The organism is Clostridium kluyveri (genome assembly GCF_001902295.1).
Classification (GTDB): domain Bacteria; phylum Bacillota; class Clostridia; order Clostridiales; family Clostridiaceae; genus Clostridium_B; species Clostridium_B kluyveri_B.
Map to the genome: position 1 here is coordinate 3,632,810 of NZ_CP018335.1, position 57,671 is coordinate 3,690,480.

Consider the following 57,671-nt stretch of genomic DNA (forward strand, 5'->3'; position numbering starts at 1 on the left):
TTATTCCTAAAAGTGAAATTATAAAATCAAATATTCTCTTTAAAAAAAATTGTATCTTTTTACATTTTATATCCTTATCCAAATCTATTTTTATATCTTCTGCCTGCATAATTTTATGTTCTGTAAAAAATACATCTTACAGAAATCATATATTCACCTACTTTCACTCTATAGCATATTCTATAATACCTTTTTTAACCTATTTAAGACCACAGCACCAAAAAATGTAACTATAAAAGCACTTAAAAAAAAGTGCAGATTTCCCATATGTCCATATTTTACTGTATAGTACTGTCCATATAAATACAGTATACCTGATTGGGATAAATAAATATCATAAGAAGTATTAGATATATACTTTATTATATCCATAAAAAATCCTTTTTTCCACCTTAAACTAAATATAAACAATATAAATAATGTAGAATATACAAGTACTGCCGGACGTTGAAATGTAGTAATGCAGTCTATATCTTTATTATATTGATTACCAGGTATAAAATTATAAAGTACTATAAATATTGATAATAAAAACATAATTAAAATTACAGTCCTATATTTATTTAACTTTTCAGAAATACTTTCAATATTTTTCCCCATATAGCCTCCCAGAGAAAAATAAAAAAGCCAGTAACATAAATTTTTCTTATTCCAAAACCACTGCTCCGGTGCTTGGACTTTAAAATAATAAAAATATATTAAGAAAAAAGATGTAATAAGAAGACTCAAAAAAAGCCACCATCTTTTCCCCATAAATTTATATATAAAGGGAAATATAATATAAAATTCTATAATTAAAGGTACAAAATAAAAATGATAAAATACATTTCCGTATACCATATCACTTAAATCACTATATATATTAAAATTTTTAGTTATAATTAATATATATAGAATACACCACAATACATACTGGGGTACAATTTTCAAAAATCTCTTAACTATAAATTCCGAATAACTGGAATCCCTTTTATAATTTATAGTCAATCCCATTCCTGAAACAACTATAAAGGCAGGAACAGAAAACCTTGAGAGCTGATTTAAAAAAAATGTTATATCATAAGTAGTAGAATAGGGCCTACATCTGTAAAGCACAGTAGCAGAAACATGCAATACTATTACCGCCACTATAGAAGCTGCCCTGATTACATCCATCTCTAAAACACGTTTTTTAATAATCCCCACCCCCTTCTTTACATAATAATTATTTTAAAATTTTCATCTTAAGTTCATCAACTAAATATGTAAATCCTTCAACCTTGAAAAAATATAAACATATAAAATAAATTACAATTCCAAATATAAAACACATCCCTATGGAAATTAGATTTCCTATTATAATAGAAGAAATTACACTCCTGCATATATTGTTTATAATATATATGGTTATACCCATTACAATGGACGAAAGAATTATCTTGGAAAAACCAACAAATATTCTGCCAAGTTCTATTCCCTTTAATTTTTTATTTAAATTCCACATCATAAGTAAAGTAGTTATAGTGGCAGATATAGATGTAGCTAGTGCCAGTCCTGATACCCTCATATATTTTATTATGAAAAAATTTATAATTATATTTAACACTATTCCTATAAAACTATTTATCATGGGAGTTTTTACATCCTTAATAGAATAAAAGGCCTTATTCAAAATATCCCTTAATCCATAGGCCACCATAGCAGGACAATAAAAAAGCAGTGTACTGGAAGTTAAATTAGCAGCCTGCAAAGTAAAAGCCCCCCTTTTAAAAATTATATCTATAAGGGGATGTCTTAATATCCCTATGGCAACTGCTGCAGGTACCATTATTATCATTATAGCATTTATGGAAGTCACAAGAGCTTTTTTATATTTTGCGGTATTGTTTTTAACTGCCAATTCAGATAGAGTCGGATATACTATCATAGCTATTCCAATGGCAAAAACCTCATAGGCCAAAGTATTGACTTTGTTTGCATAATCTAAGACTGTAACAGCTCCAAAATATATATTGGTTGCAAAAGATCTATTTACGAACACATTTAGTTGAATCAATGAGGTACTTATAATCACAGGTATCATCATTTTAAACATCTGCACTGCATATTTATCTTTAAAATCTAGTATAAATTTATAACCATAGCCTAACTTTCTATACCTTGGTATATTTATTATAAATTGAATGAAAAATCCCACTACCGTTGCTATTGCAAAACCCTTCATTCCATATTTAGAAGTTAAAAATATAAGATATATTATATATACCAAATTAGACATCAGTGCCATAGCTGCAGGTTCATAAAAATTTTTATGGGATTGAAGTACTCCAGTAACCACACTTTGAAGAGTTACAAATATCAAAGATATGAGTAATATCCTGACTATTTCAACGGATTCATTAAATATTAAATTACTCGATGTAAATCCATGAGCAAAAATATATATTATTTGTTTGGAAAACACTATAAGCAGCACAGTTAGAATTATAGTAAAAAGAGAAGATATGTTTATTATATTATTTACAAAATTGTTTGTTTCTTTTTTGGTACCTTTTTGCATATGTTCCCAATGGAGTGGTATGAAAGTAGTGGTAAGTCCATAGCTTACCGTAGTGAGTAAATACACTATCCCAAGGGCAAAATTATATATATCTGTAGTATAGGTTGCCCCAAACTTTGCAGCTATAAGGGCATCTCTTATTAGTGCTAAAATTTTTCCTAGGATTATCAAAAGCATAACTGCAGCGGAACCTTTTATTACTTTTCTTCCTGTCATTATTTTCACTCCAACTATTTTTCTGAAAGTATTGTATTATATGCCTCTAGGTATTGCCTGCAAAAATTATTTATGGAAAACCTACCTATGGTATTATCGTATAAATTTTGCCCCATAAGAGCAATTTGGTCTCTTTTATCATAAGCTGATTCCATTTTTTCATATATATCTTCTATAGATGAGGGCTTTACTAAATAAATTAAATCCCTACCTACCATTTCTCCTATGCTTCCTACATCTGGAGCTATAAAAAATTTCTTTACTGCTGCACTTTCAAGTAAAACCATAGGAGGGGCTCCTCCTTCACTGAAAGAAGTTAAAATTCCTGTTTCTCCTGCATTTATAAAATCTATGCTATTTTCTTTATATCCTGTGAGTATTACTTTGTCCTGTAGATTTAACTGCAGTATTTCCTTTCTCAATTTCTCTTCCATAGAACCATCTCCAACTATAACAAGCTTTACATTTTCTCTGCGTTTTTCAAGTAGATTAAAAGCCCTTATAAGAGATAATTGATTTTTTACAGGATGCATCCTGGCTACATTTACATATACAAAATCATTTTCTGAAATTCCATATTTTCTTCTTATATTTTCCCTTGAGCAGCTTATATTTATATGGTTAAAATCTATCCCATTACTTACTATGAATTTTTTCCCTATGAAACTATTTTTCTGAAGTAAATTTTTAAGGTAACTGGAAACACATATATAGTTTTTAAAACTTTTTAATCCTATGGAGCTTAAAGGGGTGAAAAATAAATGCTTCATTTTATTATTCAAAAAGTCTTTTCTATAATCACTGTGTAGTGTAGCAACTGTAGGTATTTTTACATTGTTTTTCAAAAAATAATGTAGGAAGAAAGGCTTTGCCCCGTGAAAATTTACAATATGGATATCATTTTGTACTATATAATCCATTATATCTTTTCCATGGGTTGGATTTTTTTTAAACTTTACTGTATCTATTTTTAAGCTTTTACTTCTTTCATAAAGTTCTCCTCCTCCCAAAGTTCCAATAATACAATGAAACATATCCTTTGAGTAAAGGGCCAAATTCAATACATGCATTCCTCCCCCACCAGTATCATTTGAAGATATAATCTGTAGTACTCTAATATTTCCCACCCCCACTATCAAAATAGCTTTACAAAAATACTACTGTTCTTTTCTCTATACATCATTCCCTGGGATACAGCTAATAATATCCAAAAATATGTAGTGGTTTTAGGTACAAAAAACAAATTGTCAAATAAATTCATAACATAAAATGCTATCATGGAAGCCAGAAATCCTGTATAAAAATACTTATAGAAATTATTTTTTACAGTATTTATAAATATTTTAACCTGAATTAAAGAGGAAACAAGTACTGCCGCAAAGGATATGCCCCCTATAATTCCAAGTTCACTTTCAATTTTCAAGTAAGAATTATGACAGGGATATCTGCTGTATCCATAAAATTTATATTGTGGGTATATTTCTACATATTTATCATATAGGCTTACATAGTTTCCATTTCCCACTCCAAATATAGGATGATCCACTATCATCTTTTTTGCAATACTCCAAAGATATATTCTGGATTGATTCTGCACAGGATCACTTATAGCAAAAATTCTATCCTTTATGCCTGGAACAAACAATGCTATAATTCCTACTACAAAAAGAGGTATAATTAATTTGAAACTATATAAAACAATCAATACTACCATTCCCACTACTATTCCAATAATGGCATTTCTTGAACCTGTAAATGCTATGTTAAAAAGCATTAGAATTGTCAATAAAATGTATAACAGCTTTTTTATTCTCTCCTTTTCATATATACTCAGCATAACTAAAGGAAAGATAGCCAATATTAAAAAAGCTGCCAAATTATTTGGATTATCCATAGTGGCCATTATTTTAAATCTGGCATAGCCATAATTTTCGAATTTTCCACTCAATCCAAATCCTGTAAAATGCTGATAAATACCGTACAAACACAATACAGCACTTGTAACTATATAAGAACCCAGTATTCCATTTAAAAATTCCTTTTTATTATATTCATATTTAATTATAAAAAACAATATTATATAGGATATAAATCTAAAACTTTCACTTAAAGCTATCGTTTTTTCACCTGCATAGCTTATAGAAACAATCATCATAATAGCCAGTATACTCATAAATATAGTCAAATAACTGGTAAAAAAATCCTTCATTCCAGAAAAAAATCTTTTTCTGCATTCTTTAGAAACCATAAATTTCACTATATAAACAAGTATAATTAAAGCAAGTATACAATCTGCAGGAGGAATATGAACTCTCATTATAGATACTTTACTACTGCTTAATAAAGGTAATAATATTACATAGGCACACATAAATAAATACAATAATCTATCCAAAAACAAAATCTCACCTCTTCCTTAAAATATCTTCTGTAAGAATCATTTATTTAGCACTTCCAGTATTTTAATGGCAGCATCTCCTTTTCCAAATATATTTTTTTGGGTTTTATCCGGTATAAAATTCATTATGCCATCTAATATTTTATTTTTATCTGTGCCTACTACTATGTTCCATCCATTCTCTACGGTTTCCACCCATTCTGTCTCATCTCTCATAGTTATGCATGGCTTTTTCATAAAGAAAGCCTCTTTTTGAACTCCTCCGCTGTCTGTAACTATCTTTTGTGAATTCATTTCAAGGTTTATCATTTCCAAATAACCTATAGGTTCTATAACTTTTATATTATCATTAAATTTCAATCCATAATCTGTCATGTATTTTTTGGTTCTAGGGTGAAGAGGCAGAACTACGGGTTTGCCACATTCATTTAAAGCTTCTACTATATTTTTCAGCCTCTCTATATAATTTGTATTCTCTGCTCTGTGTATGGTGGTAAGTATATACTCCTTGTCTTGTAAAGCAAGCTCTTTAATGATCTCATTTTTATTTTCTGCCAGTTTTTTGAAATTTAAAATTGCATCAAACATTACGTCCCCTACATTATATATGCCTTCTTTAATACCCTCTCTTTTTAAATTTTCAGCAGCAGAATCTGTAGGGACAAATAAAATATTAGACAACCTATCTGTAATTACCCTGTTTTGTTCCTCAGGCATTTTCCTGTTAAAACTTCTAAGACCGGCTTCCACATGGGCTAGAGGAATTAAGAGCTTACTTGCACAAAGAGCACCTGCTAAAGTTGAATTAGTATCTCCATAAACAAGTACAAAATCCGGTTTTTCCTTTATATATATATCTTCCAGCTTTATAAGCATTGTTCCCGTTTGTTTTCCATGATTTCCCGATCCCACTTCCAGGTTATAATCTGGTCTTGGTATGTTTAGTTCTTCAAAAAATACCTGGGACATATTTTCATCATAATGCTGCCCTGTATGAACCAATATTTCTTCATGGCACTTTCTTATTACATTGGATACTGCAGAGGCTTTAATAAATTGAGGTCTAGCCCCTACAACCGTTAATATTTTCATTTATTTCCTCCCTATTAAATTCACTGCTGATTTTTAAGAAGTTGATCTTCTGGAACCTTCTTTAGTTTTCTAGCTGGATTCCCTGCAACTATATTTTCACTTTTCACATTTTTTGTGACTACACTCCCTGCCGCCACAAATCCGTCTTCTTCTATAATTTTTCCTGGAAGTATGGTAGCTTGCGCTCCTATTCTTCCTCCTTTTTTAACAGTAACTCCTTTAAAATGCTTATATCTTTCCTTTGATCTGGCAGCAAAATTATCATTTGAAGTTACAACTCCCGGGGCAATAAACACGTTATCTTCAATTTGTGAATAGGCAGTGATATACACATTAGTTTCAATCTTACAACTAGAACCTATTTTACAGAAATTCTCAACAGCTGCTCCTCTGCCTATTATTGTTCTACTACCTACTGTAACATTTTCCCTAACTGTAGCTAAATCTGCAATTAGTGTATGCTGTCCTATGCTGCATCCACAATATATTATAACTCCTGCTCCTATTAAACAGCTGTCATCTACCACAGCAGGGGGAAGCTCATCTTCATCTTTAAATATACTGTTTATGCTTCTCATGGGCTGTTTTCCTATCACAGTGTTGTCATCTATTCTTACATTTCTTCCAATTTTACTTCCTCTATGTATTATCACATTATGACCTATGATACAATTATCTCCTATAACTACTTCATCCTCAATAACTGAAAACTTTCCTATAGTTACATTACTTCCAATTTGGGAAGTATCAGATATATAATTTTCACACATGGGTTCTTCCCTCCTAAATTACTGCATATTTTAAAAGTATCTAAAATATACTTTACTTATTCTTAGTTGAAACCATATCCATAGTAGAAAAATCTTCTATAGGAAATTTTACAGGCATTCCTGCAGCTCTTGATTTATATGCAGCCAAAATTATATCCAATGCCTTTTTACCCTGCTTTCCATCCACAAGAGGATTTTCATTAAGGTTTACAGCATCTATCATATCTTTGAAAAGTGGTATATGTCCAAATCCATAAACAGTATCTGGATCACCCTGCTGAGATTTTAATATTTCATCATCTATATCTCTATGATCTTCAAATTTCCAGGTTTCAATTTTATTTACCGCAAGACCGCCTATGCATACTGTACCCTTTTCCCCAAATATACTTAGGGTTTCTTCTAAATTTCTTGGATAAACACAAGCACTTCCTTCAACTATTCCTATGGAGCCATTTTTAAATCTTATTATAACAGCCCCAAAATCTTCCCCTTCTATATCTCTTAAAAATGTGTCACACTGGGAATATACCGTATCCACTTCTCCACCCATCATCCATTGAAGTAGATCAATATTATGTATACATTGATTCATAAGAGTTCCCCCATCAAGCTTCCATGTGCCTCTCCATGGGGCCTGTTTATAATAATCCATATTTCTATTCCATAGTATTCTGGCAGTTCCATTTATTAGCTTTCCAAATCTATTACTTTCAATGGCCTCCCTAAGCTGTCTAATTGGTTTATTAAATCTATTTTGATGACTTACGCACAGCTTAACATCATTTCTTTCACTGCAATTTATCATTTCCTCTGCATCTTTCGAAGAAAGTGCCATAGGTTTTTCGCATATGACATGTTTCTTATTATCCATACAATATGTGGCTATTTCAAAATGATATCCACTTTCAGTGGCTATAGTCACCACATCTATGTCCTCTGCTTTTAACATCTCCTTATAGTCTGTATAAAGAGTCACTTTTTCGTCCTTTTTCAACTTTTCTATGTATTCACTTTTTAAATTTTCAGTTTTTTCTTCTACTATATCACATAAGGCTACTAAAACAGCTTCTTCATAATTAGCCCTTAAAGCCTCCACATGTTTATAGGAAATTCTGCCGCAGCCTATGATAGCAAACTTTAATTTTTTCATGAAAAACACCTCTTAAAAATAATTGATTGATATATTGAATTATAACTATTAACTACAGCTTATGTATTTTATCCCTGTTGTTTTTTACATCCTTAGTAGCGTTTCTTGTATCGTAAACTATTTTAGCTCTCTCTGCTATACCCTCATAATCATAACAGCTGTGATCTGTGGTTATAATTACTATGTCTGATTCATCTATTACTTCTTCCCAATCTACTGTATGGTATAACTTACCTTTGTGTTTAAACTCAGAAATATAAGGATCATTTATAATTATTTCTGCTCCATTTTTCTCCAAATTGTCTATTACTTTAAGGGATGGTGATTCTCTCAAATCGTCTATATCCTTTTTATAGGCCATTCCCATAATAAGTACCTTTGCACCATTCATTGCTTTCTTATGATCATTTAGAAGCTTCATAGCATTGTCTACAACAAATTCTGGCATTAGGTCATTTATTTCTCCAGAAGTTTCTATTAATTTGGTATGATAATCATATTCCTTTGCTTTCCAGGATAAATAAGAAGGATCAAGAGGTATACAATGCCCTCCAAGACCTGGTCCCGGATAAAACGGCATAAATCCATAGGGTTTAGTTTTAGCTGCATCTATAACTTCCCATACATCTATGCCCATTCTCTTACATAGTATTGCCATTTCATTGGCAAGACCTATATTGATATTCCTAAATACATTTTCAAGTATCTTCTCCATTTCTGCCACAGCTGGCGAAGATACAGTATATATTTCACTTTCCAATATATTTCTATATAAAGTTGCTGCCACTTCCGTACACTCTTTAGTACATCCTCCTACCACCTTTGGAGTATTCTTGGTTTTAAATTTTTTATTGCCGGGATCTACCCTTTCCGGTGAAAAAGCCAGGAAAAAATCCTCTCCACATTTTAATCCACCTTCTTCAAGTATGGGTTTTAACACTTCTTCTGTAGTACCGGGATAGGTGGTACTCTCAAGAACCACAAGCATTCCCCTGTGCAAATACTTTGCAATGCTTTTCCCTGAATTTACTACATAAGATATATCTGGCTGTTTATATTTATCCAAAGGGGTTGGAACACACACAGAGACCACATCCACATCTTCTACAAAACTAAAATCTGTAGTGGCTTTAAGAGAACCTGACTCAACCAATTTTTCAAGATCTGAATCTACTATATCTCCAATATAATTGTGTCCTTCATTTACAAGCTTTACTTTCTTACTCTGAACATCAAAGCCAATAACTTTATATCCCGCTTTAGCCTTCTCCACCGCCAGTGGAAGCCCTACATAACCTAACCCCACTACCCCTAATTTAGCTTTTTTATCTTCTATCTTTTTTACTAGTTCTTTTTTTAACCGTGACATTACCCTAACCTCCTTATTTAAGCTAGTTTATGAATCTTTTCTTACTTTTGTTTTTCCTTGACAATAAAGTCCAGTATATTTTGTTCTATTTTTTTACCGCATTCCTCTGGAGTTATTTTACCTGCAGTTAACTCCATCATTATCTTATTAGCATCCTGAAGTGCCTGAATTTCAGATACATTAGGCAATACTTCTCCATATTGTGACTGCTCTATAAAGGTTTTTAACTTTTCGCTATTTTTAACTTCTTTTATATTATAATCTATTTTAAAAGGAGGAATTCTGCCTGTTATACCAAATAATTTTCCTTTGGAATTATTAATAAGATAGTTTACGAGCTCCCAATCTTTTTCTTTATAGTTTGACTTTGAACTTACATAGACCACCTGTGATGTAATAAAAGACATCATCTGTTTTCCATTATATTTTGGAAAAGCTGCCACCCCATAGTTCAGTCCTGATTTATTTAACTCTTCCAAATCCCAGGAACCACTTATATAAAAACTGGTCTCTCCATTTTTGAAACTATTTCTGGCAGTTATACTTTCTATATTTTCAGGCATTAATTTATATTTTCGAACCATATCTCTAATCATGGTATATCCCTTAATGGCTCCTTCATTATTTAGTCCTATATCTTTTACATTGTAACTTCCATTTTGTTTTTTAAATATGTATGCCCCATTGGCCTGTAATATAGGAAAACTCAAATAAAAATTATTTATATCATATTGAAATCCCAGTTTTTCCCCTTGGGAAATCAATTCCTCTAAAGTTTCAGGCACTTTCTTGACTTTGTTTTTATTATAATAAAGTCCATAGGTTTCTATAGATATAGGTATTCCATACATTTTATTTCCAAAGGTGACAGTCTCAAGGGAAGAAGATACATACTTGTTCTTATCTATTAAATTGTCAGGAACCTGGTCTAATAACTTTTCACTATTTAGTTTTTCCATTCTATCATGAGATACACCGAACTCTATATCTGGTTCTATTCCCCGCTTTGCAGCTTCTATATAGGCTCTGTTATCTCCTTTATCAGAATGAATTTTAACCTTATAACCAGAAGTTTCAGACCATTTGTCTGCCAAAATTCTAAGTTCTGTTATTTCAGCATCTGTGAGATGTGACCAGATAACTATTTCTTTTTTGTCCCCCTGGGTACTAGTACATCCCCCTAGGAAAAGTATACATATTAATAAAGTACAGAGATATTTGCAAAATCTTCTCATAGGAACTTCCTTCTCCTTTTCACTTACATTTTGTATGTTAAACACATTTTGATCTTTTAAATTTTCTTTTAATTAAATCTATTATAGTGTTAAGTTCACTTACCTTTAAAAGCAGCAGCATCGCTGCATATACTAAAACACCAACTACAATTGAAATTAATATTATTATCATTTGACCTTTAAATCCTATCAAAAATTGTGTTAAATAATCATTTATAAAAAATATGACTACACCCATGGTTACTCCTGAAGTCAATATTTTAATTCCACATTTGAGCATATTAACCCCATTAATATTTCCAATTTTCTTTCTCAAATCCTTCACAAGAAGTACACAGCTTACAAGAGCAGAAATTGTAGTGGCTAATGTAAGCCCCCCTATCCCCATCTTTTTAACCAGTACTATACTCATAACTATATTTACCCCCACACCTATAGCTCCATTTATCATAGGAGTAGTAGTATCTTGAACAGCATAAAAAGATCTGTTAAATATATCTCTTATACCCCAAAATACCAAACCGGATATTAAGAAAAACAGGGCTTCTGCAGTCATGTTAACTGCCTTTTCATCAAAAGCACCGTGCATAAAAAGTACGCTTATTATAGGAATTCTAAGTATCAAAAGCCCTATTATGGCTGGAATCACTATAATATTGATATTATTTACTGCACTACTTATATGCTCTTTAAATTCATCATATTTTTTAAGATTTCCACTTCTAGATAGAGACGGAAATATTACTGTAACTATAGCAGATGCAAAAGTAAAATACACAAGCATATTCAATTTATTGGCATAATCCAGGGCTACTATACTTCCCACTGCAAGACCGGAAGCCATTCTCTTTTGAACTACTTCATTTACCTGATTAACTCCCGTTCCTATAATGACCGGTGCAATAAGCATAAGCATTTTTTTTATCTTTGTATCTTTAAAATCTATTTTAAAACTATATTTATATTTATTTCTTATAAGCCAGGGAATTTGTATTACTATCTGAAGTCCATTTCCAAGCATTGTAGCTGCAGTAAGTCCTACAATTCCATGGTGATTTCCAATTAATATGTAAGTTATTATAGGTATATTCATCACTATACCAACCAGTGCCGGTGCCACAAAATCATCTAGTGTTTGAAGCACTGCAGTATAGCCGCTGTTTAAACTCAAAAACAATATATTTATCATACTTATTTTAGTTAAGAATATAACAAGATTATATCTTTCTCCTGTAAAACCCGGTGCAATAACAGCTACTATTTCTTTGGTAAATATCCATCCCATCACACATAGAACAATTGAGATCAACATGAGAATATTCATTATTGAATTAGCAAATTTGAACATTCCCTCCTTGCCTTCTCTATTATAACTTTCACTAAGTAGAGGAATAAAAGTAGTAGTAATGGCAAGCCCAAATAAATTAAACAGAAGATTTGGTATCGTAAGTGACATAAAATATGCATCTGAACTATTAGATGCGCCAAAGGCACTGGCAATAAGTACATCTCTTACAAACCCCATTACTCTGCTTGCCATTGAAATCACCATTACTACTCCAGCAGCTTTAACAAGTTTATCTCTTTTCATGTTTTCCTCCAAATAATCTTTCCGCAGCAATTTAATAGTATTTTTACATATTTAAGAACAATAGATTCTATCTTTAAGTATTTTATCACTAATTAATTTCATATACAATGAGTTAATAGTTCTAGTATTTGGCCAACAATTAATAACTAATTCTTCATTTATGCCCTAAAAATATTTTGCTAAGCAGCAGATTTTTATTAAAAATATACATAGACATCATTATAGGCAAAAATCCTGCCAGAAACATTATGAGAATTACTATATTGTAATTAAAGCCCAGCACTTGATAAGTTACTACTCTAACTCCCGTTTGAAAAAACCAGGATAATAGATAAATATCATAACTATATTTTCCTATATTTTTAAATAACCTTCCTACAGAACCATTCACTATTAAATTTGACAGCATTAAAAATATTCCGCTTCCAAAAAGAGAAGTAATCAAATTATGATAAGGATACATTGTCTTTGTAGGCTGAAATAAATTTAAATTTAAGGTTACAATAATTACAGAAAATATTACGATTATTATCTGTTTGTTCTTAATATTTGACCAACTTTTGTAGACACTATTTAAGTAAATTCCAAAGAAGAAATAAAATAAATAGTGGACTACCCCATAAACATACATGAAGCCTACTTGTTTTGTAAAAAATAAATTTAACATTAAAGTTATTACAAGCGTTATATTTAAAGGAAGCTTTTTAAATAGTGGTGCTACTGCAAACATAAAAAACAAAGTGTATATAAACCAAAAATATTGTATAGGAATATCTAAAGGATAAAATATTATATTTATTATTAAATCATTTAATTTTATAGGCCTTACAGCATAGTTATTCATATACAGCTTTATAGGTACTGCAATTAAAGATACGGAAATATAGGGAATCATAAGTCTTTTAAATTTGCCATAAACAAATCTGCCATAACTTTTTAAAGTACTTATTTCATATATTTTGTAGGCAAAAAAACCTGATATAACAAAAAACAAGGGCATGTGGAATGAATATATAAGTCTATATATGTAAGCATAGAAAACACTTCCATTAAATTGCGCATCGGGAAAAGAATGTCCAAGAACCACTAAAAATATACCTATTCCCCTGGCTATATCCATATCTTTATAATATTTTTTCATAATAAATTACCACCCTTTGTTACAATTCACGATTCACAGTTCACAATCGAAGAGCAATTATATTTTTTCGGGCATCAGGTATGCCAGAAGTAATCCAAGTCCCAGTCCATTGGTAAGCAGAGTAGTCAATATAGGTCCATTAAATAATGCCATTACACCTCCAAAGAGCAGTGCGGATACTAAAAATATATTTTTATTTTCTACGGATTTTATGACTATCATTATAAAATACAAAAGTATGGCAAATAGAATTATTCCTATAATACCAAAATTCATATATGCATCTCCATACCAGGTTACATTTAATCTCATATCAGATCTCCCATAATATACTGTTCCCATATAAAAATTAGGATCCATATTATATATATTTTTGAAGAAGCGTCCAAATATACTGTGGGATAATAACATCTTAGGATACATCCAGAAAAAATCATAATACTCCAAGGCTATTAATGGAGGAAATAAAAATATTCTTATAATTATGAGAAGATATATAGATAATTTTTTAAAATAAAATGCAACAAGACCTACTACTATAGATAAAAGCATCATTTTTTCTATAAAACTTCTCTTTATTCCTCCTTTTAAAATCACTGCAAAAAATGGAGCCAAAAGTAAAACGGCAAACTGACTCTTGTAGGCTGCATATCCATATAGAACTAACTGCAGTATAAATGGTATAAATATAAGCTTATATTTTTTCTTATATATTAAAAATGTAAGTATAAAAGGATTTATTACATTGCCAAGCCATTGTATAAAATAATCGTCAAATCTCCCTGCTGTGTCCCTGTAATTCAATCTCACACCATATACATCTTTAAAAGCTTCTATTATATTAGTGGGAAGTCCCAAGGTATACACCAGATATGAATATCCAATTACCATAAAAGCTATAATACCTATCCAGAACACTTTAGGGGTGATTTTAATTTGTGGAATTTTAAAATCCGGTTTACTTACGAGCAATATACCTATTACAGCAATAAAGGTTATTAGATATATATATATTTCTGAATTTTTACTTTCTGCCAGTCCACTCATAATATATACTATTAAAAGAGGTGTTATATTTAAAGTTAAAAATAAGAACCAGTATAGACTTGACAATTTATCAATTTTTGAAGGTACTAAAAATATTAAGGTGTAAACTATAATTACAAATAAAGGCGCCATAACAAATACTCTTTTTAAAATACCTGCATTTATTATGAAATTAAAGGATTTATAATATGTAATGGATCCAATGTATCCTACTGTTAATCCGGCTATCATAACTATGTATAAAATGAATGAGGTTATCTTACTGTTTTCATTTCCTATGTTACAGATTTTATGTATCATTTTGGGATATCCTTCCTTTCACTGGTTATTTGTTTTCTAAGATGCTTTTTTTAAGCCAGTAAAAAAGCCAACTACAGTTCCTAAGCCATACATAATGTGAAGTAAAAAAAATAGTATAAACATTAACGGTATATATTTCACCCCGTTTTTTACACCTATTTTTATACATTCTACCATATCTACAATAAAATAGCTTCCTAAAGCTGCAATCTCTATTATTTTACTTGGGAAAAAAAGTTTATAGCTTAGTCCAAATATTATTATAGTGAGAAAAAATATTAAGGGTACAAGATGTCTTATTCTCACTATATCTCTGTTATTAATAAGGGATTCACCTATTACCCTGCCATTGCCATAATTTTGAGATAATACCTTCTTTACACTGCTTCTAGGTTTATAGTAGGCTATTATGTTTTTATTTTGATATATTTTATATCCTCTTTTTAATATTCTATTGTTTAAATCGTTATCTTCACTTCTTGTAAAACTTTCATTATAAAAACCAATTTCATCAAATATCCACCTGTAGAAAGCTCCATTCCAAACCGTATCTACAAAGCCATCGTAATCCTTCTGTCTAAATTTGGCTACGCCTATGCCAAATTTGCTTTCATGAAGAAAAACAATACAGTTTTCCACATAGGATTTTGAAGTAAGCAAATAAGTAGGTCCTCCTACATTTACCACATTATCTTCTTTAAATTTATTTAATGTATTTACACATTCCCTTACATAATTTTTATCATATAATGCATGGGCATCAACTCTAACCACTATATCTCCTTTTGACATTTTTATTCCCTTGTTTAAAGCTGCAGATTGAATTTTCTTTTCATTATCTATTAAAGCTATTTTTTCATTTTCAAAACTTCTCAATATATCTCTTGTAGAGTCTGTGGACATACCATCTATCACTAATATTTCAATAATGTTTTCATAAGTTTGATCAATTATAGATTTTAAACATTTGTCTATATAAAGTTCTTCATTATACACAGGAATTATTATTGAAACCGTATGTTTTTTATACATATGAATCTCCTTTAACCAATTTTCTGTTTCAGAACCGAAAATAATCACTGCAATTGTGCACTGTGAATTATGAATTGTAAATTGTATATATAGCATTTAATTTTGATTCATTACTTTCCCAGAAATAATTATTTTTTGCTTTTCTCATATTTTCTATTATATTATTTTTTTCCGCCGGATCTTTTAGAAGTTTCTCTATAATGTGTTCTATTTCTTCTTTAAGATTTTTTCCTTCTATTCCATAGCCAAAATTATTTTTCCAAACCTCATGTCCAAACTCCGTAACTTTATTGGCAATAATAGGTGTCTGTGTTATTATGCTTTCATAAAACTTATTGGGCATTGATATGGTAGCCGTATCTCCTGGGTAAAAGGCATAAGTTATATCTATATTTTTATACAGTTCTTCAAGTTCACTTATATTGTAAGCACCTTTTATTTCTACATTTGAAAATTTTTTGGAATAACCTGCAAGTTGTTCTGCATATATTCCCCACCCGCAAATTATCACCTTTACAGCTTTATCATATTTCTGAGCCGCATCAATTAGTGCCTTTATCTCATCATAATATCTAACAGAACCTATAAATCCAATTCTAAGTAAATTATCTGAAGTTTTTTCTATATCATTAAATAAACTTTTATAAGGTGCATTATTTACTATGTAAATATTTTTACTTCTTTTTTTATAAACTTCCTTCATCTTAGGAGTAACTACTATATGAGTATCTACCTTTTTTACCATGTGTCTTTCCAGTAAAATAATAAAATAGTATATAATTTTATTTAAAAGTCCCTTTCTGTTGTAAAAATACATGTAAAACAAATCGTGTTCATCATATGTAAGCTTTAATTTAAGCTTTTTATTTATATTATACCCTATAAAAAGTCCGTCAAAATCATGACAGTGCAGCGCCTGAAAATTTTTATCTTTCAAATACTTGTATACATCCTCTTTGAAATCTAAAAATTTAAAAATTTGCTTATATCCTGTGCCATATTCTGCATTTCCAAAAAATCTTACTATATGTATTCCATCTAAATCCTCTTCCGGTTTATCTATATAAGTTCCCTCTCTATCCCAGCACAAAATAGTTATTTTGTGGCCAAGTTTTCTCAGTGACTTTGCCTCTTTATATACTCTGGGATCCGGATCAAATCCATTGGTCAATATCATTGCAATATTCACTTTCTTCACCTCATAATTTCATTGTATATATCAATAGTTTTTTGTGCATTTCTAAGCCAGGTAAATTCTTTTAATACAGTATTTTTACCATTTTGTCCTATAATTCTGGCTTCAGACTTATGACTTAATATATAATCTATGGTAAAAATCAGATCTTCCACCTGATGGGGTTCAACTAAAAAACCATTCTTTTTATCTTCTATAACATCTTCTATTCCCTGACCCCTGACCCCTATAACTGGTATTCCACTGTTCATAGCTTCTATATATACTATTCCAAATCCTTCTTGCCAGCTGGGAAGTGAAAAAACATCGCATTTTGAAGACATATATTTTATTACCTTAGAATGAGGCAATCTGCCTAAAAAAACCACATTTCTATTTAGATTTAGATCATTTACCAGTTTTCTCAAATTTCTATTTTCTTCTCCATCTCCAATTATATAATACACTAAATCTGGATATGTTTTTATGAGTTCTGATACTGCTTTTATATTTAAATCTATACCTTTGGTTTTTATTAAAGCAGACACACTTAGCATTATGTGACTTCCTTTTAATTTAACTTGTTCATTTATTACATATTCCTCAGGGTTTATCCCATTATTTATAACTACGGTTTTATTTAAAATATGCTTTTCCTCTATAACATTTTTTAATTTATTACTGACAGTTATTATTTTGTCTGCATCTTTTAAAACTTTAAATACAGCTTTTCTACACATATTATTCTTCTTTATGGTATACTGAAAATCCTGACCATGAATGGTTACTACAAAGGGTACATTGTATTTTTTACTTAAAAAAATACTGGCAAAACCCACGGGTATAGCAGTATGTGCATGTATGACATTAAATTTAAATCTATTATATAATTTATTTATGGTTCTTTTTATACCAAGATACATAAAAATTCCAGAATATTGCAAAAACACTCCCCGTGGGAACTCTATATATCTCGGATAAAAAACTTCCACCCCATCAAGAAATATTTTAGCGGGAATATCAATATAAGCTTTATATTTTTTTATTATACCTAAAAAAGATGGCACATAGGGTACCGGGCATATTACCTTAACTTTACAGCCCTCATTTATAAGCTTCTGCACCTGTTTATGGACAAAAATACCCAAAACACTATTTGAAGGTGAGGGATACATATGGGAAATAATTAGTATATTCTTCATGGGCTTATTCATCCTTTTGTTATTTTTTTCTCTTATAAGTAGGAACTTTTTTTTCTATAAGCTGAATTATCTGCTCTTTATCCTGATCTAACACTTTTTTAAATTCATCAATAGATTTTTCTATAAAATTCATATCTATCTTAGTAGGTTTTTCTATAAATATTTTATCATGCTCTGTAGAGGTCAATGCTACTTCATTCATAAGCAATTCTTCATACAGCTTTTCCCCCGGTCTCAGGCCTGTATATTCTATTTTTATGTCCATATCCGGTTCATATCCTGACAAAGTTATAAGATCTCTGGCTAAGTCTACTATTTTTACAGGTTTCCCCATATCAAGCACAAAAATTTCTCCTCCGGCAGCTATAGCACCTGCCTGAATTACCAATTGAGCCGCTTCTGGGATTGTCATAAAAAATCTATTTATTTCAGGATGAGTTACTGTAACAGGTCCGCCGTGGGCTATTTGCCTTTTAAATAATGGGATTACAGAACCATTACTCCCCAGTACATTCCCAAATCTTACAGCCACATATTCAGTTTCACTTACTTCATTAAAAGCCTGCACCATTATTTCACAGAATCTTTTTGTAGCCCCCATAACATTAGTAGGATTCACTGCTTTATCCGTACTTATCTGTACAAATTTCTCTGCTTTAAATTCATCACAGCATTTTAAAACCTCATAAGTCCCAATTATATTGTTCTTTACTGCTTCTTGAGGATTACCTTCCATGAGAGGAACATGCTTATGAGCGGCTGCATGAAAAACTACCTGGGGGGTATACTTCTTGAATATATCCTTTAATCTATCACCGTCTCTTATAGATGCGATAATTATTTTTTTGTTTAAATCAATATAATTATAGTTTAATTCCATTTCAAGATCATATACATTATTTTCATATATGTCTAATATAAGTAATTGTTTGGGCTGAAATTTGGCTATCTGTCTGCATAATTCAGATCCTATAGAGCCGCCTCCCCCTGTAACCATTATAATTTTATTTTTTATATACTTGCTTATATTTTGGGTATTTAATTTAACCTCTTCTCTTCCAAGCAAATCTTCTATATTTACATCTCTAAGTTTTGTAATGTTTATATTTCCGTCTATCATCTCATATATACCCGGTAAAGTCTTTAGCTTGCACTTTGTATTTTTACATATGTTTATAATTTCTCTTTTTGTATGGAGGTCAGCAGAAGGCATTGCAATTATTATCTCTTCTATTTGCTTATTTTTGCATACTTCTACTATTTCATTTCTTCCCCCTAAAACTTCTATACCCTTTATAAGTTTTCCCTTTTTAGATTTGTCATCATCTATGAGACCTATTATATTATAATTGAAATTTGTATGTTTTTTTATTTCTTTTATAAGCATGGCAGCGGCATCTCCTGCTCCAATTATGAGGAGATTTTTATGTCTTCTTTTTGTACAATTTTCTTCCTTTTTATCTCCAGAAAGTCTATATGTAAATCTTATTCCGCCCAGTGCCAATACAGACAGTATCCAGAGAATTATATGTACTGTATAGGGAAATCTATAATACCTGTTTTCCAAAATTTTATAATTCATAAAGTAACTGTAAATTATAAAAATAATATTAGATAGAGACACAGAGTACACTATAGAAATTAACTCTTCCACAGATGCATATTTCCATATATTGTTGTATAAATTAAAAAATTTATTGCACACCAATGTCACTATAACAACAGGAACAACAGATAACCTAAAAAATATCATATATTCCGGTGGTATATTAAATTCAAATCTAAGTAATAAAGCAAAATATAAAGAAGCTATGAGAAAAAATATGTCATACACTATAAGTTTTTTGTCTTTCTGCATTTAAACACTTCCTAAATCCATTGATTATATAAACTCTCCTTATCTATTTTACATCATAAAGAAAATTAATCAACATATTTTTGCCATCCAGCAATTATACATATAAGCTTAACATTGCCATAATCATTTTTGCTGTAATTTAACATATAGTTAAATTACAGCAAAATCAAATGTTACCTTATTGCAATTGTTTCTCCTTTACCTTATCGGTTACTTCATCCTTAACTTCTTTAAATATGGTCTGTTCTTTCAACCCTAAAAGATATTTCATAAAAGGTTTTTTTAGTTCTTCTTTCTTTAATGCAAATTCCACTGTAGCCTGAAGGAATCCAAGCTTATCACCCACATCATATCTTCTTCCTTGAAAAGTATAAGCGTACATAGCTTCATTTTTGGCCAGAGTTCTAAGGGCATCTGTAAGCTGTATTTCCCCTCCTTTTCCTGGAGTAGTATTTTGTAGTATTTCAAATATAGAAGGGGTTATTATATATCTCCCGAGTATAGCCATATTTGAAGGAGCTTCTTCCACTTTGGGTTTTTCTATTAAATCTTTAACCTTATATACACTATTTTCTATGTACATACCTTTCACTATGCCATATTTGTATACTTCTTCTTTAGGTACTTCCTGTACTCCTATAATTGAAGTTTTATATTCATTATAACAATCTATAAGCTGCTTTAGACAAGGGATTTCATTATCTACCACATCATCTCCAAGCATTACCGCAAAAGGTTGATTTCCTACGAAAGTTCTGGCACAGCCTATGGCGTGACCAAGACCTTTAGGTTCTTTTTGTCTTATATAGTAAATATCTGATATGCTGGATATATCTCTTACTATTTTTAAAAGATCTTCTTTTCCTTTTTTTTCTAATTCCCTTTCTAATTCTATAGATTTATCAAAATGATCTTCTATAGCCCTTTTATTTCTTCCTGTTATTATCAATATTTCTTCTATTCCAGAGGCTACAGCTTCTTCTATAATATATTGTATGGTAGGCTTATCTACTATGGGAAGCATTTCTTTAGGTTGGGCTTTAGTAGCAGGTAAAAATCGTGTGCCAAGTCCTGCAGCAGGTATTATAGCCTTTTTTACATTCATAATAAATCCCCTTTCAATTAATTTTTAATTTCTATCTACTGTTTTATTGATTATGCCCTCTAATTCCACTACCACCTGATCTTTTGGATCTAGTTTCTTTGCAATTTCCAGATGAACCTTAGCATCTTTTAGATTTCCTGAATTCAAATAACATAATATGAGATTTGTACATATCTCCACTGATCTAGTGGCTTCAAAAGCCTTTCTTAAATAAGCTATGGCCCCTTCATAATTTCCTAAAGACGCATAATTTATTCCCATTTCATTTACCACTTCCACTAAACTGCTATCTATATTTAAAGCTTCATTCAAATAATAAATTGCTTTTTCGTGATTATTAATCATCCTGTATCCCACAGCTATATAGTAATAAATAGAAGCATTGTTACCTAAAATATCTATGAGGGGAATTAAATACTTTAAAGCCTCCAGAGGATTACTTTCTAAAAGTTCCTTTCCTCTGTCATAACTTACACAAGACTTCAGCCACTGCTTCATATCTGTTACCTCTAGAGTTTCTTCTCCACCTTTTACTATGTAGTTATTTATACAAAACAGTGCCCTTTCATAGTCTCTTTCTTCTTTCTTTATAATTGCCTCATATAAATAAGGCAGAGCATAATTATCTTTAAGTTTAGCCTTTTGTAATATATTTAATTCCTCTTCTTTAAATATATTATCTTTTTTTCTGATTTCATCTGCCATAATTATAAGTTTATCATATATCTCCAGAGTATCTTCTATCTCTGATAAACCCTTTAAAATTATATAGGCTTCTTCATAATTTTTGCTTTTAACATTTTTTCCAATTATACTTTTTATAAACTTATTATTATTTTTATCCTTAGAAATTATCTTTTTGTAATATTTGTTGAATCTAAACTGCTCATCTGCTCCCAGCACATAAAACATGCCCTCTATAAAATATGTTACAGGTATTTTATCCAGATTATCCTGTAGTTTAACGCTGTCTACTATATATTTGGAATTTATGGGTATATATATATCTTCTTTTAATGAAACATTAAATATCTTTTTAATATTTTCTTTTTTTACTTCTAAAAATAATAATTTAGACAATTTTTCTGCAAAATAAGATTTTATATTCATAAGTTCTGTCACCTGCACATTTTATTATTAACACTTTGCATCTTTGATTACATTCATTACATTTTGCTTTAATATTTCCATTTTTTCTTCAGAATCTTTAAAGCTATTTCCTATTACTGAAAAATAAATTTTTATCTTCGGTTCTGTTCCTGAAGGTCTTACTACAAACCAACTCTTATCTTCCATGACAAATTTAAGTACATTTGACTTTGGAAGCTGTATTATATTTTCAGTTATATTTACAAGATCTTTTTCAATACTTAATTTATAGTCTAGTTTTTTGACTATTTTTACTCCCCCAAGCGTTCTTTTCATAGAATGTCTCAAATACTCAAGTATTGTGTCCATTTCTTCACAGCCTTCTCTGCCTTTAAGTTCTATAGAAATTATATTTTCCTTATAAAATCCATATTTGTTGTAAAGATTAATCAAGGCCTCGTAGATATTTATTCCTTTCATTTTATAATATAAAGCCATCTCACATATTAAAGTAGACGCAATCACAGCATCTTTGTCCCTTACAAAATCTCCTGCTAAATAACCATAACTTTCTTCAAATCCAAATATAAACTTCTCATCCTGGCACTGTTCAAATTCCTTTATTTTTTCTCCTATATATTTAAATCCCGTCAATACATCTATAAGTCCTACATTATACTCTTTTGCTATATCTCTTACCATTTCCGTAGTTACTATTGTCTTTATTATAACACCATTTTCAGGCAATCTATTTAACTCTTTAAGTGATGATAAAATATATTCTGTCAAAAGAATTCCCACCTGATTTCCGGTAAGTGTTCTATAATTATTGTCATCATATTTTACTATAATTCCTATTCTGTCACAATCAGGATCTGTTCCAAATATTATATCTGGCTTTAATTCTTTGGCAAGCTCTAAAGCCAATTTAAATACCTTGGGATCTTCTGGATTAGGACATGCTGCTGTAGGAAAATTTCCATCTGGATGTTCCTGTTCTTTTACTATAAATACATTTTCATATCCCAGTTCTTTTAAAGTTCTCCTTACGGGTATATTTCCAGTTCCATGAAGAGGTGTGTATATTACATTCAAATTTTTTCCACAGGAAGATACCATATCTTTTCTTATAACCATCTGTTTTACTTTTTCTATATAGGGCTTATCTATATCTTCCCCTATTATGTTCAAAATTTTTCTATTCTCTGCTTCTTTTATATCCATACGCTTTATTTCAGAAAAATCATTCACATTGTTTATATACCTGAGTATTTTATTTGCAATTTTATCTGTTACCTGCCCCCCATCTTCTCCATAAACCTTATATCCGTTATAATTTTTAGGATTATGGGATGCAGTTATAACAATACCTGCTTTGCATTTAAGCTCTCTCACCGCATAAGAAAGCATTGGAGTAGGATGAAGTGTACCAAAAAGATTTACTATTATACCATTTGCACATAAATTGCCTGCAGCCGCTTTTGCAAATTCTTCAGACATTATTCTACAATCATAGGCTATAGCTACAGAGATATTATTGCCATATGTCTCTATAAGATATCTTGACAATCCCTCAGTGGTTTTTCCAATAGTATGTATGTTCAATCTATTAGTTCCAAGACCTATTATTCCCCTAAGACCTCCTGTACCAAATTCTAAATCTTTATAAAATCTATCTTCTATTTCCTTTTCATCCTTTATGTTTTTTAATTCTAATTTTTCCTCATCATCTATATAAGATGAATTTAACCAGAATTCATACTTTTCTCTATACATATTTTTACCTCCCACATGCAATATTTAGCATTTACTATTATACTATAAATTTCATAATCAAAAATACCTATAGTATTATATTTTACTTTATGTACATAATTTATAAATATGTTATTAATACATTTTATTATTATGTAAAAATTAGCTGCATATTATTGAATTTATAGATCAATTAACATATAATGATATTAGTTTTTATTAAACGTGTAGCCAACCCTTTAATTTTTAAAGTTAAAGGGATATTTTTATGAAAGAAGGTGCTTTATCAAGGTGTATAGATTAGATCAAAGTGAAACTCCACTATTTGATGCATTAATGGAATATGTAAACAGGGACACCATACCTTTTCATGTGCCAGGACATAAAAAAGGTGTGGGAATGGATAAGGAATTCAAACAATTTATAGGAGAAAACCCCTTTAAAATTGACGTTACTGTATTTAAACTAGTGGATAGCCTTCACCATCCTACAGGTCCAATAAAAAGAGCTCAGCAATTGGCTGCAGATGCCTACGGTTCTGATGCTGCTTTTTTTTCCATTCACGGTACATCAGGAGCAATACAGTCAATGATTATGTCCGTGGTAAATTCCGGTGACAAATTAATAATTCCAAGAAATGTGCATAAATCTGTTACTGCAGGAATTATACTAAGCGGTGCAATACCTGTATATATGCAGCCGGCTCTGGATAAAAGGGTAGGAATTGCACAAGGTGTTACTCCTGAAACTGTGGAGGATACTCTAAAGAAGCATCCTGACGCCAAGGCTGTCTTAATAATAAATCCTACCTACTATGGAGTAGCTACAGATATAAAAAAAATTTCAGATATTGTCCACAGTTATGATATCCCTTTAATTGTAGATGAGGCTCACGGACCACACCTTGGTTTTAATGATAATCTGCCCATGTCTGCTATAGAAGCCGGTGCCGATATGTGTGCCCAAAGTACTCATAAAATAATCGGTGCCTTAACCCAATGCTCCTTACTTCATGTCTGTTCAGAGCGAATTGACATAAATAGAGTGCATCAGGTCTTATCTCTACTGCAGACAACTTCTCCCTCTTATATTTTAATGGCTTCACTTGATTGTGCCAGAAGACAAATAGCCCTCTGGGGCAAAGAACTTTTGGATAAATCCATTGAACTTGCAAATTATGTGCGGTATGAAATAAATAATATTAAAGGATTTTACTGCTTCGGAGAAGAAATAGTAGGAAATGAGGGTGTCACAGCCCTTGATCCTACTAAAATAACTATAAACTGTAGAGAACTTGGAATTACAGGATATGACTTAGATATGATCTTATCCAATAAATATCATATTCAAATGGAGCTTTCAGATTTATATAATGTTTTAGCAGTAGGTTCTTTTGGAGATACCAAAGAAGCTATGGATACCCTTTTGCATGCACTGAAAGAAATAAGCACAGAATATTATGTTAAAGAAAATAAAAAATCTGATTTTTTAGATATCCCTAATATACCAAAACAAATAAAAATTCCAAGAGATGCATTTAATTCTCCTAAAAAACCACTTCTCCTAAAAAACAGCATAGGAATGATAAGTGGTGAGTTTTTAATGGCATACCCTCCCGGAATACCAATACTTTGTCCTGGAGAGGAGATAACAAAAGAAATTGTAGATTATGTACAAAAACTAAAGAACACTGGATTGTATGTCCAAGGTACTGAGGACCCTGAAGTAGAATATATAAAAGTAGTAGTATAAACCAACACTTATCAGAAAGCTGAAGCTTCTTCAAAGTGGGGTATAATCATTGCTGCATCCCCTTATAAGTTATTCCCCTAAAGAATAACGTATTCTAAACTAAGAATACTGTCAATAAGGTTCAGATGGAGAAAGTATTACTTATGAACGAACTCCATCTAAACCTTAGAACCACTTGATATATCTTCTTCTGTATATATCTTTATTCCGTTTTTAATAAGCAGTTCTGTTGTAACTCCATTTCCTTTTATGATATTTTTCTTAAAACTGCCATCATAAATTTTATTATGACCACAGGAAGGACTTTTAGATTTTAATATGGCCTTTTTTATATTGAATGCTTTAGCTATATTTAAAGTTTCATAGGCACCTCTTAAAAAATTATCCGTAACATTTTTTCCATCTGAAGTCACTACAATAGCTTTTCTATCCAGCACATCGCCTCCTGTACCTCCACGTATTTCACAAGGTTCTCTTGGAGTGGTAAGTCCCCCCAGCTGTTCTGGACATATAGGTATTATTCTCTCTTTCCTTATAAGTTTTAATACCTCCTGAGAAAGATTGTTTTCTCCATTATATTTAGTATTAATTCCACACAAACATGCACTAACCAATATCATTTTTTTCCTCCTAATCAACTCTATTTCAATTCTACTATTGTAACTCCAGTACCACCTTCACCATACTCACCAATTCTATAGTTTTTTACATGGGAATGAGATTTTAACATATCTGTTATAGAACTTCTTAATACCCCCGTACCTTTTCCATGTATTATAGTTACTTCTTTAAGTCCTGCTACATATGCATCATCTAAATACTTATCTGTAATATAGGCTGCCTCTATAGAATCCATTCCCCTTAAATCCACTGACGCAGCAACACTTCTTAAATTCAAATTAGCTTCTCTTTTTAATTTTTTATCTGTGTTTTTAGTGTTTCCCTTAGATGCCCTTAATTCTTTTAAATTAACACTTATTTTCATAATGCCCGCTTGAACTTGTACTTCTCCCTTATTATCGGGTTTTGATAATACCAATACCTTTTGGTTTAGTGATGGAATAAATACTTCTTCACCCTCTTTTACAGATTTAAGCTGCTGACCATTTTCACTTTTAGCTTTATGTAAGTCTTCTTCAACATCTTCCAGCTTATCTTTAAGCATCTTTCTACGTTCTTCTAATTCATGCTTTACAGAAGAACTATATCCCATTCTTTCTAATTCTCTTATGTCCTTTAAAATTCTATCTGCCTCTTCTTTAGATTCCGTTATTATTTCTCTGGCTTTTCTATGGGCTTCTGTAATGGATTTATCCCTTACTTCTTGCAATCTAATAGCTTTCTGTTCATATTTTTCTTTTATTTTAGCTGATTCTCTTTTTAAAATTTCTGCTTCCCTAAAATAACTTTCAGCCTTTATCCTTTTTTCCTGAAGACTTTGAATCAGATCTTCAAATTTTAAAGCCTCACTTGCTATATTTTCTCTTGCATCTTTTATTATAAATTCAGGTAGTCCAAGTCTTTTGGATATTTCAAAGGCATTTGATTTTCCAGGTATCCCTATCATAAGTTTATATGTAGGTTTTAAAGTATCCACATCAAATTCTACTGAAGCATTTTCTACTCCATTACTTTTTAGGGCATAAGCTTTCAATTCACTGTAATGAGTTGTAGCAACTATCATAGAACCTCTATCTTTCAAATTTTCCAGTATGGATACGGCAAGTGCCGCCCCTTCTGTAGGATCTGTACCAGCTCCCAATTCATCAAATAATATTAAAGACTTTTCATCAGAATTATTTATTATATTAACTATATTAGTCATATGAGAAGAAAAAGTAGATAAGTTCTGTTCTATGCTCTGTTCATCCCCAATATCTGCAAATATTTCCATAAAAAATCCTATGGTTGAACCTTCCCTGGCAGGTATCATAAGCCCACTTAGAGCCATAATGTGTAAAAGTCCTATAGTTTTAAGAGTTACAGTTTTTCCTCCAGTATTAGGTCCTGTTATAACGAGGCAAGTAAAATCCTTACCCATATATACATCCATAGGTACTACTGCTTTTTTATCTATAAGAGGATGCCTTCCCTCTATTATATCCATTACACAATTATCATTTACCATAGGTATATTACCATTTAGTTCACTTCCAAATTTAGCTTTTGCAAATATGAAATCCAATTCCCATATTATATCTGCATTATTTTTAATCACAATTATATTATCCTGTATTTCTCGGGACAGTTCATATAATATCCTATCTATTTCAGCCTTTTCTCTTAACTTTAATTCTTTTATTTCATTATTTAAATTCACAAGAGCCATAGGTTCTATATACAATGTTGAACCACTGGAACTTTGATCATGAACAAGACCTGGTACTGAAGCCTTATTTTCTGCCCTTACCGGCAGTACATATCTATCTCCTCTTATAGTATACAAATTATCCTGCAAATAAGAAGAATAATTTCTTATAAGCGAGTTTACCTTATCTCTTACAGAGGCATTTTTATCCCTGAGACTCTTTCTGATGTTATACAAAAGAGAACTAGCCCTGTCTGATATTTCATCCTCACCTTCTATGGAAATAAAAATTTTATCTTCTAAACCCTTTAATGAAACAATACCCTGACAAATATCTTCTATAATTCTGAAACCTTCCCCTTCTTCCTTCGCCTTTACATATTTTTCAAATCTTCTGGAAGCTTTTAAAATAGCTCCTATTCTAAAAATTTGTGCTGGCATAAGTATAGAACCTTTTTGCGCCATTTTTATACCCTGTCTCACATCGTAAACTCCATCAAAGGGAGGATTTCCCCTGGATATAATGAGTTTTAATGCCTCTTCAGTCTCTTCCAAATGTTCTCTTACATCATATATATTATCATAGGGCTTTAAATTATCCACTAAATCCTTGGCTGCATTAGTATTTGTATACTTCTTTAATTCATCTTTTACTTTATAAAATTCTAAAATCCTTAGTGATTTTTCATTCATTTAAATTTATCCTTCCTTTCAAGGCTAAAATTATATCTATTCTACTCCATTTCTATAATGTGATCTTGTAAATTTACTAAAATCGCCTTTAAACTGTTCTTCTTTAAAATATTTTAATATCTCTTTTGTCCTTTTATAATTTTCGTCAATAAAATCAACTCTAAAAGAATTGATACCCATATTTCTTAAATCTTTTATATTTGAAATCAAGTTAACAGGTACTGTATTGTATATATAACTTCTGCAGAATTTATCTGTTTTTAATGTAAATCCTTTTTTCTTCCTGTCTACAAGTAAGAAGTCTCCTTTTTCACAGACTTTATTACAATTTTTACAACTAGATTTGCCTCCAAAAATACTTCCTATAGCACAGTATTCACTCACCATAGCCTCTATTTTCCCATATACTAGTATCTGGCTTCTAAAATTACTATTTGAAATAATTTTTTTTATCTCATTTCTATTTAATTCCACACTCAAGCAATTTCCATTAGTAAACTTGTTATAAACTTCCAAAGCATAATTATTTGTTATATTCAATTTATAATCGCCAAAGATCTGTATTTTATTAGAAAATTTACTTATTATACCTAGATTCCCTGTAACTATTCCCTGTATTCTACTTAAATTTTTATTTATAAATTCTTCTATATAATCAAATTCCATTCTTATTATATTAGGTATTTTGATATATATCTTATCAACTTTAATACTTCCTAAATTAATGTCTCCATTTCTTTGAAATGGATTTATGCATATATGATTAAACTCCATTTCAAGGGCAGCTTCTAACTGCTCACTGCTATTTACAACTGCCATTTTTTCAGGAAGAGAAATTTCATTAAATTTTCTTTTTAAAGATATACTATTTAAAACATTATTTTTTCTATCTATACTTAATATATATTTTTCAATCTCATTTAGAAGTTTTCTTCTAATTTGATTTATATCTGATATAGGTAAAAACCCTTCCTCAAAATTTTCAAATTCTATATTATCAAATTGAAATATGTTATCCCCTGTTTTATTTATACTTTTACATATTCTATCTTTACTCAGAGGTTGTTTTAGTGCTTCTAAAACCTTTTCTCCCTCTACTTTAAAATCTTTGCCCTTAAAATTAGTGCAGAGTACAATAGGTTTTCCCATCTGAAATTCTACTTTCAAATTCAAAGCAAATTTTTTCCTATAGGGATTACTATATATATTTTGTAATCGTGTTATCTGTTCAAAATCGGAAGTTTTATATATTATACTTCCACTATTATATTTAGCTGGTATAATTTTTACCTTTTCTCCTTTATAAGCTTTATTTACTTCCTGCTCATGTTTAATTATCTTAGAAATAGTAAAACCTTCATTTCCAGCTCTCACTCCATCATTTAAAGATATATCTTCACATAAAAAAATGGTTTTATCATTTTCTGCCCTTCCTATTTTAATTCCAGTGTTTTTAGGAAAGGAATATGCCATCATGTCTTTTCCCGTATTCCCATATAGATAAGCCTTGGAAAAACCTTCTCTATTAAATAATTGTAAAAGGTTTTTTTGTGTATCCCTGTTTATACATATATCATTACGCCAGGAAGAAAAATTATCATAAAAATTTTCAATTGCATTTTTATATTCTGTCACAACTCCAGCTACATATTCAGCCCTTTTCATCCTTCCTTCAATTTTTAAGGAAGATGTACCACTTTCTATTATTTTATGCATATCTTCAATAGTACACATATCCTTGGGACTTAAAAGATATCCACTTTTTTCGGTACCTTCTTTTTTATTTACTATTTTATAGGGAAGTCTACAGGGTTGGGCACACCTTCCTCTATTTCCGCTTCTTCCACCAATAATACTACTCATAAGACACTGTCCTGAATAACATACACAAAGGGCCCCGTGTATAAATATTTCCGTTTCTATTTCAAGTTCTTTAGATATATGCCTTATCTCTTTTAAAGAGAGTTCTCTTGAAAGCACTATTCTCTTAAATCCCATATTACTTAAAAAAAGTGCAGCCTCTCCATTATGTACTGTCATCTGAGTAGAAGCATGGATTTCAAAGTCTGGTATATTCTCCTTCAGTATATAAAAAAAGCCAATGTCCTGTATTATAAGAGCATCTACTCCTATATCATATAAAAATTTTGCATACTCACAAGCTTTATTCAATTCTTCTTCTTTCATTATGGTGTTCATGGTTACATAGATTTTTACATTATATAGATGACAATATTTCACTGCATCTCTCATGGAAGTATCATCAAAATTATGGGCATAAGCCCTGGCAGAAAATCTATCTCCCCCTAAATAAACTGCATTTGCCCCTGCTTGAACTGCAGCATATAAGCTTTCCATATTTCCTGCTGGAGCTAACAACTCTATTTTTTTCATAAATCCGTCTCCCTATATATTAATTCACAATTCACGATTTACAGTTCACAATTTATTTGGATGAATTCTTATTTATAGTATCATAAAATAACCACATTATACAATAAATCCACCTAGGAGACCAGATAAATATAAAATCCTATAAATATGATTTGTAGATTTTATGTGTACATTTTTTTTATTTTAGAATAGTATGTACTAGGATATAAAACAACATTATTATCCTGAACTTTTTTAAAAAAGGAGATAATAAAATGGAAAACACTAACTTTTCTTGTGATTCTACCTGTAATGCTAGAATTATAAATGCAGATACACTTGTGCCTGCTACTAATTATCCATGGCCACAAGGAGAATACAAAGTTCCAAAAGTTCTTGCAGAACTTGTGATTCAAATAGATTCAGAGTCAAAGATAAGACTAAATGAGCCTTCTTATGAAATAAAGAGAATAGAAAAACAGATATTCTTAACCCAATGCAGATATATTGCACCAACTAATAAGGTATTTATCGAAGGTTATATAAGAAAAAATATAGAATATGCTGTAAGAGAATGTACTACTGAATCAGGAATAGGAGGAAGTATTAAAGATACTACTGTTCACGTTCCATTCAAAGCTTATACTGAAGTAAAATTTGAAAATTTTCCAAAAGTTTCTCCAAACCTTCCTCCTAGAGTAGCCAGGTATTTTGATAATAAAAGAAAAGGAAAAAATATAAGAGAAGCAGATAGATCCAATATTGAAATTTTTAATGAACCTATTTTTTGTGAACTAGAATGGTCTGCAGTTTTTGATGCAGATATTGACGACAGAGGTATTCCAATTGAGGGATTTATCAATGAAGAAGAATTTGAAGAATTTACTGACAAATCAGTTGTATATTTATGCTTGAAACTATTACAGAAACAACAAATTTCATACTTGGATGGTTCTAACAACTGTGCTAGAAATACTTCCAAGCAGGGTGTTAAAAGACAAGTTAGAAAATCATACCCTACATTGGATTCAGACTGGAATTTTCCAATTGATGAATTAAAGCAAAAAAAATAATATTTATAGAAATAGGGGCTAGTTTTTAGAACTAGCTCCTATTGAAGTTAACAAAATATACTATAATGCATATTATAATATTAGGTGATTCTTACTTCTAAATCACTTGATAATTACATACACAAAGGATAGTGATGTGGGATATATTAAAAAATAAAATTCAAGACTAATTATTTTTCGAATAAATTCTATTTAATAGGGAAGTAAATACGTTATTGTTGAATCATTATTTATTATAAAAAAATCACACCTATGATTTTTAAGCATAATATATAATGTAAATATTGTATACTTCTTAAAAGGAGGAAAACTATGTCAATAAACTTTAATAATTTCACACCACGTCCTGGACTTGTAAATAAGCAAGGCTGCCTGCCGGACCCATCGGAATTAGTTTGTATTGAGGTGCCTAAAGTTTTTGACCAGTGTTTAATTAAAAGATGCCTTTTTTATAATGAAGGTCCTGATACAGACACCTCAGACTGTGAATTAAGGAGTAATCCCTTAGATGAACCAAAAATATTTGCAGGCTGCAGAGATTTCAAAATTACATTAAAATCCGTAGAACAAATCCCTATTATAGGGAAAACTGGATTTAAAAAAATAATTATTTGTTACGTTATATCCTTTTATGCAGACTATATTGACTGTAATGCAGTAAACAGATGCGAACTTTTCGAAATTAATAGAAAAGATATAATTGGAAGCTTCTACTGTCCTGACTCACTCTCTAAGGCATCTAACAGCTCTGTTAATTCCAATAACTTAAATGACTGTGATACAAACATCATAAAACTTGAAATGGTAGCAGAAGCACTTCAGGGAGTATTAACTGAATGCAATGACAGAAAATATCTAGATATCACTTTAGGTTATTATATTATAGTTAAGTGTCAAATAGTAGTACAGCTGTTAATACCTGCTTATAGTTACTGTCCAGTACCTAAGGAGCCATGTGCACCTGAACCTGAAGAAAACTTATGTGATAAATTTATTAAAGCTCCAGTACCTAAATTTTATCCAGATCAAAATTTAAAACCATTATTTTCTGACAGGACTCCAAGCTCAGGAATAGACGAAGATGAATATGAATATGAGGATGAATACCCAGAGGAATACGAAGATGAATATCCAAAAGATAATGGAGAAGAATATAAATGAATTACTCTTAGAAATAAAATAATTCCTGTATCTTTGCCCACATATTTCCATAATTACACAATCTCTAAAAATATATAGACTTGAAAATAAAAGCCCTATATACAATATGTATTTATAAATTATCAAATATACTTGTAGACATATAAACCAAAACCCTCTATACCAAAGTTATTACCTAATCCTATAAATATGACATAATTTAAAGAAGGAGCACATTAAATTACTCCTTCTTTCTAAATAATTTTGTCACTAAGGATTGACTTCTCTCAAAATCCAATTCTTCTTTAAGTCTAGCATTCTCTTCTATTAAAGAATCTATTTTTTCCTTAAGAAGTTTATTATCTTTACTTTTTTTATTTAGATCATTTTTAATATTATTATTAAACATTCTCTGCTTTTCCAATTCATTTTTTGTTTCATCCAATTCTTTTTGAACATTTTGTTTAACTTCCATAAAAAAATTACAGTGTTCCTTCAATTTCTTTTTTTCTTCAAGTATTCTATTGATTTTATCTTCATACTCCTGTACAATAAATTTTTTCTTTTTCATATTAACACTAAATGAATCAATTTTTTCTTTAAGAAGACTATTTTCATAACATATTCTTTTAAATTTATCTTTTATTTCTTCAATACCTTTATCTTCAGCCCCAATACTAGAGTCACTTGATAATTTTTCTTCTTCTACTGCGGATATATAATTTTCAACTAACTCTTCAAAGGTAAAAACATATAAATCCATATCTTCTGTACCATAAACTATATGTGATCCACTTGTATTTCCCATATTTAAAAAATTATATGACTTAATGGGTTCTCTTAAATTCTTATTAAATTTAACTGGAACTTCCCATTTGCCAAACTTATATTCAGAACAGAAAATACGACCTCCTTCATGCCAGCAAGTAAACATTTTCTCATCTATATAAAATATAATTGGTTCAACAGGTTCTATACTGCCCTTGTAAATTTGATATTTTTTCATACTGACATTTTCTTCAATACGGACATGTTCCAGGGAATATGTGGCTCCCTCTTTAATTTTATTAATTATATTATAAGCATAATTTGTATTTAATACTTTAAATATTATATTATCACATTGAACTCCATAAAGCCTTTTAGCTTCACTCCAAGAATGTTTGTAAGTACAATAATTTAAGGATAATTCATCACCTCTATTTGAAATGAAAAAAACATCAATGTAATCTTTCTTGTTTAATTGTATTTCATAATATTTATCAACTTTATCTGATAAAACTATATATTGAATAGTATACAGTTTTATTTTTTTACCATCCCAAAGACAGTGCTTTAAAATTCCCCGTTTACTGCCATCTACTGCAGCCAGTAAATAAAATAGATGCATTTTCCCTTGTAAAATCACAGCTTTTAAATCCTGCACTTCAAAATTATCTTTTCTTATGCTATAAACTCTTTCTCCAATCCACTTTTCATCTTTTCTCCTGCAGTATTTTACTTCATTTCTTTTATTGACATATAATATATGAATTAATTCATCTTCTACACATATTGCAAATTCAATTATTCCTGTATCAATAACTTTTTCTTCAGTCCATTTTTCTTTTTCATATATTATTTTATACATTAATTCACCATTACTATTTAAATAGAATTTCCATACTTCCTTCTTATTATTTATAAATATCCATGGGTATTTATTTATCATAACATTTTTCACCTCCCCCTATTTATATTTTATAAAATCTTTATAAAATGTATTACTAAAATCACAACTATAAATAATGAAGCATACTATATCAGTGTAGGATTGCATATTTTTTTGAAAATAAATATTTAAAAAGGAGGAGAATTTATGTCCATTAACTTTAATAAATTTGTACCGCGTCCTGGTCTTGTAAACAAACAAGGACGTTTACCTGATCCTTCTGAGTTAGTTTGTATTGAGGTACCTAAAGTATTTGATCAATGCCTAATTAAAAGGTGTCTTGTATATAATGAAGGACCTGATACAAATAAAACAGATTGTGAATTGAGAAGTAATGCTCTTGCTGATCCTAAGAGATATCTTGGAAGTAGAGATTTTAATATAAAGTTAATTTCTGTAGATAGGATTCCAATTAAAAGGAATGAAGGTTTCAAAAAAGTTATTATTTCTTATGTTATTTCTTTCTACGCAGATTACATTGATTGTAATAATGTAAATAAAACCGAATTTTATGAAATCAATAGAACAGATGTAATTGGAAAGTTTTACTGTCCGGATTCAATAGCTGAGACTTCCGGTAACTTTACACCTGCTGCTTACCCTAAAGATACGGATTCAAATATTATCAAACTGGAAATGGTTGCAGATGCTTTGGACGGTGAATTAGTAGAAGATTCTTCAGGAAATTTTGTTTTGGATATTACCTTAGGGTACTACATTATTGTAAAGTGTGAACTTATTGTACAATTGCTCATTCCAGCTTACAGCTACTGTCCAATTCCAGATGAGCCATGTGAAGAATCCGAAGAAAATCCATGCGAAATATTCGAAAGAACTCCCGTTCCTAAATTTTATCCTGATCAAAACTTAGAACCATTATTCCCTTACTATGATAGTGATGAGGATTCCACTGAAATACTTTAAGTTTTTTTATATGTGATCACCTTTTTTTCTGGAAATCATATATTATAGTAGAGACTAATGACAAAATTATCAATATATACTCGTAAGCCATTTTTGCTCTAATATATTTAACTTTAATATAAAAAGGAGGATTTCTTTTATGAACTCTATGTCAAGATATTATGATTGTGACCCTTGCAGCAAACATGAGTTTGAGCCTTGCAAGAAAAAGATAGAAAAATTCTGTCCGACTATTATAAAATGCAGCAGCCCTGGTTCAGTTACAATACCTGCTGCTACTGTTGCAGGAACTACTTTTCCTCTTACTTCACTAACATTAGATACTAGTAGATTAGAGGATCCATGCATTAAGCTTGAATTTGCAAGTAATCTTGTTGCAGCTGTTGCCTTTACCGGTACTCTAAATTTCCAAATATTTAGGCAATGCGGCAACCAACTTACTCCTGTTCCTATTGGACCTGCATACACTTTTAACTTGGTAGCATTACTTTCCAGCCAGACATTCTCATTCTTTGTATGTGACTGCAATTCTTGTTTTAGTAATGACTGCTGTACCTATACTGTGATTGCAACTGTTACTAGTGCAGTTACTGTTGGTACCCTTTCTATCAATAACGCAACACTTGGAGCAATAGCTACATGCGGTCCATGCTGCTAATATTTGTGCATATTAAATTATATAACTCAAGGTAACGAGCCTTGAGTTTTTTTATTTTACTCCATCATTATTTAAAAGAGGGTTTTTTTGTTTTTTTTCCTTTACCAGACTTATTTCATTTTCTATTAATTTATGTTGAAGATCTATTACCTTATATTTTTCAGATTGTACTTGAAATTTCAATTCTTTATTTTGTGACATAAGTTTTCTATTTTCATTGATATATTTTTGAGCTGATTCTTTCGCAACTTTCAATTCTTCCTGCAATTTGTTGTTCTGGCGTTCTTTCTCGTTTATGTTCTTGCTGTCGCTACTATTTTCAAGTTTAATTTTAAACTCCATGTTAATTTCCTCTAAAGAACTAAGCTCTTCTTTTAAAAAATCAATCTGTTCCCTGTTGGATTTCTCAATTTCCCTCATTTTATCCAATTCCTTTAACAACTCATGATTGATCTTTTGCGTTTTTAACATATCATCTGCTACGTTAATTGCAGATAAAACAGCAGCTGAGGAAGTGCTTAACTTACCATTATTTTTCAATACATCCTTTATTTTTTTGTCTACATAACTGGCAACCTTATGTAAATATTCCTCTTGCTCGTCTCCTTTTAAATTATATTCAATTCCATTTATAAAAACTGTCACTACATTCATTTAAACACCCTCTCAGATCATGATGTTTTCTAAACCCATAGGGATATTTTATCATAAATCTATTACATATTAAATATATTATTTAAAAATTCCATATATTTCTATATAGATTATACCATAATATACAATAAAAAGCATGTTTTAAGGCTTAGAAAAAGAAAAATATTAATTTCAATCTAAGCCATAAGAATAACTTTATCTAAGCTGTGCTCCCAGTTTGTATTCTAAAGCCTTCAATATTTTATCGTGGACTTTGTTAACTTCAGCATCGGTAAGTGTTTTATTTGAAAGTCTATAAGATATGGAGTAGGCTATACTCTTTTTACCCGCCTCTATTTGTTTTCCTTTATAGATATCAAAGAATTTTACTTTTTCTACCATATTTCCGCCTTGTTTTTTTATAATATCCTCTATATCCTGTACCAATATATAGTCATCTACCAACACTGCCAAATCCCTAGTAACCGATGGGAATTTAGGAAGGGGAGTATATTTATTGTAAGAATTGGCATGTTTATATAATATATCTAAATTAAGTTCTGCTGCACAGCACCTTTCTTCAACCTCATAATTCTCACATACTTTAGGATGTATTTCTCCCAATATTCCCACCAAGTCTTTTTTTATGTAGAGCAGTGCAGTTCTTCCCGGGTGAAAGCTTGGATTTTCACTCTCTCTTTGAAAAGAAAATCTCTCTATTTTTAAAATTTCCAGTATATTTTCTACAGCGCCTTTTAAATTAAAATAATCTGAACTGCCATACATGCCTATGGTTATGATATTCTTTTCCTTAGGAAGTTTATGTGTATCTTCATGAGGGATATATACTTTTCCTATTTCAAATAATCTTACCATTTCATTTTTTCTAGAGTAATTTCTGCTTAGACATTCCAACATTGAAGATAATGTGGTAGTCCTCATTATACTATAATCTTCTCCCAGAGGATTTTTTATAATTACTGCATTTCTAAGAGAACTATCTTCTGGTAAAAGTATTTTATCAAATACTTTTCTACTAATGAAAGAATAGTTTATGGATTGACTGAATCCACTTGAAATCATTGTTTCTATCACTTTATCGTCTAATTTTTGTTTCTCATTTTTCCCCCCCTTTGTACTTACACTTTTTATTATGGTAGAAGGTATATTGTCATAGCCATATATTCTTGCTATTTCCTCTGCCACATCTTCTTTTATATTTATATCTCCACGAAAAGTTGGAACCTCTATTTTTAAAGTATCCTTATCTATTTCTGTCCTCAATGCCAGCCTATTTAAATATTCCGCCATATTTCCCTTCGGTATATTGGTTCCAAGGAATCTGTTTATCCAATTACAATCAACCTCTAAATTATGAGGATAAACTTTTTCATTATATACATCTATAGTACCTTGCATTACCCTTCCGCAATCAAGCATCTCTATTAAATAGCAGGCTCTATCCATAGCCATTTCAGCTAAATTAGGATCCAAATCTTTTTCAAACCTGGAGGAAGCTTCTGTTCTAAGAGCTAATTTTTGAGAAGAAATTCTTATGTTGGTTCCGTTAAAATTAGCACACTCAAAAACAACTGAAGAAGTATCCTCTCTGATTTCAGAATTAAGTCCTCCCATTATTCCTGCAATTCCTATAGTTCTATTCCCATCTTTTATAGTAAGTATGTCTTTATCCAATATTCTCTCTTCACTATCAAGTGTAATAAATTTTTCTCCTTCTGCTGCCCTTTCAACCACTATACTTCCTGAAGTTATTTCCCTTATATCATAGGCATGCATAGGTATGCCCATTTCCAACATCACAAAGTTTGTTATATCTACTATGTTATTTATAGGTCTTACTCCTGCCTCTAGTAGTCTTTCTTCCATCCATGAAGGAGAAGGTTTTATTTTTACATCTTCTATTCCTCTTGCTATATATCTTCTACAAAGTCCGTCTTTTATTTCAACTTTTAATTTGTCCTGTATATTTCCATCATAAGAAGAGCTATATTTAAATTCAGGCAATCTATAGGTTTCATTTAAAGTTGCCGCAGTTTCCCTGGCTATTCCCAAAATACTTAAGCAATCGGGCCTATTAGAGGTTATTTCCAGATCCAATATGGAACTTGTCATATTTAATACCTCTTTTATGTCTTTTCCAATAGGAGTATCCTCCGGTAAAATCATAAGTCCCTCAATCTGTTTATCTCCTGCTATTCCAAGTTCCTCCTCAGAACAGAACATACCGTTTGATACAAGTCCTCTAAGCTTTCCCTTTTTTATTTTTACTCCTCCATAAATGATGGAATCATGTAATGCTACGGGAATTACATCTTTTTCTTTCATATTCTTAGCTGCCGTTATAATTTGCAGTGGTTCTCCCTTTCCCACATCCACCTGACATACAAACAAATTATCTGCCCCGGGGTGATTTTCTATTTTTATTAATTTACCTGTAACTACATTTTGTATATCTTCTCCTGTTGTAACTACCTCTTCTACCTTTGAACCGCTCAAAGTAAGTCTGTCCCCCAACTCCTTACCTGTAATATTTATATCTACATAATCTTTTAACCATGTTACTGGAACCTTCATAATAAAAATCTCCTCTCTAAAATATAATTATGTTGATTAAACTCCGTACTATTAATCTACATGTTAAAATTGATTTAGAAATCTCATGTCACTTTCATACATATTTCTTATATCATCTATTCCATACTTTAACATAACCATTCTATCTACTCCCATACCAAAGGCAAATCCACTATATATTTCAGGATCTATGTTACAATTTCTTAAAACCTGAGGATGAACCATGCCACAACCTAAAAGCTCTATCCACCCTTCTCCCTTACATACCCTACAACCTTCTCCATTACATACAAAACAGGTAGCGTCCATTTCTGCAGAGGGTTCTGTAAAAGGAAAATGATGTGGTCTGAACTTTATTTTCATTTTATCTCCAAACATTTTTCTGGCAAATAGTTCAAGGGTACCTTTTAAATCTGCAAAAGTTATACCTTTGTCAACTACAAGTCCCTCCATCTGATAAAATATAGGGGAATGAGTTGCATCTACTGAATCCGAACGGTAAACCTTCCCTGGAGATATCATTTTTATTGGTGGTTTTTGTTTTTCCATAGTTCTTATCTGTGTGGGAGAAGTTTGAGTCCTTAAAACTAAATTATCATTTATGTAGAAAGTATCCTGTTCTCCTCTGGCTGGATGATTCTTGGGTATATTAAGAGCCTCAAAATTATAATAGTCCAGCTCTACTTCAGGCCCTTCTTCTATGGTAAACCCCATAGAAACAAATATTTCCTTCATATCCTCAAGAACTTGTTCTAAAGGATGACGTCTTCCTATATTCTGCTTTATCCCTGGCATAGTGATATCAATAGTTTCACCTTTAACTCTTGATTCCCTTTCACTAGATTTTATTCTCTGAGAAGCTTCCTCTATTGCATTTTCAAGAGCAGTTCTAATATCATTAGCAAGTTTTCCTATAATTGGTCTTTCTTCTTTGGAAAGTTCTTTCATACCTCTTAATATATGAGTGAGTTCACCTTTTTTACCTAAATATTTAATTCTTATACTTTCTATATCTAAATCTTTTCTCTTATCTTGTAATTCTTTAAATGCATTTTCCTTTATCTGTTCTAATTTTTTTTTCATCTTAAATGCTCCTTTCTAAAAATAACACCAAATTTAAAAATAAAAAAAGCCCCTCCCCTTAAGGGACGAACTAATCCGCGTTACCACCCAAATTGACATTAAAAATAATATCCTCTTTGTATATTTATCGGTATTTCCCGCTTAACTGCTACTTGATATCTTTAGTTTATTATCGATTGAAAGATACTTTAATTTCACAGCAAGTACTCCAGAGCGAACTTCAATATACTTCCATTTTAAAAAAGCTCTCAGCCATAACTTTTTCTCTCTAAAAAACTTTCGTATATCTACTTTCTCTTTCACAGTATTCCAAAACATAATATTAAATTTTTACTTATACCTTTAGATTTTACATACACATTTAAATATTGTCAACACATAAATTCAACTTTTGTCTAACTACTTCAAACATCATTATGGAAGCTGCCACGGCTGCATTTAAGGATTCAGCCCCCCCTGGCATTGGAATATTCACTTCTATATCTGAAATTTTCTTCACATCTTCTGAAAGCCCGCTTCCTTCATTTCCTATTGCAATTATAATTTTCCCCTTTAAGTCCATATTATAAAAATTAATATCTGAATCAAGAGAACTGGATATTAACTTAAAACCCATTTGCTTTAAAGAGCTTACCTTTTCAAGATTTTCATCCTGAATTATAGGTATGTAAAATATAGATCCCATGGTGGCCCTCAGTGTTTTTTCATTATATATATCTACTGTTCCTTTAGTAGTTATAATACCCAGCGCTCCTGATGCGTGGGCACTTCTTATTATAGTCCCCATATTTCCTGGATCTTGTATTCTATCTGCCAAAACATAAAATCCCTGCTCATCTTTAATATTTAACTCTTTGTTTTTTACCACGGCAATTATTCCTTGGGGATTTTCTGTACAGCTTATGCTTCTCAGTATCTCATCTGCAACAAAATATATAGGACATTTCACTTTATTATTTCTTTCCAGAAAAAATCTTTCTTCCCTATTTGTAAAATACTCACTTAAAAATATTTGAGATACATAAAATTCAGAATTAATAGCTTCCTTTACAAACCTGAAACCTTCTATTATGAATTCTTTCCTTCGAATTCTATATTTTTTTTCTTTTAATTTTTTGGCTTCCTTTACATGCAAATTATCCTTACTTCTAATTATATCCATATAACCCTCTCCATATTATTAAATGACCCTTAAATTCAGCTGAATTTGCTATAGAGACATATTCTCCACATAAGACTTGTGGGATAAAAATAAGTGCAGCAAAATCTTGCTCCACTTATTTGATGTATTCCTAAATTTACGCATTTAACTGCGCTTTGGCTACTTGAACTAATTCTGTAAATGTTTTAGGATCATTTATAGCTATTTCTGAAAGCATTTTTCTATTTATATTAATACCCGCAGTTTTTATTCCGTTCATAAATTTAGAATAAGACAACCCATTTATTCTAGCTGCAGCATTTATTCTTACTATCCAAAGTTTTCTAAAATCCCTTTTCTTTAGCTTTCTGCCCACATAGGCATTTCTTAAAGCCCTTATAACACTTTCGTTAGCAGTTTTAAATAATTTACTCTTGCCGCCATAATAGCCCTTTGCAAGTTTTAATATTTTTCTATGATGTTTACGGGCATTTACCGCCCTTTTTACTCTTGCCATAATAAAAACCTCCTTTTAGAATTATTCAGTTACACATAAGGTAATAGTTTTTTCATTACTTTTTCCTGAGTCTCTGAAACATATGCTGTTTTTCTAAGATTTCTTTTAGTCTTTCTACTCTTCTTTGTCAATATATGACTTTTAAAAGCTTGTGCTCTCTTTAATTTACCTGTTCCTGTAAGTTTAAATCTTTTAGCCACACTTTTTTTAGTCTTCATTTTTGGCATAATAAATTCCTCCTCTCAATGATGCTTTTCCTACTTATAAATAAACTTATTGTTACACATAAAAAAAGCGGCCTAAAGCCGCCCTTAAATACATCCCATAGCAAAGAATCTTTATAATAAAAAATTATTATAAACACAACCTTACTAGCTTTGCTGTAAGGTGAGAAACGGCTGTTTCTTCTTAACGTCTTACATTATACTATTTTTATTGACTGCAGTCAATATATAATTATTGGCATTTTCTAAAAAATTCAATTATACATGGCTTATTTTTTTATCTATTTCTTCTTTAAGCTTTAATATAAAATTTTCCAAGGACATAGCTCCTATATCCCCTTCTTTTCTACTTCTTACAGATATATTTTTATCTTTCATTTCCTTATCCCCTAAAATAATCATGTAAGGAACCTTTTGCATCTGTGCTTCTCTTATTTTATATCCTATTTTTTCATTTCTAATATCACATTCTACTCGTATATTATTTTCTTTCAACGTGTTAGCTACTTCTTCCACATAATCTGCCTGAGCATCGGTAATATTCATAACCTGAACCTGCACAGGAGCAATCCATGCAGGGAATGCTCCTGCATAATGTTCTATGAGAATACCTATAAATCTCTCTATAGATCCAAATACTACCCTGTGTATCATAACAGGCCTGTGTTTTTCCCCATCTGCCCCTATATAATTTAGATCAAATTTTTCAGGCATCTGAAAATCCAGCTGCACAGTTCCACACTGCCATGTTCTTCCTATGCAATCCTTTAAGTGAAAATCTATTTTAGGACCATAAAAGGCTCCATCTCCCTCATTAATCTTATAGTCAAGTCCTACAATTCTCAGTGCATTTTTCAATCCCTCTGTTGCAGCTTCCCAATCTTCATCACTGCCCATGGAATCCTCAGGCCTTGTGGAAAGTTCAACAAAATACTCAAAACCAAATATTTTATAAAAATTATCTATGAGATCTATTACCTTTATTATTTCATCCGCAATATCATCCTTAGTAACAAATATATGAGCATCATCCTGAGTAAAACATCGTACTCTCATAAGACCATGTAGTGCACCGGATTTTTCATGTCTGTGAACTACACCCATTTCAGCATATCTTTTAGGAAGATCCCTATAAGATCTTATATCATTTTTGTACACAAGTATTGACCCTGGACAATTCATAGGTTTTATAGCATAATTTCCATCATCTATTTTGGTAAAATACATATTTTCTTTATAATGATCCCAATGTCCTGATCTATGCCATAATTCCTCATTTAATATGATAGGAGTCATTATTTCACTATAATCTGCCTTGTAATGCATTTCTCTCCAAAAATTTTGCAGGGTATTTCTAATTACCATTCCCTTTGGATGAAAAAACGGAAATCCTGGTCCTTCTTCATGTATACTGAATAAATCCAATTCTTTGCCTAACTTTCTGTGATCCCTTTTCTTCGCCTCTTCCATTAATCTAAGATAATCCTGAAGATCACTTTTCTTTTCAAATACAGTACCATATATTCTTTGAAGCATTTTATTATTTTCATTTCCCCTCCAGTAAGCCCCCGCTATAGAAAGGAGCTTTACAGCTTTAGCTCTTCCTGTAGAAGGTACATGAGGACCTGCACAGAGATCTACAAAATCACCCTGTTTATAGAAAGATATTATTGAATCCTCTGGTAAATCTTTTATTAATTCCACTTTATAGGGTTCATTTTTCTCTTCCATAAACTTTATAGCTTCTTCTCTTGGAAGTTCAAATCTTTCCAATTTTATATTTTCCTTAATTATTTCATTCATTTTACCTTCGATTTTTTCAAGCAATTCAGGAGTAAAGGAAAATTCAGCATCCACATCGTAATAAAATCCTGAATCTATAGCCGGTCCTATAGCGAGCTTAACTTCTGGATATAATCTTTTTATGGCCTGGGCAAGTATATGAGAAGCTGTATGTCTCAATATCTTCTTTCCTTCCTCATCTTCAAAGGTTAAAACTTCAAGTTTACAATCTTCATTAACTTCATAATTGAGTTCTACAACTTTGCCATTTACTGCAGCTCCCAATGCCTTTTTGGATAAAGAAATACTTAGTTTTGCTGCAATATCAATTACTTTTAATCCTCTTTCCACTTCTATTTCTTTACCATTTTTTAAACTTATTTTTATCACACCTATTCCTCCTTCAAACAGCCCTTCATATTTTAACTTTCAAATAAATTATTATATCAATAAAATTGAGCAAATAAAAAACCCTTCCCTAAAAATGGGACGAGTTTTGCCGTGGTTCCACCCAAATTAATAGCATCACACTTTATATAAAGTATATCTTAAATGCTACCATCTCTGTGTCCTTAACGCAGGATAACGGAAATACCTACTAAATTTCAGTATACAACTCCAAGGCGGTTTTTAATAAATTTTACTTAAAGGATATTTCAGCCTACAATCCTTCTCTCTTAAAGCAAACGTTCTATCTACTTTCCTCTTCATAGTCTTTATTTCTATTTTCAATCATTATATTATTCTAAAATTATTATGTCAATATAAAAATAGAAGTTTTTATACTCTATACCCTGTTTAAATTATTTTTTATAAGCCTGCAAGTTTTGCAATCATCACAAAATTTAACCCTATGTGTAAAAACATTTTTTATAGTATCTATTAATTCTTTGTTCTTACAATTATGGGCACAATGTATTACTATATTTTCAGGTGAATTCGTTATGAGTGCACTTATTAAAATATCATCTAAATCAGTATTGTCATTATATTTTAATTCCGTTAAGTCTTTAAAAAAACTATCCGTTATATCTTCTTCCCGCTCATTATTTATAATGTATTTTCCATCATTTGAGACAATTATATTCAAATAGTTCATTTTGCTTTCCTGAATTTCTACAAAATATTTTAAAAGTTTTATAAACTCATTATATTCTTTTTCCGCCATGTATTTTTCTACTACCCGATCAATAATTGTCTCTAAATCCTCTAGAAGTTCTTTCATTCTAAAGGTTATAAATCCCTCTATATTTATTTCCCTATTTTCATTTATACATCTGCATATTTTATCTATTATATCATTTTTTTTATTTATATAATAAATAGAATCTTCATCTTTGATTTCCATTTCTCCCCTTAATACTTTTAAACTCTCTTTTTTAATTCCTTCTAATTCTTCATATCTCAAGAAAAAATATGCGTCAGATAAAAAAGCTGCCATATCCTTTTTACAAAATTCATCTATTATTATGTTATATATAATATTAGCAGCATGTATATCAAATATATTGTTAAGTTTATTATTAATTTCTCTGTCACAAAATATTTTAAGGAAGTGAGTATTACACTCGATACTTTCATATATTCCAATAAGTATATCTTTGTGTTTAAAATATTCTTTTATCTCTCTTATTCCCTGCATTATATGATCTCTTTCTTTGTTATATACTATGGTTAACAACAGCATTTATTCACACTCCCTTCCAAAGTAGTATATGTCTAAACAAAATCTCTATTCAATTTTCTGCTGTCAAATATCGACAGTAATAATTTTTAAGATTAAACCATATTATATTAAGAGATTACCTGACTTTCATAGATGAAATTCATCCAATTTTTTAATATAACTTCTGATTTTAGTAATATATTAAAAAATTATAATAAAGTATTGACAATATGTAGATGTGAATATATAATATTATTTGTCACGTAACAAAAGTTTCACGGGCGCATAGCTCAGCTGGGAGAGCATCTGCCTTACAAGCAGAGGGTCACAGGTTCGAGCCCTGTTGTGCCCACCATTATGGCCCAGTGGCTCAGCTGGTTAGAGTGCCGGCCTGTCACGCCGGAGGTCGAGGGTTCAAGTCCCTTCTGGGTCGCCATTTGGCCAGATAGCTCAGTCGGTAGAGCAGAGGACTGAAAATCCTCGTGTCCCTGGTTCGATTCCTGGTCTGGCCACCAGTTTTGCGGGAGTGGCTCAGTGGTAGAGCGTCACCTTGCCAAGGTGAACGTCGCGGGTTCAAATCCCGTCTTCCGCTCCAGTAATATGGCGCTATAGCCAAGTGGTAAGGCAGAGGTCTGCAAAACCTTTATCCCCAGTTCAAATCTGGGTGGCGCCTCCAAATCAATATGAGCTGTGGTTTATCAGTAGATAAACCACAGCTTTTGTTTTATCGGAACGCTTAAATTAGCTAAATTAGTTTTTCATCCACATCTTCATCAGATATACACGGTAAAATTATATTGAAAGTTGTCCCAACATTTAATTCACTTTTCACCTCGATCTTTCCTTTATGTTCACCGATTATCTGAAAACAAGAACTCAGACCTAAACCAGTTCCATTTTCTTTGGTAGTGAAAAACGGAGTTCCAAGCTTAGAAATAATTTCTTTAGGTATACCTGCTCCATTGTCAGTTATTTCCACATATATTTCATTAGTGAACTCATCAATATCAGTTTGAATCTTTAAAACTGGCTGTTCTACATTCTCCATTGCTTCAATTGCATTTTTACATATATTTAAAATCACCTGCCTAATTCTCACTTGGTCACACATTAAATACCGTTCATCATGATTAAAGTTAAATTCAATATTTATTCCTTTTATCAATGATGAGGTCTGAAGCAAATTCTTCACTGAACTCAGTAAATCATATACTGACACTTCCTCAACAGCAATATTGGCTGGTTTTGCTAAAGTTAAAAAATCGCTCATGATTCTATTAATCTCATCAGTATCCATTTTAATTCTTTTAGCACATTCCTTTATTTTTACATCATCTGAGTAAAGCTCAATTAACTGACAAGAACCATTTATTGTAGTTAAAAAATTTCTCGTATCATGAACTATACTGGCCCCCATTTGCCCTAACAATGCCAGCTTTTCTTGATTTATTAATCTTTCTTGATTATTCTGCAGTTCAGTAACATCCTGCATTACAGATATTATTCCAATCTTCTTATTTTCAACATTATATATAGGCGATACTTGTCCAGTTATCTTCCTTTTAATACCTTTTATTGAAACCAGTGAGGCCTCATAGTATTCATCATACAAGTTCCCCCCAAAAAATTTATTTGCTATTTCTTCATTATCAAAATTTATCATTTTATTTATCTTAACAAGAGAACTCCCTATAATATCATCCTTACCTAAGTCTATTAAATTTTGAAATGATACATTGCAAGCAGTTATAATACCCTGATTATTCAATATCATTGCTGGATATAGCATAGAATTTAGAATAGTTTCCGTTTGCAAATTTAAATTTTCAATAGCTTGCTCACAGGCAGCTTCTTTTGATATAAACATAACACCATTTTCTATTTTATGAATATTAACAAGGAGCTTAACTGAATTGCCCTCTAGTGTTTTATATGTTCTAACAACATTATCCACACTTATACCTTTTTCTATTAAACTACTTGGAAGCTCATTCTCATCTTCTCTATCAATTTTTTTAATTTTCTTTAAAAGTTCAGTCATTGTTAACCCAACTATGTTAGATGATTTACACTGAAGTAACTCTTCAAATCTCTTGTTTGCAAAAGTTATCCTTAGCTCCTTATCATAAGTATGGATTGCCAGTGGAATGGCATTTAGTATATCTCTTAATCGTTTATTCACTTCATCCAACTTTAAATAGGGATAATCCATCTCCGTTTTTACTATGCCTTTAAATAGACATATATAATATGTTACCTTTAAAACATGTCCATAAGCCATCACAAAGTCTGTGAACGTTTTATACGTGGTAAAGCAAATTTCAGCAGGTATAAATATCAGAATTGTAATAGCAATGTATTTGTATGTAAACGTATCCTTATTACTTATTTTCCCTTTTAAATTCCATGCTGCAGCAATTAATATAAATATTATACAGTATTCAAATAATATTTTAATATTAGTTATCCCATTTGAAGTATATAATATTGGAAAAAGATTTTTATGAAAAACCATGAGATATGATATACCAATGGAATAAATAAGTGAACCAGATACTCCTATCCATTTGTTTATTTTTATTTTAGATAAATTAGTGGTAATAATTAAAAGTAAAATTGCTTCAGTGATTCTGCTAACAATCCAAAATCTCACTGATAAATCAAAGTAATTCTTTGGCGAAAATCCTAAAGTGGTAAAATAAAAAGTATGCAAAACATCAAAAATTGCTATTGCTAGGAAACCCAATGCTATAATTTGGTTTTTAACAGAATTGCTATAGTATCTACACCATACTACCAGAAATAAATTAGCCGCTATGATTATACAAACTAGCTCCATAGATGAATGAAAAATCCCATTATATTCTTGCCACATTGGAAACACAAGATGTGTAACCACATTAGAAAAAAGCAAAATAATAATTGATTGGATTAAAACGACAGAAAACGGTTTCTCTTTTAGTTTTTCTAACATTATTCTAATCATCGTTATTTATCTCCCATCCCATAATATTGTCTTACATAATTATACCACCACATGAACATTGTGGGAATATGCATATAATTTAGGATAACAACTTGGAATATGTTACTTGTTTACTCCTATTTTTAACTATGTTATAATTTTAACATGGTACTATACTACAAGATGGCTAAAAATAAATATTATCAACCTTTTTAGCAAGATATACAACTTATAGAACCTTTATCTCCAGTTCAAATCTGGATGAGATCTCCTTTAATAAGCAAGATTCTAAAATGATTTTTAGGATCTTGCTTATTATTTTGCTGCCATATAAATTAAGAATTATTTCACTTTTCAAAACAAATATTTGAGAATAAATAATTCGTAAAATACGCCATAAATTATAAATTACCAGTTTATTTTATAGGACTTAAAATATATAATATAAACTAGTAATAAGTAGCAAATTAATTTAATTATATAGATTGGACGTGAGAAATTGAATACCCTTTTAAAGAATTCCATATCAGAAAATGTTAAAAATATAGAAATATCCGGCATCAGAAAATTTTATAATAAGGTTGCCCTTTATCCAGGTGCTATATCTTTAACTCTGGGTCAACCTGATTTTAATGTACCTGAAAAAATTAAGATTGCCATGATAAAAGCTATCGAACAAAATAAAACTACCTATACACAAAATGCAGGAATATTGGAGCTTAGAAGAGAAATATCCAGTTATCTTGAAAATTTAGACATATTTTATAATCCAGAAGAAATCTGCATCACTGTGGGCGGCAGTGAAGCACTTATGGACACTTTTACTGCTCTTATAAATCCCGGGGACAAAGTATTGATACCCACACCTGCCTACCCTGCTTATGAAAGCTGTGTAAGCATTTTAAGAGGTACTGTAATAAATTATAACTTAAAAGAAGATTTTTCTATAGATTTCGATGAACTAAAAAAAATATTGGAAAATGAAAAACCTAAAATAATAGTTTTATCTTATCCTTCTAATCCTACTGGTGCTGTACTGTCTGAAAAAGATAATAAAAAACTTTTTAATTTATTATGTAAACATGATGCCATTGTTGTAAGTGATGAAATGTATGCTTGCCTGTGTTTTAAAGAAAATTATTATTCCATTGCTCAATATGAAAAGATACGAAATAAAGTTATACTAATAGGCGGATTTTCTAAAATGTTTTCCATGACGGGACTTAGAGTAGGATATATATGTGCTCACCCATCAATTATGGATGAGATAATGAAAGTACATCAATATAATGTATCCTGTGCCCCTTCTGTGGCCCAATGGGGTGCCTATGAGGGACTTGTAAACTGTATGGAGGATGTAATCTATATGAAAAATGAATTCATAAAAAGAAGGGATTATATTTATACCAAATTAAAATCCCTAGGTTTTGATACAAATTTACCTGAAGGAGCTTTCTACATATTCCCCTCTATAAAGACCTTTTCTATAAGTAGTGAAGACTTTTGCGAAAAACTTTTAAAAGAGGCTGGTGTTGCTATTGTTCCTGGCTCTGCTTTCGGCTCAGGCGGAGAGGGGCACGTTAGAATATCCTATGCATACAGCATGGATAAACTTAAGCTGTGTATGGAAAAGTTAGAAAGCTGGATGGATTCTTTTTAGTAATTAAGAGTTAAGAGTTACGGAAAATTTTTCTCCACTTTGCTGCGAAAAATCTTAAATTTAAAGCTTATTAGAACAGAGTTCTAATAACAATATTTTAGATTTTCTGCAGCTTCAGCGGAAGAAAATCATCCACAACTCTTAACTCTTAACCATTAACTTTAAATCTTATTATTTACCACCAATTACATCATCCATTGAATAGAAACCCTTTTCTCTATTAAACATAAACTCACATGCTTTTAGGGCCCCTACTGCAAACACTTCCCTGGAAATAGCAGTATGCTTAATTTCTATGGTTTCTCCCTGTCCTGCAAATATAACATCATGTTCTCCTACTATGCTTCCTCCTCTTATAGCATGTATACCTATCTCATTGTGGGTTCTCTTCTTAATACCTTCTCTTCCATTTACAAAATCTAATTTTTCCTCAATAGAATCTTTTATGGTATTTCCAAGAAGCAGTGCAGTTCCACTTGGAGAATCCACTTTTTGATTATGGTGTTTTTCTATTATCTCTATATCAAAGTTTTTATATAAAACTGCACTCATGTTTTTTAATATTTTATTTACCATATTTATGCCTATGGACATATTAGCTGACCTAAACATAGGAATGTATTTGGAAGCTTCATTAATTTTTTCAACCTGTTCTTCACTATATCCTGTAGTACACAGTATAACTCCTATATTCTTTTCTTTAGCATATTTTAAAATGGAATCTAAAGCTTCAGCCCTTGAAAAGTCCAATATCACATCTCCTTCTATATTACACTTAGTTATATCTGAAAATACAGGAAATTTAGATTCCACGCAGTTTTTATCCACTCCAGCTGCTATCGCCAAACTGGAATAACCTTCAGCTAAATTAGTTACTACTTTTCCCATTTTGCCATTGCATCCACTTAATATAATTCTAATCATTTATAAACTCCCCTTAAAAATTATTTGATACACCTTAAATTTAATAATTTTCATAACTTCAACGTGAAAGAAATCAATCTTTCACGTTAAAATTTAAAAAATAATCTTCCGTTTTTATAATAATCTAAATAAATAAAATTTTATTTTATTTCAAAAGACCATAATTTTTAAGTTCTGTTTTTAAAACTTCTAAATTTGCCTGTGACATATCACAAAGTGGAAGTCTCAGTTTTCCTACATTCATTCCTAAAATATTCATGGCAGTTTTCACAGGTATAGGATTTGTTTCTATAAACATGGCTTTATTCAATGCAAAAGAATCCAATTGTATTTTCAATGCTTCCTCTGTCTTGCCTTCTAAAAATAATTTGCACATATTATGCATATCCTTTGGAATAATATTTGCAAGAACTGATATAACACCTATTCCTCCTACTGAAAGTATAGGAATTACTTGATCGTCATTTCCAGAATATATATCAATCCTATCCCTACATAAAGCTTTCATCTGTGTAATCTGACTTATATCTCCACTGGCTTCTTTAATAGCAGCAATATTTTCTATCTCACATAATTCTTTAAGGGTCTTAGGCTGTACATTCATGCCTGTTCTTCCCGGAACATTGTATACCACTATGGGAACCTTTACTCCAGAAGCCACTGATTTAAAATGTTCTATTAATCCTTTTTGAGTGGTTTTATTATAGTATGGAGTAATTACCAAAAGTCCATCTACTCCCACACTTTCTGCCCATTTACTCATATCTACAGATGATTGAGTACAATTATTACCTGTTCCTGCAATAACCGGTATTCGGTTTTTCACTACGTCTACAGTGAGTTTTATAGCATCTTTCCTCTCTTGTTCTGTCATTGTGGAAGCTTCTCCAGTAGTCCCACAAATTATTATAGCATCTGTCCCTGATTCAATATGCCACTCCAATAATTCTTCAAGTTTTTTTAAGTCCACACCTTTATCATTAAATGGAGTAACTATGGCAACTCCTGAACCCTTGAATAAACTCATAAAAACACCTCATTTTTTTTATTTTAAAATATTTATAAAAATATTTATTTCTTATATCATTTAATTAAACATTCTGCTATTTGAACCGCATTAGTAGCAGCACCTTTTCTTATATTATCTGCTACAACCCATAGATTTAATCCAGAATCCAAGCTAAAGTCTCTTCTTATTCTTCCTACGTATACTTCATTATTACCCGCTGCATCTATAGGCATTGGATACTTACCATTTTGCACATCATCTTTTAATACAATCCCGTTGCATTCCTTATATAAATTAAATATGTCTTCCAATTCAAAATCTTTTTTAAGTTCTATATTTATACTCTCACTGTGTCCATACACTACTGGAACCCTAACTGTAGTAGCAGTGATCTTTAGAGTATCATCATGTAATATTTTTTTAGTCTCATCTATCATTTTCATTTCTTCTTTTGTATAACCATTTTCTAAAAAAGTATCTATGTGCGGAATTACATTACCTGCTATAGGAAAAGGAAATTTTTTAGGTGGATTCCCTTTGTATCCTTCCATTAAATCATTATATCCTCCTACTCCAGCACCAGATACAGCCTGATATGTAGAGTATATAATTCTTTTTATACCATATTTATCATAAAGGGGTTTAATTGGCACTAAAGCTTGTATTGTAGAACAATTAGGATTTGCGATTATTCCCTTATTCCATTTTATATCTTCTGGATTTACTTCTGGAACCACTAAAGGTATATCCTTATCCATTCTCCATGCACTACTATTATCTACAACTACTGCTCCATACTTTGAGAACACGGGAGCAAATTCAAGACTTGTACTTCCACCTGCGGAAAAAAGAGCAATATCTATTTTTTTATTTTTAATATTATCTTCTTTTAATTCCTCTACTACATAATCTTTACCGCTAAACTTCAATACTTTCCCGTCAGATTTAGCTGATGCATATAAATATAAATTTTTTACAGGAAAATCTCGCTCTTCCAGCACTTCAAGAAACTTCCTTCCCACCATTCCAGTACATCCAACTACCGCTAAATTGCAACTCATGTTAATTCCTCCTAAAAACTTTATATGATGTTATTACCATTAAAATAAATTTAAAATATTTATATCTATATAACATTTTACACTAAACTCTTGAAATATGTTAATAAAAATAAATATTATTTAGAATAAAAAATAACACATATTCAATATAATTTCTATAATATATGTCATATAATATTCATATGTGTTTATCTATTGAAAGAAAATAATCTAAAATCTTTCATAGCCCTCTTCACCTGTTATGTATAAATCTCACTTTTGAGGTAAAAATAATTTATAGTAAAAGTGGGGGAGGATATAAAAATGGCAAAGACACCGCTTAAAAAAATTATAAAAGCTAAACTAAAATCACATAAAGAACTTAGTGAAATAGAAAAATTAAGGGAACAATTAAAATATGAAATAGCAGAAGAATTAGGATTAAAAGAAAAAATCGATACCTATGGATGGAGTGGTTTAACTTCGGAAGAAACAGGAAGAATCGGCGGTATAATGACAAAGAAGAAAAAAGAACTTAATATCCCAAAGAATGAAATTCTACTGAATAATAAAGATAAATTTAAAGATTTATAGTAAAAAATATTACCTTGTATTAAAATATATACTATAATGATATTCATATGTGAAAATTAATTCATTAAAATTTTTATATAAAACACCTTAAAGAAAGGAGTAAAACCTCATCTTACAGGTTTTCCACAAGACATAGATGAAATGTTACGAAAAATTTGCCCATATATATGATGAGCTAATAAATACTGATATAGATTATAATGTATGGTATAAGAAAATTATAAATTTATGTAAAGAATTAAATATACCCCAAAGAAGTTACCTTGATTTAGCCTGTGGAACAGGTAATTTAACAGAAAAATTGGCCCCACATTTTCAAACTGCCTGGGGGGTAGATTTATCCTATGAAATGCTTACAGAAGCAGATAAAAAACTAAGAAGCAAAGGATTAAAAGTAAATTTGATACACCAAGACATAAGTGAACTTAACCTAAATAAAAAATTTACTCTTATAACCTGCTGTCTTGATTCTACAAATTATATACTGGATGAATTAAATCTTAAAAATTACTTTAAAAATGTATTCAATCATCTAGATTCCAATGGAATGTTCATATTTGATGTAAATTCCCATTACAAAATTACCAATATATTAGGAAATAACACCTATACTTATGATAGTGAAGAAATAACTTATATATGGGAAAATTTTTTGGAAAATGAAATTGTGGACATGTATCTTACTTTTTTTATAAAGGATAAAGAACTATATAGACGATTTGACGAACACCATAGAGAAAGGGCCTATACCTGTGATTATATCGAAAAAACTCTCACAGATTGTAATTTACATATTATAACTAAACTAGATAATTATCAGGATAAACCCCTTACCCCTACTTCTTTAAGAATAGTCTATGTAGTAAAAAAAAATATATAGCTGTACTTTTAATCATAAGGAGGTGAAAAGTGGCAATTCCTCCCTCGCTTATAAGAAGAGGGCATTCTTGCCACGAATTGATGAAATATAAAATACAAGATACGCTAGTACGAGCTACAGCTAAGGATGATAATATTAGGATAATAGCAGCTTCCACTACAAACTTAGTAAATGAGGCTGTTAGGATTCACAACTGTGCTCCTACTGCAGCAGCTGCTTTTGGAAGAATGCTTACCGCAGGTAGTATAATGGGAGCAATGCTAAAATCTTCCCGAGATAGTTTAACTGTAAAAATATCAGGAAATGGCACAGCTGGAGGCATACTTGTAACTTCCTATGCTGATGCCCATGTAAAAGGATATATTGGAAATCCTTCTGCAGATTTACCTCCAAATGATAAGGGTAAACTGGATGTAGGAGGAATTATAGGTATAAATGGCAATCTCACTGTAATACGAGACATGGGACTGAAAGAACCTTATTCCAGTCAAGTTCCCATACAAACTGGAGAAATAGGAGATGACCTGGCCTACTACTTTACAGTTTCAGAACAAACTCCTTCTGCAGTAGCTCTTGGAGTCTTAGTGGATACAGATTTAACTATCAAGGGTTCTGGAGGTCTTATAATTCAAATGATGCCAGGTGCTAATAATTTATTATCAGATTTGGTGACTTATAGATTACAGGAACTGCCTTCCATATCCCATATGATAGGAGACGGACTAACTATAATTGAGATATTAAACACTGTATTTAAAGACATGGATTTAAGGATATTAGATACACTGAATCCCACCTATAAATGTGATTGTTCCAGAGAAAGGGTGGAAAAAGCACTTATGAGTATAGGTATACAGGATTTAGAAGAAATTTATAAAGATAAAAAATCTGAAGAATTAAAGTGCAACTTTTGTAATAAATCCTATAAATTTACCCATGAGGAGATAGGAAGCCTTCTTAAAAGTTTGAAAAGAATCTAATCCATTACATTTTTATAGATTAAAAAATATTTATATGTTATAATTTGCTTAAAAAACTGAAAATGAACTAATTCCTATGAAAATTTGATAGATTAAAAATGAAAGGATGATTAATTTATGGAAACAAAATATGATCTTACAGACCCTTACCAGATAGCTAAATACATAAAAGACGCCAAAAAATCCACTCCTCTTAAAGTTTACCTTCAAGGCAATATATCAAGCTGCAGCCTTAAAAATATAGAATGTTATGGCAGTAATAATTTTTATGTTCTTTTTGGAGAAAGTACAGATATATGTAAATTTCTAGATGAAAATAAAAATAAGATTGAACAATTTAGAATAGAACAGGATAGAAGAAATTCTGCTATTCCTCTCATAGATTTAATAAACATAGATGCCAGGATAGAACCTGGTGCTATAATACGAGATAAAGTAAAAATAGGTAAAAATGCAGTTATTATGATGGGAGCAGTAATAAACATAGGTGCTGAAATAGGGGAAGGTACCATGATAGATATGAATGCCGTTGTAGGTGCCAGGGGAAAATTGGGCAAAAATGTTCATCTAGGTGCCGGTGCCGTAGTGGCAGGAGTTCTTGAACCACCTAGTAAGTCACCTTGCGAAATAGGTGATGATGTACTTATAGGCGCTAATTCCGTTATTCTAGAGGGAGTTAAGGTTGGAAAAGGCTCTGTAATTGCAGCAGGCTCGATAGTAATAGAAGATGTACCAGAAGGAGTTGTAGCCGGAGGTACTCCTGCAAGAATACTAAAATCTGTGGATGATATGACAAAGGATAAGACTAAAATTCTAGCGGACTTGAGAAAATAGATATTTAAACAGGGATGAAGCTTTCATCCCTTAAACTATCCTTCAAGTAAATTTTAACATATGCGTTTATCTTCTATATTTTCACTCAAACATTCTTCTCCTTTCCCGTTTTTTTCATAATTTTCTTCATCTTCATAAGAAAAATTTGTTCTCTCTTCCATAGTTTCATCATCTTTGTCCTTGTTTACTTTTTCCATCTTGGATATGGAAACTTCATAGGCTATTTTTTTTATAGTTTCTGTATCTGATATCTTTTTTTGATACTCCCTACTTTGCAATCTTCCCCATATTCTTATATTATCACTGACTTTTAAAGATTTACAAAACCTAGAATTTCTACCCCATGCAATAGTAGGTATGTAATCAGATTTATTATAGGCTCTATTTACAGCTAATAACATATCTGAAATTTCCCTACCAAAGGGAGTTGTCCTATAAACCGGCTC

47 protein-coding genes, 5 tRNA genes and 3 other annotated features (2 of these 55 running past the window's edge) are annotated in these 57,671 nt (G+C 30.8%); of the genes, 15 read left to right on the forward strand and 37 right to left on the reverse strand.

All coding sequences use genetic code 11. The annotated features are described in order from the left end of the window. From BS101_RS17530 to BS101_RS17625, 20 genes are all read right to left on the reverse strand, one after another. A protein-coding gene (locus BS101_RS17530) for a sugar transferase (protein ID WP_073540000.1) crosses the window boundary here: on the reverse strand, window positions 1-109 show its 5' end (the start). It extends 545 nt beyond the left edge of the window; 109 of the gene's 654 nt are visible here — the first part of the coding sequence; its start codon is at window positions 107-109; its stop codon lies beyond the left edge, outside the window. A 71-nt stretch (window positions 110-180) separates the two neighbouring features. Next, window positions 181-1,155: an acyltransferase gene (locus tag BS101_RS17535; protein ID WP_242951318.1), complete on the reverse strand. Its 975-nt coding sequence runs from the start codon at window positions 1,153-1,155 to the stop codon at window positions 181-183. Window positions 1,156-1,204: 49 nt separating this feature from the next. Next, the gene (gene murJ / locus BS101_RS17540; protein WP_073540002.1) at window positions 1,205-2,755 is read right to left on the reverse strand and encodes a murein biosynthesis integral membrane protein MurJ; all 1,551 of its coding nucleotides are present in this window, start codon (window positions 2,753-2,755) and stop codon (window positions 1,205-1,207) included. A 14-nt stretch (window positions 2,756-2,769) separates the two neighbouring features. Next, complete coding sequence (locus BS101_RS17545) at window positions 2,770-3,882, reverse strand: glycosyltransferase family 4 protein (RefSeq protein ID WP_083585840.1); 1,113 nt, start codon at window positions 3,880-3,882, stop codon at window positions 2,770-2,772. A gap of 8 nt (window positions 3,883-3,890) precedes the next feature. Continuing rightward, window positions 3,891-5,150 carry an O-antigen ligase family protein gene (locus BS101_RS17550; protein WP_242951319.1) on the reverse strand — a complete coding sequence of 420 codons (1,260 nt, stop codon included), beginning with the start codon at window positions 5,148-5,150 and terminating at the stop codon, window positions 3,891-3,893. A gap of 42 nt (window positions 5,151-5,192) precedes the next feature. Further along, window positions 5,193-6,245, reverse strand: coding sequence for a non-hydrolyzing UDP-N-acetylglucosamine 2-epimerase (gene wecB, locus BS101_RS17555; RefSeq protein WP_073540004.1), 1,053 nt, complete (start codon window positions 6,243-6,245; stop codon window positions 5,193-5,195). A gap of 20 nt (window positions 6,246-6,265) precedes the next feature. Next, on the reverse strand, window positions 6,266-7,015 hold the full coding sequence (locus BS101_RS17560) for an N-acetyltransferase (protein WP_073540005.1): 750 nt from the start codon (window positions 7,013-7,015) through the stop codon (window positions 6,266-6,268). A 52-nt stretch (window positions 7,016-7,067) separates the two neighbouring features. Beyond that, window positions 7,068-8,168, reverse strand: a complete 1,101-nt coding sequence (locus tag BS101_RS17565) for a Gfo/Idh/MocA family protein (RefSeq protein ID WP_073540006.1) — start codon at window positions 8,166-8,168, stop codon at window positions 7,068-7,070. 52 nt (window positions 8,169-8,220) lie between these two features. After that, window positions 8,221-9,537 carry a nucleotide sugar dehydrogenase gene (locus BS101_RS17570; RefSeq protein ID WP_073540007.1) on the reverse strand — a complete coding sequence of 439 codons (1,317 nt, stop codon included), beginning with the start codon at window positions 9,535-9,537 and terminating at the stop codon, window positions 8,221-8,223. 41 nt (window positions 9,538-9,578) lie between these two features. Beyond that, the gene (locus tag BS101_RS17575) at window positions 9,579-10,772 is read right to left on the reverse strand and encodes a maltose ABC transporter substrate-binding protein (protein ID WP_073540008.1); all 1,194 of its coding nucleotides are present in this window, start codon (window positions 10,770-10,772) and stop codon (window positions 9,579-9,581) included. A gap of 37 nt (window positions 10,773-10,809) precedes the next feature. Beyond that, window positions 10,810-12,363: a murein biosynthesis integral membrane protein MurJ gene (murJ, locus tag BS101_RS17580; protein ID WP_073540009.1), complete on the reverse strand. Its 1,554-nt coding sequence runs from the start codon at window positions 12,361-12,363 to the stop codon at window positions 10,810-10,812. 154 nt (window positions 12,364-12,517) lie between these two features. After that, window positions 12,518-13,504 (reverse strand): acyltransferase family protein, encoded by a 987-nt coding sequence (locus tag BS101_RS17585; protein WP_073540010.1) that lies wholly within the window; start codon window positions 13,502-13,504, stop codon window positions 12,518-12,520. A 57-nt stretch (window positions 13,505-13,561) separates the two neighbouring features. Continuing rightward, window positions 13,562-14,851: an O-antigen polymerase gene (locus tag BS101_RS17590; RefSeq protein ID WP_073540011.1), complete on the reverse strand. Its 1,290-nt coding sequence runs from the start codon at window positions 14,849-14,851 to the stop codon at window positions 13,562-13,564. A gap of 36 nt (window positions 14,852-14,887) precedes the next feature. After that, on the reverse strand, window positions 14,888-15,883 hold the full coding sequence (locus BS101_RS17595; protein WP_073540012.1) for a glycosyltransferase family 2 protein: 996 nt from the start codon (window positions 15,881-15,883) through the stop codon (window positions 14,888-14,890). Window positions 15,884-15,950: 67 nt separating this feature from the next. Next, entirely contained in the window at window positions 15,951-17,072 is a 1,122-nt protein-coding gene (locus BS101_RS17600) for a glycosyltransferase (RefSeq protein ID WP_073540013.1), read from the reverse strand. A 5-nt stretch (window positions 17,073-17,077) separates the two neighbouring features. Then, the gene (locus BS101_RS17605; RefSeq protein ID WP_073540014.1) at window positions 17,078-18,259 is read right to left on the reverse strand and encodes a glycosyltransferase; all 1,182 of its coding nucleotides are present in this window, start codon (window positions 18,257-18,259) and stop codon (window positions 17,078-17,080) included. 19 nt (window positions 18,260-18,278) lie between these two features. After that, window positions 18,279-20,117: a polysaccharide biosynthesis protein gene (locus BS101_RS17610; RefSeq protein ID WP_073540015.1), complete on the reverse strand. Its 1,839-nt coding sequence runs from the start codon at window positions 20,115-20,117 to the stop codon at window positions 18,279-18,281. Between the two features lie 178 nt (window positions 20,118-20,295). Continuing rightward, window positions 20,296-21,222, reverse strand: coding sequence for a UTP--glucose-1-phosphate uridylyltransferase GalU (galU, locus tag BS101_RS17615; RefSeq protein WP_073540016.1), 927 nt, complete (start codon window positions 21,220-21,222; stop codon window positions 20,296-20,298). Between the two features lie 24 nt (window positions 21,223-21,246). After that, on the reverse strand, window positions 21,247-22,332 hold the full coding sequence (locus tag BS101_RS17620) for a tetratricopeptide repeat protein (RefSeq protein ID WP_073540017.1): 1,086 nt from the start codon (window positions 22,330-22,332) through the stop codon (window positions 21,247-21,249). Window positions 22,333-22,359: 27 nt separating this feature from the next. After that, complete coding sequence (locus BS101_RS17625) at window positions 22,360-24,087, reverse strand: phospho-sugar mutase (RefSeq protein WP_073540018.1); 1,728 nt, start codon at window positions 24,085-24,087, stop codon at window positions 22,360-22,362. 270 nt (window positions 24,088-24,357) lie between these two features. On the opposite strand from BS101_RS17625, the gene BS101_RS17630 reads away from it, so the two are divergent. Then, window positions 24,358-25,818, forward strand: a complete 1,461-nt coding sequence (locus BS101_RS17630; RefSeq protein WP_073540019.1) for an aminotransferase class I/II-fold pyridoxal phosphate-dependent enzyme — start codon at window positions 24,358-24,360, stop codon at window positions 25,816-25,818. A 158-nt stretch (window positions 25,819-25,976) separates the two neighbouring features. Here BS101_RS17630 and BS101_RS17635 read toward each other — a convergent pair whose 3' ends face one another. From BS101_RS17635 to BS101_RS17645, 3 genes are read right to left on the reverse strand one after another with little or no spacing between them, the layout of a single operon-like run. Further along, window positions 25,977-26,438 carry a DUF523 domain-containing protein gene (locus BS101_RS17635; protein ID WP_073540020.1) on the reverse strand — a complete coding sequence of 154 codons (462 nt, stop codon included), beginning with the start codon at window positions 26,436-26,438 and terminating at the stop codon, window positions 25,977-25,979. Window positions 26,439-26,458: 20 nt separating this feature from the next. Further along, a complete protein-coding gene (locus BS101_RS17640; protein ID WP_073540021.1) occupies window positions 26,459-28,819 on the reverse strand; it encodes an endonuclease MutS2 in 2,361 nt (786 codons plus the stop codon). Window positions 28,820-28,855: 36 nt separating this feature from the next. Next, the gene (locus BS101_RS17645; protein ID WP_073540022.1) at window positions 28,856-31,213 is read right to left on the reverse strand and encodes a U32 family peptidase; all 2,358 of its coding nucleotides are present in this window, start codon (window positions 31,211-31,213) and stop codon (window positions 28,856-28,858) included. A 254-nt stretch (window positions 31,214-31,467) separates the two neighbouring features. Here BS101_RS17645 and BS101_RS17650 point away from each other — a divergent pair, with 254 nt between their 5' ends. Both BS101_RS17650 and BS101_RS17655 read left to right on the forward strand, forming a co-directional pair. Continuing rightward, a complete protein-coding gene (locus BS101_RS17650; protein WP_073540023.1) occupies window positions 31,468-32,265 on the forward strand; it encodes a CsxC family protein in 798 nt (265 codons plus the stop codon). Between the two features lie 312 nt (window positions 32,266-32,577). Next, window positions 32,578-33,426: a hypothetical protein gene (locus BS101_RS17655; protein ID WP_073540024.1), complete on the forward strand. Its 849-nt coding sequence runs from the start codon at window positions 32,578-32,580 to the stop codon at window positions 33,424-33,426. 220 nt (window positions 33,427-33,646) lie between these two features. On the opposite strand, the gene BS101_RS17660 is transcribed toward BS101_RS17655, so the two are convergent. Continuing rightward, on the reverse strand, window positions 33,647-35,116 hold the full coding sequence (locus BS101_RS17660) for a hypothetical protein (protein ID WP_073540025.1): 1,470 nt from the start codon (window positions 35,114-35,116) through the stop codon (window positions 33,647-33,649). Window positions 35,117-35,263: 147 nt separating this feature from the next. Between BS101_RS17660 and BS101_RS17665 the strand changes: the two genes are divergently transcribed. Continuing rightward, entirely contained in the window at window positions 35,264-36,040 is a 777-nt protein-coding gene (locus BS101_RS17665) for a hypothetical protein (protein ID WP_073540026.1), read from the forward strand. Window positions 36,041-36,179: 139 nt separating this feature from the next. Next, entirely contained in the window at window positions 36,180-36,698 is a 519-nt protein-coding gene (locus tag BS101_RS17670; RefSeq protein ID WP_073540027.1) for a DUF4489 domain-containing protein, read from the forward strand. Between the two features lie 51 nt (window positions 36,699-36,749). Here BS101_RS17670 and zapA read toward each other — a convergent pair whose 3' ends face one another. The 8 genes from zapA to ytxC form a co-directional block, all read right to left on the reverse strand. Then, window positions 36,750-37,352, reverse strand: coding sequence for a cell division protein ZapA (zapA, locus tag BS101_RS17675; protein ID WP_073540028.1), 603 nt, complete (start codon window positions 37,350-37,352; stop codon window positions 36,750-36,752). Window positions 37,353-37,547: 195 nt separating this feature from the next. Next, on the reverse strand, window positions 37,548-39,926 hold the full coding sequence (pheT, locus tag BS101_RS17680; RefSeq protein ID WP_073540029.1) for a phenylalanine--tRNA ligase subunit beta: 2,379 nt from the start codon (window positions 39,924-39,926) through the stop codon (window positions 37,548-37,550). Between the two features lie 63 nt (window positions 39,927-39,989). Continuing rightward, window positions 39,990-41,009, reverse strand: coding sequence for a phenylalanine--tRNA ligase subunit alpha (gene pheS, locus BS101_RS17685; protein ID WP_073540030.1), 1,020 nt, complete (start codon window positions 41,007-41,009; stop codon window positions 39,990-39,992). Window positions 41,010-41,067: 58 nt separating this feature from the next. Further along, window positions 41,068-41,321 (reverse strand) — a binding site (T-box leader). Window positions 41,322-41,370: 49 nt separating this feature from the next. Beyond that, window positions 41,371-42,171, reverse strand: coding sequence for a TrmH family RNA methyltransferase (locus tag BS101_RS17690; protein ID WP_073540031.1), 801 nt, complete (start codon window positions 42,169-42,171; stop codon window positions 41,371-41,373). A 136-nt stretch (window positions 42,172-42,307) separates the two neighbouring features. Further along, the gene (rplT, locus tag BS101_RS17695; RefSeq protein WP_073540032.1) at window positions 42,308-42,667 is read right to left on the reverse strand and encodes a 50S ribosomal protein L20; all 360 of its coding nucleotides are present in this window, start codon (window positions 42,665-42,667) and stop codon (window positions 42,308-42,310) included. 29 nt (window positions 42,668-42,696) lie between these two features. Then, complete coding sequence (gene rpmI, locus BS101_RS17700) at window positions 42,697-42,894, reverse strand: 50S ribosomal protein L35 (RefSeq protein ID WP_012103540.1); 198 nt, start codon at window positions 42,892-42,894, stop codon at window positions 42,697-42,699. A 53-nt stretch (window positions 42,895-42,947) separates the two neighbouring features. Continuing rightward, window positions 42,948-43,083 (reverse strand) — a sequence feature (ribosomal protein L20 leader region). Window positions 43,084-43,149: 66 nt separating this feature from the next. Beyond that, a complete protein-coding gene (gene thrS / locus BS101_RS17705; RefSeq protein ID WP_073540033.1) occupies window positions 43,150-45,063 on the reverse strand; it encodes a threonine--tRNA ligase in 1,914 nt (637 codons plus the stop codon). 92 nt (window positions 45,064-45,155) lie between these two features. Then, window positions 45,156-45,393, reverse strand: a binding site (T-box leader). Between the two features lie 67 nt (window positions 45,394-45,460). Continuing rightward, window positions 45,461-46,360 carry a putative sporulation protein YtxC gene (ytxC, locus tag BS101_RS17710; protein WP_073540034.1) on the reverse strand — a complete coding sequence of 300 codons (900 nt, stop codon included), beginning with the start codon at window positions 46,358-46,360 and terminating at the stop codon, window positions 45,461-45,463. Between the two features lie 258 nt (window positions 46,361-46,618). Here ytxC and BS101_RS17715 point away from each other — a divergent pair. The 5 genes from BS101_RS17715 to BS101_RS17735 all read left to right on the forward strand — a co-directional run bounded on the left by BS101_RS17715 (window position 46,619) and on the right by BS101_RS17735 (window position 47,015). Then, window positions 46,619-46,694: transfer RNA gene (locus tag BS101_RS17715), tRNA-Val, on the forward strand. A 4-nt stretch (window positions 46,695-46,698) separates the two neighbouring features. Continuing rightward, window positions 46,699-46,775 (forward strand) — tRNA-Asp (locus tag BS101_RS17720). 3 nt (window positions 46,776-46,778) lie between these two features. Continuing rightward, window positions 46,779-46,854, forward strand: a tRNA-Phe gene (locus tag BS101_RS17725). 5 nt (window positions 46,855-46,859) lie between these two features. Further along, window positions 46,860-46,934: transfer RNA gene (locus tag BS101_RS17730), tRNA-Gly, on the forward strand. A gap of 7 nt (window positions 46,935-46,941) precedes the next feature. Continuing rightward, window positions 46,942-47,015: transfer RNA gene (locus BS101_RS17735), tRNA-Cys, on the forward strand. Window positions 47,016-47,084: 69 nt separating this feature from the next. Here the strand turns inward: BS101_RS17735 and BS101_RS17740 are convergent. Further along, a complete protein-coding gene (locus tag BS101_RS17740) occupies window positions 47,085-49,325 on the reverse strand; it encodes an MASE3 domain-containing protein (protein ID WP_073540035.1) in 2,241 nt (746 codons plus the stop codon). A gap of 478 nt (window positions 49,326-49,803) precedes the next feature. Between BS101_RS17740 and BS101_RS17745 the strand changes: the two genes are divergently transcribed. Continuing rightward, window positions 49,804-50,964, forward strand: coding sequence for a pyridoxal phosphate-dependent aminotransferase (locus BS101_RS17745; RefSeq protein WP_073540036.1), 1,161 nt, complete (start codon window positions 49,804-49,806; stop codon window positions 50,962-50,964). A gap of 171 nt (window positions 50,965-51,135) precedes the next feature. On the opposite strand, the gene dapB is transcribed toward BS101_RS17745, so the two are convergent. The 3 genes from dapB to BS101_RS17760 all read right to left on the reverse strand — a co-directional run bounded on the left by dapB (window position 51,136) and on the right by BS101_RS17760 (window position 53,958). Next, window positions 51,136-51,888: a 4-hydroxy-tetrahydrodipicolinate reductase gene (dapB, locus tag BS101_RS17750; protein WP_073540037.1), complete on the reverse strand. Its 753-nt coding sequence runs from the start codon at window positions 51,886-51,888 to the stop codon at window positions 51,136-51,138. A 145-nt stretch (window positions 51,889-52,033) separates the two neighbouring features. Continuing rightward, entirely contained in the window at window positions 52,034-52,915 is an 882-nt protein-coding gene (gene dapA / locus BS101_RS17755; protein WP_073540038.1) for a 4-hydroxy-tetrahydrodipicolinate synthase, read from the reverse strand. Between the two features lie 56 nt (window positions 52,916-52,971). After that, window positions 52,972-53,958 carry an aspartate-semialdehyde dehydrogenase gene (locus BS101_RS17760; RefSeq protein WP_073540039.1) on the reverse strand — a complete coding sequence of 329 codons (987 nt, stop codon included), beginning with the start codon at window positions 53,956-53,958 and terminating at the stop codon, window positions 52,972-52,974. A 303-nt stretch (window positions 53,959-54,261) separates the two neighbouring features. On the opposite strand from BS101_RS17760, the gene BS101_RS17765 reads away from it, so the two are divergent. The 4 genes from BS101_RS17765 to dapD all read left to right on the forward strand — a co-directional run bounded on the left by BS101_RS17765 (window position 54,262) and on the right by dapD (window position 57,225). Continuing rightward, a complete protein-coding gene (locus BS101_RS17765) occupies window positions 54,262-54,531 on the forward strand; it encodes an alpha/beta-type small acid-soluble spore protein (protein ID WP_073540040.1) in 270 nt (89 codons plus the stop codon). Window positions 54,532-54,667: 136 nt separating this feature from the next. Continuing rightward, on the forward strand, window positions 54,668-55,411 hold the full coding sequence (locus BS101_RS17770) for a class I SAM-dependent DNA methyltransferase (protein WP_073540041.1): 744 nt from the start codon (window positions 54,668-54,670) through the stop codon (window positions 55,409-55,411). 92 nt (window positions 55,412-55,503) lie between these two features. Continuing rightward, on the forward strand, window positions 55,504-56,391 hold the full coding sequence (gene hslO / locus BS101_RS17775; protein WP_073541395.1) for an Hsp33 family molecular chaperone HslO: 888 nt from the start codon (window positions 55,504-55,506) through the stop codon (window positions 56,389-56,391). Window positions 56,392-56,508: 117 nt separating this feature from the next. Beyond that, window positions 56,509-57,225, forward strand: coding sequence for a 2,3,4,5-tetrahydropyridine-2,6-dicarboxylate N-acetyltransferase (dapD, locus tag BS101_RS17780; RefSeq protein WP_073540042.1), 717 nt, complete (start codon window positions 56,509-56,511; stop codon window positions 57,223-57,225). A 53-nt stretch (window positions 57,226-57,278) separates the two neighbouring features. On the opposite strand, the gene BS101_RS17785 is transcribed toward dapD, so the two are convergent. Further along, window positions 57,279-57,671 carry the 3' portion of a single-stranded DNA-binding protein gene (locus BS101_RS17785; protein WP_073540043.1) on the reverse strand. It continues 351 nt past the right edge of the window, so 393 of the gene's 744 nt are visible here — the last part of the coding sequence; its start codon lies off the right edge, out of view; its stop codon occupies window positions 57,279-57,281.

Coding starts and splice junctions, on each gene's coding strand:
- BS101_RS17585 (WP_073540010.1), bottom strand. CDS start 13,504: ATGAAAAAATATTATAAAGATATGGATATAGCCAGGGGAATAGGTATA.
- BS101_RS17690 (WP_073540031.1), bottom strand. CDS start 42,171: ATGGATATAATTAGAAGTAAGGATAATTTGCATGTAAAGGAAGCCAAA.
- pheS (WP_073540030.1), bottom strand. CDS start 41,009: ATGAAAAAAAAATTAGAACAGATAAAGGAAAATGCATTTAAAGAATTA.
- rplT (WP_073540032.1), bottom strand. CDS start 42,667: ATGGCAAGAGTAAAAAGGGCGGTAAATGCCCGTAAACATCATAGAAAA.
- BS101_RS17640 (WP_073540021.1), bottom strand. CDS start 28,819: ATGAATGAAAAATCACTAAGGATTTTAGAATTTTATAAAGTAAAAGAT.
- BS101_RS17635 (WP_073540020.1), bottom strand. CDS start 26,438: ATGATATTGGTTAGTGCATGTTTGTGTGGAATTAATACTAAATATAAT.
- BS101_RS17620 (WP_073540017.1), bottom strand. CDS start 22,332: ATGAATATAAAATCTTATTTTGCAGAAAAATTGTCTAAATTATTATTT.
- BS101_RS17595 (WP_073540012.1), bottom strand. CDS start 15,883: ATGTATAAAAAACATACGGTTTCAATAATAATTCCTGTGTATAATGAA.
- BS101_RS17650 (WP_073540023.1), top strand. CDS start 31,468: ATGGAAAACACTAACTTTTCTTGTGATTCTACCTGTAATGCTAGAATT.
- dapD (WP_073540042.1), top strand. CDS start 56,509: ATGGAAACAAAATATGATCTTACAGACCCTTACCAGATAGCTAAATAC.
- wecB (WP_073540004.1), bottom strand. CDS start 6,245: ATGAAAATATTAACGGTTGTAGGGGCTAGACCTCAATTTATTAAAGCC.
- dapA (WP_073540038.1), bottom strand. CDS start 52,915: ATGAGTTTATTCAAGGGTTCAGGAGTTGCCATAGTTACTCCATTTAAT.
- BS101_RS17565 (WP_073540006.1), bottom strand. CDS start 8,168: ATGAAAAAATTAAAGTTTGCTATCATAGGCTGCGGCAGAATTTCCTAT.
- BS101_RS17625 (WP_073540018.1), bottom strand. CDS start 24,087: ATGTATAGAGAAAAGTATGAATTCTGGTTAAATTCATCTTATATAGAT.
- murJ (WP_073540009.1), bottom strand. CDS start 12,363: ATGAAAAGAGATAAACTTGTTAAAGCTGCTGGAGTAGTAATGGTGATT.
- BS101_RS17610 (WP_073540015.1), bottom strand. CDS start 20,117: ATGCAGAAAGACAAAAAACTTATAGTGTATGACATATTTTTTCTCATA.
- BS101_RS17765 (WP_073540040.1), top strand. CDS start 54,262: ATGGCAAAGACACCGCTTAAAAAAATTATAAAAGCTAAACTAAAATCA.
- BS101_RS17645 (WP_073540022.1), bottom strand. CDS start 31,213: ATGAAAAAAATAGAGTTGTTAGCTCCAGCAGGAAATATGGAAAGCTTA.
- BS101_RS17575 (WP_073540008.1), bottom strand. CDS start 10,772: ATGAGAAGATTTTGCAAATATCTCTGTACTTTATTAATATGTATACTT.
- BS101_RS17535 (WP_242951318.1), bottom strand. CDS start 1,155: ATGGATGTAATCAGGGCAGCTTCTATAGTGGCGGTAATAGTATTGCAT.
- BS101_RS17570 (WP_073540007.1), bottom strand. CDS start 9,537: ATGTCACGGTTAAAAAAAGAACTAGTAAAAAAGATAGAAGATAAAAAA.
- BS101_RS17655 (WP_073540024.1), top strand. CDS start 32,578: ATGTCAATAAACTTTAATAATTTCACACCACGTCCTGGACTTGTAAAT.
- BS101_RS17740 (WP_073540035.1), bottom strand. CDS start 49,325: ATGATTAGAATAATGTTAGAAAAACTAAAAGAGAAACCGTTTTCTGTC.
- galU (WP_073540016.1), bottom strand. CDS start 21,222: ATGAATGTAAAAAAGGCTATAATACCTGCTGCAGGACTTGGCACACGA.
- BS101_RS17560 (WP_073540005.1), bottom strand. CDS start 7,015: ATGTGTGAAAATTATATATCTGATACTTCCCAAATTGGAAGTAATGTA.
- ytxC (WP_073540034.1), bottom strand. CDS start 46,360: ATGCTGTTGTTAACCATAGTATATAACAAAGAAAGAGATCATATAATG.
- rpmI (WP_012103540.1), bottom strand. CDS start 42,894: ATGCCAAAAATGAAGACTAAAAAAAGTGTGGCTAAAAGATTTAAACTT.
- BS101_RS17660 (WP_073540025.1), bottom strand. CDS start 35,116: ATGATAAATAAATACCCATGGATATTTATAAATAATAAGAAGGAAGTA.
- BS101_RS17760 (WP_073540039.1), bottom strand. CDS start 53,958: ATGAGTTGCAATTTAGCGGTAGTTGGATGTACTGGAATGGTGGGAAGG.
- zapA (WP_073540028.1), bottom strand. CDS start 37,352: ATGAATGTAGTGACAGTTTTTATAAATGGAATTGAATATAATTTAAAA.
- BS101_RS17605 (WP_073540014.1), bottom strand. CDS start 18,259: ATGAAGAATATACTAATTATTTCCCATATGTATCCCTCACCTTCAAAT.
- BS101_RS17590 (WP_073540011.1), bottom strand. CDS start 14,851: ATGATACATAAAATCTGTAACATAGGAAATGAAAACAGTAAGATAACC.
- BS101_RS17770 (WP_073540041.1), top strand. CDS start 54,668: ATGAAATGTTACGAAAAATTTGCCCATATATATGATGAGCTAATAAAT.
- pheT (WP_073540029.1), bottom strand. CDS start 39,926: ATGAAGGTTCCAGTAACATGGTTAAAAGATTATGTAGATATAAATATT.
- BS101_RS17670 (WP_073540027.1), top strand. CDS start 36,180: ATGAACTCTATGTCAAGATATTATGATTGTGACCCTTGCAGCAAACAT.
- dapB (WP_073540037.1), bottom strand. CDS start 51,888: ATGATTAGAATTATATTAAGTGGATGCAATGGCAAAATGGGAAAAGTA.
- BS101_RS17665 (WP_073540026.1), top strand. CDS start 35,264: ATGTCCATTAACTTTAATAAATTTGTACCGCGTCCTGGTCTTGTAAAC.
- murJ (WP_073540002.1), bottom strand. CDS start 2,755: ATGACAGGAAGAAAAGTAATAAAAGGTTCCGCTGCAGTTATGCTTTTG.